The sequence below is a fragment of the Halorubrum alkaliphilum genome (assembly GCF_017873815.1).
GTDB lineage: Archaea > Halobacteriota > Halobacteria > Halobacteriales > Haloferacaceae > Halorubrum > Halorubrum alkaliphilum.
This window is the reverse complement of record NZ_JAGGKQ010000003.1, coordinates 112,299-168,674: the sequence shown is the minus strand read 5'-3', so window position 1 is coordinate 168,674 and position 56,376 is coordinate 112,299. Positions and strand designations below refer to the sequence as shown.

The 56,376-nt window shown below is 66.6% G+C and carries 55 protein-coding genes (1 of these 55 cut by a window edge); 22 read left to right on the top strand and 33 right to left on the bottom strand.

Features of this window, described 5'->3' with window-relative positions:
* The first annotated feature begins 120 nt into the window (after positions 1-120).
* Positions 121-756 carry an IS6 family transposase gene (locus J2751_RS03305; RefSeq protein ID WP_209483117.1) on the top strand — a complete coding sequence of 212 codons (636 nt, stop codon included), beginning with the start codon at positions 121-123 and terminating at the stop codon, positions 754-756.
* 453 nt (positions 757-1,209) lie between these two features.
* Here the strand turns inward: J2751_RS03305 and J2751_RS03300 are convergent, their stop codons facing one another.
* Positions 1,210-3,135, bottom strand: a complete 1,926-nt coding sequence (locus J2751_RS03300) for a beta-CASP ribonuclease aCPSF1 (protein WP_209483115.1) — start codon at positions 3,133-3,135, stop codon at positions 1,210-1,212.
* Positions 3,136-3,403: 268 nt separating this feature from the next.
* Here J2751_RS03300 and J2751_RS03295 point away from each other — a divergent pair, with 268 nt between their 5' ends.
* On the top strand, positions 3,404-3,904 hold the full coding sequence (locus J2751_RS03295) for a hypothetical protein (RefSeq protein WP_209483113.1): 501 nt from the start codon (positions 3,404-3,406) through the stop codon (positions 3,902-3,904).
* Between the two features lie 51 nt (positions 3,905-3,955).
* On the opposite strand, the gene J2751_RS03290 is transcribed toward J2751_RS03295, so the two are convergent.
* From J2751_RS03290 to glpA, 9 genes are all read right to left on the bottom strand, one after another.
* The gene (locus J2751_RS03290; RefSeq protein WP_209483111.1) at positions 3,956-4,822 is read right to left on the bottom strand and encodes an SDR family oxidoreductase; all 867 of its coding nucleotides are present in this window, start codon (positions 4,820-4,822) and stop codon (positions 3,956-3,958) included.
* A gap of 27 nt (positions 4,823-4,849) precedes the next feature.
* The gene (locus J2751_RS03285) at positions 4,850-5,305 is read right to left on the bottom strand and encodes a GNAT family N-acetyltransferase (protein ID WP_209483109.1); all 456 of its coding nucleotides are present in this window, start codon (positions 5,303-5,305) and stop codon (positions 4,850-4,852) included.
* A 22-nt stretch (positions 5,306-5,327) separates the two neighbouring features.
* The gene (locus J2751_RS03280; RefSeq protein WP_209483107.1) at positions 5,328-6,053 is read right to left on the bottom strand and encodes a ribosome assembly factor SBDS; all 726 of its coding nucleotides are present in this window, start codon (positions 6,051-6,053) and stop codon (positions 5,328-5,330) included.
* A 73-nt stretch (positions 6,054-6,126) separates the two neighbouring features.
* On the bottom strand, positions 6,127-6,327 hold the full coding sequence (locus J2751_RS03275; RefSeq protein ID WP_209483105.1) for a DUF7576 family protein: 201 nt from the start codon (positions 6,325-6,327) through the stop codon (positions 6,127-6,129).
* A gap of 134 nt (positions 6,328-6,461) precedes the next feature.
* Positions 6,462-7,883, bottom strand: coding sequence for a CRTAC1 family protein (locus J2751_RS03270; RefSeq protein WP_209483103.1), 1,422 nt, complete (start codon positions 7,881-7,883; stop codon positions 6,462-6,464).
* Between the two features lie 90 nt (positions 7,884-7,973).
* A complete protein-coding gene (locus J2751_RS03265) occupies positions 7,974-8,924 on the bottom strand; it encodes a hypothetical protein (protein ID WP_209483101.1) in 951 nt (316 codons plus the stop codon).
* 101 nt (positions 8,925-9,025) lie between these two features.
* Positions 9,026-10,486, bottom strand: a complete 1,461-nt coding sequence (locus J2751_RS03260) for an anaerobic glycerol-3-phosphate dehydrogenase subunit C (protein ID WP_209483099.1) — start codon at positions 10,484-10,486, stop codon at positions 9,026-9,028.
* A complete protein-coding gene (gene glpB / locus J2751_RS03255; RefSeq protein WP_209483098.1) occupies positions 10,483-11,862 on the bottom strand; it encodes a glycerol-3-phosphate dehydrogenase subunit GlpB in 1,380 nt (459 codons plus the stop codon). The genes J2751_RS03260 and glpB overlap by 4 nt, the downstream gene beginning before the upstream one ends.
* Positions 11,849-13,603: an anaerobic glycerol-3-phosphate dehydrogenase subunit GlpA gene (glpA, locus tag J2751_RS03250; RefSeq protein WP_209483096.1), complete on the bottom strand. Its 1,755-nt coding sequence runs from the start codon at positions 13,601-13,603 to the stop codon at positions 11,849-11,851. The genes glpB and glpA overlap by 14 nt, the downstream gene beginning before the upstream one ends.
* 375 nt (positions 13,604-13,978) lie before the next feature.
* On the opposite strand from glpA, the gene glpK reads away from it, so the two are divergent.
* On the top strand, positions 13,979-15,511 hold the full coding sequence (gene glpK / locus J2751_RS03245) for a glycerol kinase GlpK (protein WP_209483094.1): 1,533 nt from the start codon (positions 13,979-13,981) through the stop codon (positions 15,509-15,511).
* Positions 15,512-16,678, top strand: coding sequence for a sortase family protein (locus J2751_RS03240; RefSeq protein WP_209483092.1), 1,167 nt, complete (start codon positions 15,512-15,514; stop codon positions 16,676-16,678).
* A 111-nt stretch (positions 16,679-16,789) separates the two neighbouring features.
* On the opposite strand, the gene J2751_RS03235 is transcribed toward J2751_RS03240, so the two are convergent.
* The gene (locus tag J2751_RS03235; RefSeq protein WP_209483090.1) at positions 16,790-17,188 is read right to left on the bottom strand and encodes a hypothetical protein; all 399 of its coding nucleotides are present in this window, start codon (positions 17,186-17,188) and stop codon (positions 16,790-16,792) included.
* A 145-nt stretch (positions 17,189-17,333) separates the two neighbouring features.
* Between J2751_RS03235 and J2751_RS03230 the strand changes: the two genes are divergently transcribed.
* The 3 genes from J2751_RS03230 to J2751_RS03220 all read left to right on the top strand — a co-directional run bounded on the left by J2751_RS03230 (position 17,334) and on the right by J2751_RS03220 (position 19,571).
* Positions 17,334-17,537, top strand: coding sequence for a hypothetical protein (locus tag J2751_RS03230; RefSeq protein ID WP_209483089.1), 204 nt, complete (start codon positions 17,334-17,336; stop codon positions 17,535-17,537).
* Between the two features lie 79 nt (positions 17,538-17,616).
* Positions 17,617-18,789: a Cdc6/Cdc18 family protein gene (locus J2751_RS03225; protein ID WP_209483087.1), complete on the top strand. Its 1,173-nt coding sequence runs from the start codon at positions 17,617-17,619 to the stop codon at positions 18,787-18,789.
* A gap of 92 nt (positions 18,790-18,881) precedes the next feature.
* Entirely contained in the window at positions 18,882-19,571 is a 690-nt protein-coding gene (locus J2751_RS03220) for a phosphoglycolate phosphatase (protein WP_209483085.1), read from the top strand.
* Positions 19,572-19,636: 65 nt separating this feature from the next.
* Here J2751_RS03220 and J2751_RS03215 read toward each other — a convergent pair whose 3' ends face one another.
* Positions 19,637-20,587, bottom strand: coding sequence for a hypothetical protein (locus J2751_RS03215; RefSeq protein ID WP_209483083.1), 951 nt, complete (start codon positions 20,585-20,587; stop codon positions 19,637-19,639).
* Positions 20,588-20,736: 149 nt separating this feature from the next.
* Between J2751_RS03215 and J2751_RS03210 the strand changes: the two genes are divergently transcribed.
* From J2751_RS03210 to J2751_RS03190, 5 genes are all read left to right on the top strand, one after another.
* Positions 20,737-21,261, top strand: coding sequence for a transcription factor (locus J2751_RS03210; RefSeq protein WP_209483082.1), 525 nt, complete (start codon positions 20,737-20,739; stop codon positions 21,259-21,261).
* Positions 21,261-21,956 carry a DUF2110 family protein gene (locus J2751_RS03205; RefSeq protein ID WP_209483080.1) on the top strand — a complete coding sequence of 232 codons (696 nt, stop codon included), beginning with the start codon at positions 21,261-21,263 and terminating at the stop codon, positions 21,954-21,956. The genes J2751_RS03210 and J2751_RS03205 overlap by 1 nt, the downstream gene beginning before the upstream one ends.
* Positions 21,957-21,959: 3 nt before the next feature.
* Positions 21,960-22,757 carry a DUF5803 family protein gene (locus J2751_RS03200; RefSeq protein WP_209483078.1) on the top strand — a complete coding sequence of 266 codons (798 nt, stop codon included), beginning with the start codon at positions 21,960-21,962 and terminating at the stop codon, positions 22,755-22,757.
* 105 nt (positions 22,758-22,862) lie between these two features.
* Positions 22,863-23,561, top strand: a complete 699-nt coding sequence (locus tag J2751_RS03195; RefSeq protein ID WP_209483076.1) for a competence/damage-inducible protein A — start codon at positions 22,863-22,865, stop codon at positions 23,559-23,561.
* A gap of 274 nt (positions 23,562-23,835) precedes the next feature.
* A complete protein-coding gene (locus tag J2751_RS03190) occupies positions 23,836-24,930 on the top strand; it encodes an ATP-NAD kinase family protein (protein WP_209483074.1) in 1,095 nt (364 codons plus the stop codon).
* Positions 24,931-24,958: 28 nt separating this feature from the next.
* Here the strand turns inward: J2751_RS03190 and map are convergent, their stop codons facing one another.
* Positions 24,959-25,864, bottom strand: coding sequence for a type II methionyl aminopeptidase (gene map / locus J2751_RS03185; RefSeq protein WP_209483072.1), 906 nt, complete (start codon positions 25,862-25,864; stop codon positions 24,959-24,961).
* A gap of 109 nt (positions 25,865-25,973) precedes the next feature.
* Positions 25,974-28,049, bottom strand: coding sequence for a histidine kinase N-terminal 7TM domain-containing protein (locus J2751_RS03180; protein ID WP_209483069.1), 2,076 nt, complete (start codon positions 28,047-28,049; stop codon positions 25,974-25,976).
* Between the two features lie 121 nt (positions 28,050-28,170).
* Between J2751_RS03180 and bcp the strand changes: the two genes are divergently transcribed.
* On the top strand, positions 28,171-28,644 hold the full coding sequence (bcp, locus tag J2751_RS03175; RefSeq protein WP_209483068.1) for a thioredoxin-dependent thiol peroxidase: 474 nt from the start codon (positions 28,171-28,173) through the stop codon (positions 28,642-28,644).
* A gap of 620 nt (positions 28,645-29,264) precedes the next feature.
* On the opposite strand, the gene J2751_RS03170 is transcribed toward bcp, so the two are convergent.
* On the bottom strand, positions 29,265-30,191 hold the full coding sequence (locus J2751_RS03170) for a DMT family transporter (RefSeq protein WP_209483066.1): 927 nt from the start codon (positions 30,189-30,191) through the stop codon (positions 29,265-29,267).
* Positions 30,192-30,337: 146 nt separating this feature from the next.
* The gene (locus J2751_RS03165; protein WP_209483064.1) at positions 30,338-30,706 is read right to left on the bottom strand and encodes an Hsp20/alpha crystallin family protein; all 369 of its coding nucleotides are present in this window, start codon (positions 30,704-30,706) and stop codon (positions 30,338-30,340) included.
* Positions 30,707-30,897: 191 nt separating this feature from the next.
* On the opposite strand from J2751_RS03165, the gene ggt reads away from it, so the two are divergent.
* The 3 genes from ggt to J2751_RS03150 all read left to right on the top strand — a co-directional run bounded on the left by ggt (position 30,898) and on the right by J2751_RS03150 (position 34,735).
* A complete protein-coding gene (gene ggt / locus J2751_RS03160) occupies positions 30,898-32,556 on the top strand; it encodes a gamma-glutamyltransferase (protein ID WP_209483062.1) in 1,659 nt (552 codons plus the stop codon).
* A gap of 100 nt (positions 32,557-32,656) precedes the next feature.
* Positions 32,657-33,973, top strand: a complete 1,317-nt coding sequence (locus tag J2751_RS03155; RefSeq protein WP_209483061.1) for an ABC transporter substrate-binding protein — start codon at positions 32,657-32,659, stop codon at positions 33,971-33,973.
* Positions 33,974-34,084: 111 nt separating this feature from the next.
* Positions 34,085-34,735, top strand: a complete 651-nt coding sequence (locus J2751_RS03150) for a deoxyribodipyrimidine photo-lyase (protein ID WP_209483059.1) — start codon at positions 34,085-34,087, stop codon at positions 34,733-34,735.
* A 55-nt stretch (positions 34,736-34,790) separates the two neighbouring features.
* On the opposite strand, the gene J2751_RS03145 is transcribed toward J2751_RS03150, so the two are convergent.
* The 5 genes from J2751_RS03145 to lipA form a co-directional block, all read right to left on the bottom strand.
* Positions 34,791-35,501, bottom strand: coding sequence for an ABC transporter ATP-binding protein (locus tag J2751_RS03145; protein ID WP_209483213.1), 711 nt, complete (start codon positions 35,499-35,501; stop codon positions 34,791-34,793).
* 158 nt (positions 35,502-35,659) lie between these two features.
* Positions 35,660-36,541 carry an ABC transporter ATP-binding protein gene (locus J2751_RS03140; RefSeq protein WP_209483057.1) on the bottom strand — a complete coding sequence of 294 codons (882 nt, stop codon included), beginning with the start codon at positions 36,539-36,541 and terminating at the stop codon, positions 35,660-35,662.
* The gene (locus J2751_RS03135; RefSeq protein WP_209483055.1) at positions 36,534-37,913 is read right to left on the bottom strand and encodes a branched-chain amino acid ABC transporter permease; all 1,380 of its coding nucleotides are present in this window, start codon (positions 37,911-37,913) and stop codon (positions 36,534-36,536) included. Before J2751_RS03135 ends, J2751_RS03140 begins: the two co-directional genes overlap by 8 nt.
* Positions 37,910-39,031, bottom strand: a complete 1,122-nt coding sequence (locus J2751_RS03130; protein ID WP_209483053.1) for a branched-chain amino acid ABC transporter permease — start codon at positions 39,029-39,031, stop codon at positions 37,910-37,912. Before J2751_RS03130 ends, J2751_RS03135 begins: the two co-directional genes overlap by 4 nt.
* Positions 39,032-39,210: 179 nt before the next feature.
* A complete protein-coding gene (lipA, locus tag J2751_RS03125) occupies positions 39,211-40,149 on the bottom strand; it encodes a lipoyl synthase (RefSeq protein ID WP_209483051.1) in 939 nt (312 codons plus the stop codon).
* Positions 40,150-40,322: 173 nt separating this feature from the next.
* Here lipA and J2751_RS03120 point away from each other — a divergent pair, with 173 nt between their 5' ends.
* The gene (locus J2751_RS03120) at positions 40,323-41,792 is read left to right on the top strand and encodes an MATE family efflux transporter (RefSeq protein ID WP_209483049.1); all 1,470 of its coding nucleotides are present in this window, start codon (positions 40,323-40,325) and stop codon (positions 41,790-41,792) included.
* 26 nt (positions 41,793-41,818) lie between these two features.
* Here the strand turns inward: J2751_RS03120 and J2751_RS03115 are convergent, their stop codons facing one another.
* The 4 genes from J2751_RS03115 to J2751_RS03100 form a co-directional block, all read right to left on the bottom strand.
* A complete protein-coding gene (locus tag J2751_RS03115; RefSeq protein ID WP_209483046.1) occupies positions 41,819-42,373 on the bottom strand; it encodes a cysteine hydrolase family protein in 555 nt (184 codons plus the stop codon).
* Positions 42,366-43,226, bottom strand: a complete 861-nt coding sequence (locus tag J2751_RS03110; protein ID WP_209483044.1) for a YqcI/YcgG family protein — start codon at positions 43,224-43,226, stop codon at positions 42,366-42,368. Before J2751_RS03110 ends, J2751_RS03115 begins: the two co-directional genes overlap by 8 nt.
* A gap of 159 nt (positions 43,227-43,385) precedes the next feature.
* On the bottom strand, positions 43,386-44,870 hold the full coding sequence (locus J2751_RS03105) for a sodium:solute symporter family protein (RefSeq protein WP_209483042.1): 1,485 nt from the start codon (positions 44,868-44,870) through the stop codon (positions 43,386-43,388).
* Between the two features lie 6 nt (positions 44,871-44,876).
* Entirely contained in the window at positions 44,877-45,119 is a 243-nt protein-coding gene (locus J2751_RS03100; RefSeq protein ID WP_209483040.1) for a hypothetical protein, read from the bottom strand.
* Between the two features lie 183 nt (positions 45,120-45,302).
* Here J2751_RS03100 and dnaG point away from each other — a divergent pair, with 183 nt between their 5' ends.
* Positions 45,303-46,712, top strand: a complete 1,410-nt coding sequence (gene dnaG, locus J2751_RS03095) for a DNA primase DnaG (protein ID WP_209483038.1) — start codon at positions 45,303-45,305, stop codon at positions 46,710-46,712.
* A 38-nt stretch (positions 46,713-46,750) separates the two neighbouring features.
* Here the strand turns inward: dnaG and J2751_RS03090 are convergent, their stop codons facing one another.
* From J2751_RS03090 to J2751_RS03060, 7 genes are all read right to left on the bottom strand, one after another.
* Complete coding sequence (locus J2751_RS03090) at positions 46,751-47,755, bottom strand: A24 family peptidase (RefSeq protein WP_209483036.1); 1,005 nt, start codon at positions 47,753-47,755, stop codon at positions 46,751-46,753.
* 59 nt (positions 47,756-47,814) lie between these two features.
* Entirely contained in the window at positions 47,815-48,033 is a 219-nt protein-coding gene (locus tag J2751_RS03085; RefSeq protein ID WP_209483034.1) for a hypothetical protein, read from the bottom strand.
* A gap of 150 nt (positions 48,034-48,183) precedes the next feature.
* On the bottom strand, positions 48,184-49,200 hold the full coding sequence (locus J2751_RS03080) for a GNAT family N-acetyltransferase (RefSeq protein WP_209483032.1): 1,017 nt from the start codon (positions 49,198-49,200) through the stop codon (positions 48,184-48,186).
* Between the two features lie 3 nt (positions 49,201-49,203).
* Complete coding sequence (gene gatD, locus J2751_RS03075) at positions 49,204-50,577, bottom strand: Glu-tRNA(Gln) amidotransferase subunit GatD (RefSeq protein ID WP_209483030.1); 1,374 nt, start codon at positions 50,575-50,577, stop codon at positions 49,204-49,206.
* 73 nt (positions 50,578-50,650) lie between these two features.
* Complete coding sequence (locus J2751_RS03070; RefSeq protein ID WP_209483028.1) at positions 50,651-51,253, bottom strand: NUDIX hydrolase; 603 nt, start codon at positions 51,251-51,253, stop codon at positions 50,651-50,653.
* A 205-nt stretch (positions 51,254-51,458) separates the two neighbouring features.
* On the bottom strand, positions 51,459-52,040 hold the full coding sequence (locus J2751_RS03065; protein WP_209483026.1) for a DUF7122 family protein: 582 nt from the start codon (positions 52,038-52,040) through the stop codon (positions 51,459-51,461).
* Positions 52,037-52,990, bottom strand: coding sequence for an RsmB/NOP family class I SAM-dependent RNA methyltransferase (locus J2751_RS03060; RefSeq protein ID WP_209483024.1), 954 nt, complete (start codon positions 52,988-52,990; stop codon positions 52,037-52,039). Before J2751_RS03060 ends, J2751_RS03065 begins: the two co-directional genes overlap by 4 nt.
* Positions 52,991-53,083: 93 nt before the next feature.
* On the opposite strand from J2751_RS03060, the gene J2751_RS03055 reads away from it, so the two are divergent.
* The gene (locus J2751_RS03055; protein ID WP_209483022.1) at positions 53,084-53,821 is read left to right on the top strand and encodes a proteasome assembly chaperone family protein; all 738 of its coding nucleotides are present in this window, start codon (positions 53,084-53,086) and stop codon (positions 53,819-53,821) included.
* Between the two features lie 25 nt (positions 53,822-53,846).
* Here J2751_RS03055 and J2751_RS03050 read toward each other — a convergent pair whose 3' ends face one another.
* A complete protein-coding gene (locus J2751_RS03050; protein ID WP_209483020.1) occupies positions 53,847-54,428 on the bottom strand; it encodes a transporter in 582 nt (193 codons plus the stop codon).
* A gap of 246 nt (positions 54,429-54,674) precedes the next feature.
* Between J2751_RS03050 and J2751_RS03045 the strand changes: the two genes are divergently transcribed.
* The 3 genes from J2751_RS03045 to J2751_RS03035 form a co-directional block, all read left to right on the top strand.
* Positions 54,675-55,049 carry a YlbF family regulator gene (locus J2751_RS03045; RefSeq protein WP_209483018.1) on the top strand — a complete coding sequence of 125 codons (375 nt, stop codon included), beginning with the start codon at positions 54,675-54,677 and terminating at the stop codon, positions 55,047-55,049.
* A 77-nt stretch (positions 55,050-55,126) separates the two neighbouring features.
* Positions 55,127-55,831: a MinD/ParA family ATP-binding protein gene (locus J2751_RS03040; protein ID WP_209483016.1), complete on the top strand. Its 705-nt coding sequence runs from the start codon at positions 55,127-55,129 to the stop codon at positions 55,829-55,831.
* Positions 55,832-55,923: 92 nt separating this feature from the next.
* Positions 55,924-56,376 carry the 5' portion of an RAD55 family ATPase gene (locus tag J2751_RS03035; protein ID WP_209483014.1) on the top strand. The gene runs 171 nt beyond the window's last position, so the window shows 453 of its 624 coding nt (coding positions 1-453); its start codon is at positions 55,924-55,926; its stop codon lies off the right edge, out of view.

Below are 56,376 nucleotides of genomic sequence, written 5' to 3'. Positions count from 1 at the left end.
ATGCCGGGAGCGGGTCTCTCAAATCAGTAGCGACGAGAGCGTATTTAAAAAGAACGTGAGCGGCTGCGGCGGTGTTCAGATAAGGATTGAAAAGTGAGGCGGTGCGTTTTCAAAGTGTCTATGCCCGAAAACGCACGCCTCAGCGGCTGTTTAGACGAGATCAACTTAGACTTTGTGGAGCGAGAAGCAACACCGAAGCTGTTGATGAAGCTCAGTATTCAGCTTCATTTGTCTGGATTATCGCTTTCAAATACTGTTTCGTTTCTTGAGGTATTCGGTGTTGATCGGGTTCGATCCACTGTTCATAACTGGGTTCACAAGGCCGATTTACAGCCGGAATCTGGTCGGTGCCCGAATCACGTTGCGGTCGATGAAACGGTGATTCAGCTTGACGATGAACAATATTGGCTGTACGCTGCTGTCGATCCGAAATCAAACGATCTGCTACATACAAAGCTTGAACCGACAAGAACGAACGTGATCGCCGATCAGTTTATCTCGGAACTCCGCGAAAAACACGATGTAGACGACGCGATCTTTCTTGTTGATGGCGCGGTTCCACTTCAGCGAGCGTGTCGGAAACACGGGCTCGATTTCAGATACGAACGACATGGAAATCGGAACAGCGTCGAACGTGTCTTTCGTGAGGTAAAACGCAGAACTACCAGTTTCTCAAACTGTTTCAGCAACGCAAAAGCAGAAACTGCTAATGAGTGGCTCAGATCGTTCGCATTCGCATGGAATCAGCTTATCTGAACACTACCGCGGCTGCGACGATCACTTATAAATAAGCGATGCGGCCCCTCCGGCAGCCGGCGCTACGCGCCGGCGACGACGGCGCGAGGTCGTCGAGCGTCGCCCGACTGCCTGAGAATTCTCGCTCACAACCGGCGGCAAAGCCGCCGGTGACGAGGTTGGGGAGGCGTGAGGTGCGAGTGCTGTGCGGGGTGGGACTCAAACGGGCAGTCGCCGGGCCACGTCCGGCTGCCCGAGGCGCGGAGCGCCTCGCTGCCCGCATGGCTGGGGCTTTGGCGGTCGTCACCGGCGATCCGTCGTCTTCGATTTATAAACGATCGATCGGACTTGTACATTCATCCACCGTGCTCTCGATTACTTATAAACAGCCGCCAGTAACACCACTAGCCCACTTATAAACAACTTCCACACCGTACTGCGAGACTCACTCCCGAGATCGATGGCCGAACCCGGCTACTTGAATCGGAACGTTTCGAGGTTCTTCGGCGCGAACGTCCGCATATTGTAGTCGTGATACAGCGCCGACGAGAGGTCCTGTACGGAGCGCTCGTCGCCGTGGACACACAACACCTTCTCGGGACGGGGGTTCATCGTCTTCACGAAGTTCTCCAACCCCTGTCTGTCGGCGTGGCCAGAGAAGCCGTCGACGACCTCCGTTCCCATCTCCAGTGTGAGCGTGTCGCCGCGGCTACCGCCTCCCCAGCCGTCGACCGGGATCTCATCCCAGCCGTTCTGGATCCGGCGGCCGAGCGTTCCCTGCGCTTGGTAGCCGACGAAGACGAGATTCGAGTCCGGGTCGGGACCGATGTGGCGGAGCCACGACATGATCGGGCCGCCCTCGATCATCCCGGAGGTGGAGATGACGATGCACTGATCGCCGTCGGCGACCTCCTGTCGCTCGTCCTCACCGGCGTCGATGTGGTTGAACTGGTCGGCGAGGAACGGGTTCTCGTCGTCGTGGAAGATCCGGTCGCGGAGATCGTCACGCAGGTACTCGGGGTACGTCGTGTGGATGGCCGTCGCCTCCCAGATCATCCCGTCGAGGTGGACCGGCATCTCGGGGATGTCGCCCTCCCGCATCGCCTCCTCCAACACGAGCATGATCTCCTGTGAGCGCCCCACGGCGAACGCAGGGATGACGATCTTACCGCCCTGGTCGTACGTCTCGTTGATGACCTTCTTAAGCGCCTCCTCGGAGTCGGCTTGGTCGGTCTGGTAGTCGTCGCGGCCGCCGTAGGTGGACTCCAGAACGAGGGTCTCGACCCGGGGGAAGTCGTTGACTGCGCCGTTGAACAGGCGGGTGTCCTCGTAGTGGATGTCGCCGGAGAAGGCGACGTTGTAGAGCCCGTCACCGATGTGGAAATGGGTGACCGCGCTGCCGAGGATGTGACCCGCGTTGTGGAAGGTGAGTTTGATGTCGGGCGCGATGTCGGTGACATCGCCGTACTCCAGCGGGATCGTGTGTTTGATCGCGTCGCGGACCTGCGCCGACTCGTAGGGTGGCGTCCGACCGTCCTTGGCAGCCACGTCGAGGTAATCGAGCGTGAGCAGCCCCATCAGGTCACGGGTCGGCTCCGTCGTGTATATCGGACCGTCGTATCCGTACTTAAACAGCAGCGGCAACAGCGCGGAGTGGTCGAGGTGAGCGTGGGTCAGGATGACCGCGTCGAGCGTCGCCGCACCCGCGCCGAGCGCCTCGGGGACCTGTAGGTACGGAACCTCTCCCTCCGCGCCGGGCTTGTCTCCGCAGTCGATGAGGACGCGCGTCTCGGGCGTCGAGAGAATGAATGCCGCACGGCCGACCTCGCGACAGCAGCCGAGCGTCGTGATCCGGACCCACTCGTCGTCGGACATCTCCTCGCGATGGATCTGTCGACCGACTCGTTCGAGAATGTCACGGCGCTCCTCGCGTTCGTTTTTCAGGAATCCGCGGACGTTCGAGACGGTCGAGGACTCGATCGGCGGCGTCCGGACGACCTCCGGGGTCCAGCCGACCTCCTGAGTGATCTCCCGGAGCGTGGAGCCGCGGCGGCCGATCACCATCCCGGGCTTTTCCGCCTCGATGACGACCTCGCCGGTGTCCTCGTGGAAGTCGAGCGACGTGACGCCGGCCTCCTCGGGGATCACCTCGCGTACCTCGGATTCCGCTCGCGCCGGAGGCGAGAGAACGGTCGGGTCGGGTCGGACCGTGATCCGTTTCCGGAGTTTGGAGGCGAGACGCCGGACGAGGTCTCCGTCACCGGCGAACCGCTTGGGGTCGCGCGTGTAGACGACTAGTTCCGGGCCCTCGTACGTGACGTCCGTGACGCTCACGTCGTCCGGGACCTCCTGTTCTATCGTGGATTTCAGGTTCTCGAGTTTCGTATCGACTTGACTCATAGCTCACTGCGGGCCGTGGGGGGTCGCTACCGCCGTCCGGCCACGTCGGATCGAGACGTACCGCGGCGTCGATCGGTCGGCCGTGACGGGGGTAGGCATAGTGGAAGTACTGTCCGTAGCGTACCGTGCGGGAACAGCCAGCGAAAACCCGCTTAGAAGCAACTACACTCCCTTCGTTATAAAAGGCTTCCCAAAACGGGAGCTTTCGCCCGTTCGTCCCGAGGCCGTTTCCACAACACCGATACGCCTCGACCGCCGCGGAACGCCCATGCGCGTCACGCCCAACGGCGTCCGAGAGGAACACGCATGGATACGCGACCGCGCTCCGGTCGTCGTCCCGGTACTCAACGAGACTCGCGATCGGCTGGGGACCCTCTTCGAGACCGAGGTCGACGCGGTCGACGCCGAGACGTATCGCCGCGAGGTCGACGCCGTCTTCGCGGACGGCGAGGTCGCGGTCAACGTGGCGGGCTACGCCGCGCTCCTCCGCGAACTCGACGTTGCCGGCGACTACCCGGGGTTCGTCGTCGACGAGGTTCTCGGCCGGGAGCTCGCCGCGACGATCGCCGGGGGTCAGCCGCTCTCGGTGCTCGCGCAGGCGACGTTCCACTTCGCGGACGTCCACGTCGACGAGGACGCGACCGCCGACGGGAAGGGAAACGCGGGCGTCGACGACCTCGACGCCGCGCTCGCCGCCGGATTCCAGACGCGACTCCCCGGCTGGGACTGGCGGGAGGGAGAGAGCCAATTCGCGGTCGACGCCGAGTGACGCCGGATAAACCGCGTTCGGTCGACCGTCTCGAAGCGCGTTCCCGGTCCCCTATGACGTGAACTTCCGAACCAGATCGAACACGCTATCACGGATCGCGTCAGGCAGGAACCGTGCGAGCACGCCGACCCGCGCGACGGTTCCGGGTTGGACCCGCGCGGGCGGTTTCGTCGCGCTCGCGGCGTTGAGCACCTCCCCGGCGACGAGGGTCGGTTCGACCGACCCCGGTCCGTCGCCGCCGATCGCTTGCGTGTCCTCGAACAGGGCGTAGAACTCGTCGTACGCGCCGGAACGCTCGACTCCGTCGGTCTCCTCCGGGTCCGCCTCGCGGGCGACTCGGTCCGAGAAGTTCGTTCGTACCGGTCCGGGCTCGACGACGACGACGTCGACGCCGTGATCGCGCACCTCGTTGCGGAGGGCATCCGACATGGCTTCGAGCGCGAACTTCGACCCGCTGTAGACGCCCCCGCCGGGGAACGAGACCCGCCCCGCGACCGAGGAGACGTTGATGATCGTCCCATCTCGCTCGCGACGCATTCCGGGAAGCACCGCGCGGATCAGCCGATGCGGGCCGTAGACGTTGACGTCGAACTGGTCGTGAACTCGTTCTGCTGTCACGTCCTCGATCGGTCCGAACTGCCCGTATCCGGCGTTGTTCACGAGCGCGTCGATCGCGCCCTCCTCGTCGAGGATCCGGTCGACGACCCGCTCGACATCTCCCTGATCGGTGACGTCGAGCGTCGCGATCTCACAGCCGGCTTCGCCGAGCGCCTCGATGTCGGCCGGGTTCCGCGCCGTGGCGTAGGTCGTCCATCCCTCGTCGTTGAAGGCGTGTGCCGTCGCGCGGCCGATGCCCGATGAACACCCGGTGATGAGTACCGTCTTCTGCACGAATCGTCGGTCGGTCCCCGACGGCATAACTCTCCCGACCGAACGCGACCCGACTCAAAGCGAGTCCGTTCGTATCCACATTCCGTTCGAGGCCGGTGCCGACCGTTCGAACCCCCACCGCTCGTAGAACCCGTCGACGTCCGCGAACAGGTTGACGTACCCACCGTCGGGGGCGTGTCCATGGAGCCACGCGACGAGCGCGTCCATCATTGCGGTCCCGATTCCTTGCCCCTGATGCGGCTCCGCAACGGCCATATCCGAGACTTGAAACACGGAGCCGCCGTCCCCGACGATCCGGGCCATTCCGACCGCGTGGTCGCGGCGTCCCCCAACGACGTGAACGCCGTAGGTCGTGTTCGGAAGCCCGCGTTCGACGGCCTCGCGCGACCGGTCGGCCATCCCGGCCGCGCGACGAAGTCGGATGAACGCCGCCACTGACGGCGTCCCCTCTCGAAGTTCGTACCCGTCGGGGAGTCGCCGACCGGAGCCGTTCACGTCGCTACCGTCCATGGTCAAGGATACACGTCCGAACTCACCGCGTCCGCAACTCGTCTTTGTCCTTGATCACGCGAGCGTCGCCCTCCCCGGAGGTGACCTCGTTCACGAGGTCGTACAGGTCGTTCTGGAGCCCCGCGGGAAAGGTCAACACGCCGACCCAGCCGCCATCGTTCTGCCACTCCTCGCGTTCGAGGTCGCCAAACTCGCGGACCTGGGCCTGACCGGACCCCGCGTAGTCCGCCGGAAGCTGGACCGCCATCGTCACCTCCTCGAATCGGATCGGGATGACCGGCCGCAGCGCGTCGAGCGCGTCGTCGACTTGGTTCTCGACCGGCTCCATCGGGTCGATCTGGAACCCCGCCTCCTCCAGCGCGCGCTCGATCCGCTCGGGCGGGTGCGGGGAGTCGTCCATCTGCGGGTTCACCGCGTTGCGCGTGATGGTGGTGACGAGTTCGCGGTGTTTCCGTTCCTGCATCTCCTCACGCTGCTCGGCGGTGATCTGGATCTCCCCGCGCTCGACGACTTCGGGGATGATCGATAGGGGGTCGGTGGTTCCGAACACCTCTTCTAAGTCCTCCTCGGCCGGTCTATCACCGCGAGAGGCGTTCTCAAAGACGTCCTCGGCGGCGATGACATCCTCCAACTCGCCCTCGAACTCCCCGCGCCGCATCGCGAGCGCGGCGTCCGGGTCGATCAGTACCTCGAACCGCTCGCCGTGTGACTCCAGTCGGGCCGTCACGGCCTCGTCGAGTGATATCATACGCGAACGTACCACCCCCGCGGTAAAAAGTCTCCCGCGACCGGGTGCGTGCTCGACCCATCGCCGCGTTCCGCTATCCCGACGCGCCGGGGCGTTCGTCGGTCCACTCGTCGCGACACGCCTGCCCGCAGAAGTGGCGTCGTCGTAGTTCGCCGTCATCGATCCACGTGAGCGTTCGTCGGCCGACGCCGAACGCCGCCCCCCCGCAGGCGTCACAGCGGGGCGCGGAGTCCTCGTCGACGTCCTCCTCGAGATCGGAGGTCGGATCTACCATACCCGTGCGTGGATCCCCGCGCACTTGAATCCGCGAAGGGCGGCAGTTCTGGCCGCCCCTCACCGACGCGCCGTGAGGGCCGCCGATCGCGGTCGCCTCACGGCCCTCGCCGATCACGGCCGCCTTCCTCCGATTCACCGATCGCGGGCGGCCGGATGCGTGACGTCGTGTTCGGCGTCCGGTGCGGGTTCGGGGAGCGTTCGCTCGCGACCGTCGGGCCACCGGACGACGACCTCCCGTGGCTCCGCGCCGCCGAGCCCGAAGTGTGCGACCGGCTCGGTCTGACAGAGATAGCCGCCGCCGGCGTCGATAACCCGCCGTTGTGTTCCCCGTGAGGTTTCGAGCCGGACGGTCGCGCCGCGTGCCGGCGCGCCCTGCGCGGTCGTCGGCCGAACGCGAAGCCACCCGTTCGCCGCCGCGTCCGGAACCGAGTAGACGCCCAGCGGTTGAGCGGCCACCTCGCCATGAACGAGGACCAGTTCGAGCACTCCGTCCCCGTCGATGTCGGCGGCGACCGCTCCCGTCCCGAACCCCTCCGGCTCGGCCGCCGGGCCGGGGTCGAGGGCAGCCCACCGCGGCTCGCCCGGAACCTCACCGCCCGCCCCTTCCACGCCGTCGCGGGGGCTCGGGTCGACCCGTTCGAGGAATCGGTTCCCTACGCCGAGCGCGTTACAGAACAGTTCCTCCCGGCCGTCGTTGTCGAAGTCCGCGGAAACTACTGCACGGACGCTCTCCGCGCCCGCGAGCGCGTCCGGTGCGGCGTCACGGAACCGGCCCTCCGGATCGCGCCTGAGCAGGCGGCTTCGACCCTCCCAGTTGCCGAGCGCGAGCGCGAACGTCCCGTCTTCGTCGACCAGCGCGACGCCACGGGTGTCGCCGTCGGGGTCCGCCAAGTCACACCCGCCGTCGACGGATTCGTAGTGCCCCTCCTCGTTTTGGAACAGCCGGTTTGGGCCGTCCTCGACCCCGACGAACAGGTCGGTCCCCTCCCCACATAGCGGCCCGGGGAGTAGCGACCGGCAGCCGTCCTCGACGGAGAGCCCGACCGCCTCGGCCATGTCCGAAGCCTCGCCGTCGTCGCCGAGTTCGTAGAACGCCAGCGGCGCGCCGTAGCTCGCGACGGCGATGCCGTATCGACCGGTTCCGTGGCGGTCCAGCGCGGCGACGGAGCGACCCGCACGGAAGTTGAGCCGGTCCCCGTTGACCGGGAGCGCGAAGGTGTCGGTCCAGCGGTACCGTTCCGCCTCCAAGCGGTCGAGGAGCATGTCCGAGTCCCCGCCGATGCCGACGCCGTTGGCACAGTTGTGAACGTATATCTCCTCGCAGCCGTCGCCGTCGACGTCGGCCGCACAAACCCCCATTCCGTGTCGGTCGCCGTCGGCGACGATCCCACAGGCGGAGTCAGTGAATCGACCCCCCTCGCGAGTGTAGAGACGGTTCGGCTCGCCGTACCCGGCGAGGAACAGGAGGGGACCGTCCCGCCCCGGCGTCACCGCGACGCCGTACCCACGGATGGGGTCGGCGTCGGCGAGCAGGTCGGACCGGTCAACGAACATGGCCGCCCGTCACCGCCCGGGGGATATGAACGCACGGGTTGGATCCCCCGTCGAACGGGTTATATATCCGACCTCCGCCCCGGCATCGTCTCAGAGGTGTCGTCGAACGTATCGCGTCATCGTCCGGACGTGGTCAGGGTCGAACGTCCAGACCCCCCGCCACAGTCGCGGTTCAATCTCGACCGCGAGGAGCCCGACGCCGCCCTCGATCCCGCGTTTTAGGTCGTTCGTCGCGACCGGGTCGCGCGTGCCGGCAACCTCGCTCGGTCCGCCCGGCGGCTCGAACACCACGAACCAGCTATCGGTGAAATCAACGGATCGGCCGCCATGGATCCTCGCATCCAGATCAGTGGGTGGATCGTCCGGGACGCCGTACAGGTGCGTATCGACTCCCGCGTCGGTGATACGATCGTACACGCGCCGGGTTCCGAGTTCGTCGTCTATCCGCGAGAGCCGCTGGAACGACGACCGGATCGTCCCGTCTCCGGCGGTCCACGCGACCCGCTCGATGAACCGTGAAATGGTGATCAACAGGAGCTTCTGCCGGTTCGATTCGGGGTAGCCGCGGAGCGTGAACATGGTGTCGTCGAGCCCCGTTATCACCTCCGGTAACTCGAGTTCGTCCAAGCTCCGCGCCCCGGTAACGTACAGATCGGAGTTTACGAACAACACCGCCTCCGTTAGTTCCTGTAGCGTGGCTCCGGCGATGACATCCCCGTCTTCGAGGAGCAACACGAGGTTCTCGATATCGTCCACGCGTCCACAGTCGAACGGGACCGAGTCGTTCTCCCGGAGCGCCGCGATATCAATGGTGTACTCGACATCGTCCCCTGCCATGCGCTGAGAGGAACGCGCGCTAACCCAGTCGTCGCGTGGGAGGGCTCCGCCGTCGCCGACGGGCCGGTGATCGACGACCCGCACTGCGTCCTCGCCGAACGTGTCGACGAGCATATCGCGAACCGGATCCGGATCCGTTCGATTGACGACGACGATCGACCGGTTCGCAGTATCGAAGCGGTTGACGAGCTGTGCGAGAGTCACGATAAGCGGATATCGGCTACGCCTCGAATAAGGATTCTCATCTCATTATCCCTCTTGATAAACACGGCGTTCGAAGAAACGACAGGAAGGGTACAGTCGCCTCAGGCGACGAGGGTGTCTTCGAGCAGCTGTAGCGGGTGTTCGATCTCGTAGCCCGTTCCGTGTTCCATCTGCATCGCGCAGGTGGGACACTCCGTCATTCCGACTTCGCCCTCGGCGTCCTCCATGTGATGGAACATCTCCTCGCCGATCTCCATCGACTTCTCGTACTTTTCGCTCTTCCAGCCGTACGTGCCCGAGATGCCGGAACAGGAGTCGCCGACGTCCTCCATAGTTACGCCGTCGACGTCGCGGAACGTCTCGACGGCCTGTCGCGAAAGCCCCTGGTTTCGGGCGTGACACGGCGCATGGTAGGCGTACGAGCGCTCGTCGCCCGGGCTAGCCTCCTCCAGCGCGCCGGTTAGGTCTTCGTGGATTCGGAGGTACTCCAGCGCCTCGAAGGTGTGATCGGAGACGTCCTCGATCCCGTGGATGTCGAACAGTTCGGGGTACTCCTGCCGGAGCGACATCGAACACGATGTACACGAAGCGATCACGTCCGCGCCCTCGCCGATGGCCTCGATCAGGTTCTCGACGTTGGTCACCGCGTGCCGGCGGGCGTCTTTCAACATGCCGTTGGCGAACATCGGGGTGCCGGAACACTTCTGGGGCGGCACCATGACCTCGTAGCCGAAGTGTTCGTAGACGCGCACCATCGCCTTCCCGACCTCGGGCGTGTTGTAATTCGAGTAGCAGCCGTGGAAGTACGCCACGCGCTTGTCGGGGTTCGACACCTGCGCCCCGCCGCGGTCGCGCCACCATTCGCGGAACGTCGTCGTCGCGAACTCCGGGAACTCCCGTTCCTTGGGGATCCCGAGCGTCTTGTCCATCACCCATCGCGCTGGCCCGAAATTCATCGCGTACGTCGAAAGCCGCGGGACGATACTTGCCAGCCGCGCGGAGGTCCGGTAGTTCGCTAAGATTCGGTTGCGGACGTACTCGACGGAGAGCTTCTCCATCTGTTCCTCGACGAACTGCCCGCGCGCCTCGTTGTGCATCTGCGAGAGCGGCACCGACGAGGGACACGCGTCGTCACACCGCATACAGTTCGAACAGGAGGTGATCGACTCGTCGATGTCCGCGTCCTCCTTCCGCTTGAGCCGCCACTGTTCGGGCCCCTGGAACTTCGGCCCGGGGAACTCGTCGTCGACCTCTGCCACCGGACACGACGTATCACAGGACGTACATTTATAACACGAGTCCGCGCCGTCACGAAGGTCGAGTTCGCCTTCGGGGAACACGTCTATCGGGTCGTACGCGTCCGGATCGAGCTCCGTAGAGTCGCTGCCGCCGGTCACGCTCTCGACCCCGCCGTCGGTGGCGGTTCGGTCGTCGGACTCGATATCGGACCCGCCGTCGGTCCGAACCACTCCGTCTGAATGGCTCGACCCCTCGGTCGATTCGTCCGTGTTATTCGTTCCGTGTCGCTCGTCGCCGTCGTCGTGTCCTGTGTCTCGTGTCATTGTCGAACCTCCCGCGCCGCCTCCTGTCCGGCCACGAGGCCGGTCGCGAGCGAGACGCCGCTCGCTGACTTCTCGCGTGCTACGTCCGCGCCGCCGACGACCGCGCCGGCGACCCATACGTTCCCGTACGCCACCGCACCGTTTTCGTCGAGGGCCCGCAGTCGCTCGTCCGGACGGACGCCGAACCGCGCGTACGGCTGCTCACCGAAGGCGTCGTCGACGAACCACTCGTAGCGGTCCGACGGCTGTGGCACGTGCAGATCGAGCACCGGTTCGCGAACTCCCTCACGGTCCGAATCGAGCCCCTTCCCGACCAGCCCACCGGTCGCAAGCACGACCGCATCCGCGCCGTACGGGATCTTGCTCCCCTTTCGGTTCAGTAGCAGGTGCTGTATTCTCCCGTCGGCGTCTGTCTCGTAGTCGACGACCGGGATTCCAGTCTCGAACCTGACGCCCTCTGCGTCGAGCGCATCGTACAGCCGGTCCTCCAGTCGGAGCCCCGGAAGACTCGGTGGGCCCATCGGGATCTCGAAGACGTCCGCTCCGAGCCGATCCGCGAGGTCGGCGCGGACGGCAGCCGCCTCGTCGTCCCCGAGGAACGCTGGGAAGCCAACCCGTTCGACGCGGTCCACGTTCCCGTCATCGTCGACGACATCGTGAAGATGTGGGGCGACCGCCTTCGCCAGCGCCTCGCGTGCCGGCGTTCCGTCGACCGGTTCATTGCGATCCAGCGCTTTCGCGAAGCGGGTTATTTTCGCGTCCGCACGGAACGCCTCCGCGAACTCGACCTCGACACCCGCCACGTCGAACGGAACGCCGGACGCCTCCAGCCGGTCCGCAAACGCGCGCGCGTCGTATTCAGTGAGCGACCGGAACCCGACGATGAGCATGGGTCGGTCGTCGCTGGCGAGTCCCGCGGCGACCGATTCGGGATACCGCGCCGTGGGTTTCACACCGCCGCCGAACGTCGGGACCAACGCGTTTCGATCCGTGTGGCCGCCGACGTACGCGTCGCCGACGAGGTCGTCGAACAGCGCAAGCCCATCGCGGAGCGCGTCTGCCCCAACCAGCCGATAGGGATGTTCTTCCGGGAGCGAGTCAATCCCTGCGTACGGCTCCGCGAGCGGTCCTTCGGGGTCAGGCCACTCGTCGGGGTCGAGGTTCCGCCCCGCCGTTGGTGGTCCCTCTCTGAGCGGCTTCGCCGGCTCCGTTGCCGGGACGTAGCCGAGCCCGTCGATCAGCCCCGAGGCCTGTCGAAGCGTGCTCGCCTTGTGTGAGACGAGCCGGACATCGGCACCCTCACGAGACGCGGCGATCGCGGCTGTGATCCCGGCGAGACCGCCGCCGACGACGAGAACGTCGCTATCGATCGCCATCGTGTCCCCCGTCGGTGGCCGTGACGCCGGACGCGGCGTCGTCGGCCCCCGTTCCTCCGCCGACGGTTCCGTCGGGCCCCGCGTCGAACGCGCCGAAATCGACATCGGCGTCCGTCGTCGCGAGGTCCCCGTCGCGGTTCATCGTGGTCGCGTGGAGCATGTGGTTCAACATCGCCTGAGAGAGCTGTCGACCCCACAGCGCGTGGCGCTGGCCCTTCCAGCGCTCCTGGTACAGTTCGTCCTCGGCGTCGCGGGTGACGCCGCCCGGATACTCCTGGGTGAGTTCGGCGGCGATACGGTGTGTACAGAATCCGCCTTGGCAGTTCCCCATCGACGCGCGGGTGCGGAGTCGGACCGCGTTCAGGTCCGAGCCGGCTCCATCGATCGCATCCTGTACCTCGGCGCGGGTAACGCCTTCACACTCGCAGACGACGGGGTTGGGGTCGCTCCCCTTCAGCACCTCGTCGGCTCGGGAGCCGAGCCGCTGGGCCGACCGACGGCCGACGGGCGAGCGGAGTCCGAACTCGTCCATGTAATCGCGGAGGACGCTGAAATCCTCGGAGCCGGGCAGCGGCGCGTCCGCGGTGTCACAGTCGGCGTCGTGGTCGAGTTTCTCACAGACGTGGTCCGTGATCGATTCGGCCATCATCCGGTAGGTCGTGAGCTTTCCACCGACGATGCTCGTCATCCCCGGCAGGTCATCGCGCTCGTTGTGATCGAGCAGGAAGTAGTCACGCGTGATGTCAGTCGGGTCGTCGGTGCCGGTTCCGGGGGGCTCATACAGGGGTCGGACGCCCCAGAACGACCGGAGAGTCCGAGCGTCCTTCAGCGCCGGCACCAGTTCCGAGAGCGTCTCGATCATCAGATCGACCTCCCACTCCTCCTCGGGGTAGTCCTCGGGGTCGTCGACCTCCTCGTCGGTCGTTCCGAGGATACAGGCCGTCTCGTGGGGGACGACGATGTCGGCGTCGCCCTTCGGGCGACAGCGGTTGACCACGGTGTCGACCTGCCGCGTGTTCATCACCGTCATCACGCCCTTCGAGGGTCTGACCTCCACGTCGACGCCGGCCATCTCGCCGATCTGGCCGGCCCACGCGCCGGTTGCGTTGACGACGTAGCGTGCGCGGATCTCCTCGGTCGTTCCGGGCTCGCGGTGAACGCGTTTGCCCGGCCCCGTGTCGTGTTCGATCTCGATGCCGACAACCTCGTCGTCCTCGACGAGAACGTCGGTCACCTCGGCGTGGGTCTCGACGCGTGCGCCGTGCTCCCGGGCGTCGGCGGCGTTGGCCACGCAGAGTCGGAACGGGTCGACAGCACCGTCGGGGACGACGATCGCCTTTTCAACGTCGCGTGCGAGGTACGGCTCTCGTCGCCGAGCCTCTTCGCCGTCGATCACCTCAGCGGGGATGTCGCACGCGCGACAGCCCTCCAGCTTCTCCTGAAAGTACTCCTCGGAGTCCTCCGGACGCTTGACGAACATCCCGCCGGTCTCCTCGACGCAGTGGCCCGCGATGTCCCGGAGGACGCGGTTCTCCTCGATGCACTCACGAGCACTCTTCTGATCGGAGACCGCGTACCGCCCCCCGCTGTGGAGCAGTCCGTGCATTCGCCCCGTGGTCCCGTGTGTGAGGTTCCCCTTCTCGACGAGGACCGCGTCGAGCCCCCGCCGGGCGAGGTCCCGTATCACGCCGCAGCCGGTCGACCCCCCGCCGACGACGACGACATCCACTTGATCATCCATGTGATGTCGGTTGAACCGCGACCACTTTACTTTACCTCTTACCCGGGTTCGATCATAACTATCAGGGTTATTCCGGTAGTGTAACGAATGAATTTACCACAAGGTATTTATATGTGTGTTTTACCCCGAGATCTGACCGGCGTATTAACAGGAAGTTTATTATGGTAGTACATTATATTCACGAACGGCGTGGTAGCTTCCGTGAAGATATGCGGCTGGCGACAACGCTCCCCGGCTTCCGGCTGCTGTGCCGGCGTGTGGGCCGAACACGGCGTCCGAGGGGAGTACGACTGACGACACCGGTCCCGGCGGAACGAGGGACACGGACGATGTCGTCGCCGCGAGCGGACCAGCGCCACAGGAGGGATTCGAAACATGACACAATACGTCGGTGCGATAGACCAAGGGACGACTGGGACGCGATTCATGGTGTTCGACCATGCGGGCCAGGTCGTCGCGAACGCGTACGAACAGCACGAACAGATCTACCCCAATCCGGGATGGGTCGAGCACGATCCGCTGGAGATCTGGGAGAACACACAGCAGGTCGTTCTCGACGGACTCGACGATGCGGGACTCGAGGCCAGCCAGCTCGACGCGCTCGGGATCACCAACCAGCGCGAGACGACGGTCGTCTGGGACAAGGACTCCGGGAAGCCCGTCCACAACGCCTTGGTGTGGCAGGACCGCCGGACGACGGACCGCGTCGAGGAGCTCCAGGAGGCGGACAAGGTCGAGGAGATCCGCGAGAAGACCGGCCTCGAAGCCGACGCGTACTTCTCCGCGACGAAGACCGAGTGGATCCTCGACAACGCGGAACCGCTCAAAATGCAGAGCTCACGCGGCGGCGACCTCCGTGACCGCGCCCGAGAGGGAGAGCTGGTCATGGGGACGATCGACACGTGGCTCATCTACAACCTCACGGGGAACCACATCACGGACGTCACCAACGCCTCCCGGACGATGCTGTACGACATCCGGGAGATGGAGTGGGACGACGAGCTTCTCGCGGAGTTCGACGTACCCAAGGAGATGGTGCCCGAAGTGCGCCCCTCGTCCGACGAGGACTACTACGGACACACCGACCCGGACGGCTTCCTCGGCGAGGAGGTCCCCGTCGCCGGCGCGCTCGGCGACCAGCAGGCGGCGCTGTTCGGACAGACCTGCTTCGACAAGGGTGACGCGAAGAACACCTACGGCACCGGCGCGTTCTATCTGATGAACACCGGCGAGGAGGCCGTCGAGTCCGACAACGGCCTGCTCACGACGGTCGGCTTCCAGATGTCCGGCGAGCCGGTCCAGTACGCGCTTGAGGGGTCGATCTTCAACGCTGGCGCGGCGATCGAGTTCATGGAGGATATCGATCTCATCAACAACGCCGCTCAGACGGCGGAGCTGGCCCGCTCGGTCGATTCGACCGACGGCGTCTACATGGTGCCGGCGTTCACCGGACTCGGCGCGCCACACTGGGACGGTCGTGCACGCGGGACCATCGTCGGGATGACCCGCGGGACCAGCAAGGAGCACATCGTTCGTGCGACGCTCGAAAGCATCGCGTACCAGACCCGCGATCTCGCCGAGGCGATGGAGGCCGACTCCGGCGTCGAGATGACCAGCCTCCGCGTCGACGGCGGCGCGGTCAAGAACAACTTCCTCTGTCAGCTTCAGTCTGACATCATTCAGACAGACATCGTCCGACCGGAGGTCGACGAGACCACCGCGCTCGGCTCGGCGTACGCCGCCGGGCTGGCGGTCGGCTACTGGGACACCGTCGACGAGCTCCGCGACAACTGGCAGGTCGACCGCGAGTTCACACCCGAGAAGGAGCAGGCGGAAGTCGACAAGCTGTACGACCGGTGGGACGACGCCGTCGAGCGCTCGCTCAACTGGGCACAGGAGGAGGCATAGATGAGCCTCGCGTTCCTCCCCGAACTGGCACTGATCACGGACGCGCTCATGCAGGTCGGGTATCAGCCCGGCGAGCCCGGGGACGTGATCAACAGTCTCACCGATCCGGGGATCGTCCTCGGTGCGCTCGCCGGCGGCGCGTTCGGTGCCGCGCTCGGTGCGCTACCGGCCTTCGTCTTCACCGGCTTCCTCGTCATGGCCGGATCGCTCGGCGGCGGCGGGTTCGGCGTCGATGTCGGGTTCGGTCCCGTGTTCGGCCCGCACATCTCCTTCGCGGGCGGTGTCGCGGCGGCCGGCTACGCGGCGAACAAGGGCTACATGCAGTCCGGATTCGACTTCCACAACGCGAAGGACATCACGGTTGCGTTGGGGAGTAAACCGGACATCCTCGCCGTCGGTGCGGTGTTCGGCGTGTTCGGCGTCGTACTCGAACAGCTGTCCCGTCAGCTTGCTCTGCCCGTCGACCCGATCCCGGTGAGCATCGTGATCAGCGCGATCGTCGTCCGGGTCGTCTTCGGGTACAGCATCGTCGGCAAGGTCAGCGACAAGGCGAACGGCTACTTCGACATGGGACCGTTCGAGCGCGAGGAGACGCGTGAGCCGGGCGAAGTGAAAGGTGACGGCGAGATGGACGGCGAGGACCGCCTCGCTGTTGAGCCGTGGCTCCCGAACATGTACAAGTGGTCTCACGTCGCGGCGATCGGCTTCTTCGCCGGGCTCGCGTCGGCGGCCATCACGTACAACATGGTCGGTGCCGGTCACGGTGACATTGCCGTGTTCGCCGGGTTCGGACTCAGTGCGGCGTCGTTGCTGTTCTTGAACCTCGGCGTCGGCAAGATCCCGGTCACGCATCACATGACGCTTGCGGGTGCGACCGCGTTCCTCGCCACGTGGGAGGAGGGGATCATTGCCCTCACCGGCCTCGATGCGGCGGAGCTCACCGCACCGCTGCTGTTCGGTGACGGACTGGCGCTGCTGTTCGGAGCCCTGTTCGGCGTCTTCGCCGCACTCGTCGGCGAGGCGTCACAGCGCGTGTTCTACGCTCACTCCGACACGCACTTCGATCCGCCCGCGGCCGCGATCGTCGTCTGGTCGCTCACGCTCGGGCTACTGGTCGTCGCCGGACTGCTCAACTGGGCCGTCTGGATCCCCGGCACGACGATCTAAACCCGGAGACCCACGTAGCCGTTTTTATTTATGACCTCGAAGACGGACCGACCGTTCCGACCGCTGCTCGCCGATTTACTGGCGGATACTGACACGTGCCCAGCGGCGAGCTCACTCGGGGAGCAGTACCGACAGCCCCACGTACCCGACGGCGGCGACGACGACGGATCCGCCGGCGACCAGCGACACGTCACCGCCCAGAGACCGGCCGGCGATCGCGATGATGCCGGCGAACACGAGGGCGAATCCGACGGCTCCGTGATGATATCCGCCCGCAGTCGGCTGTTCAGTGAGCGCCGAGGAGTCGGCCCCCGCGAGGTATCGAGTTCCGACCCACAAGGAGCCAAATCGGACGCCGATACCGACCGCGATGGCCGCGATGGAAACGAACTGGATCTCGCCGACGCTCCAGAGGCCGACTCCGAACGCGGCGAGCGTTCCGAGGACTGCTGCGGCCTTGCTACGGTTGTTTATTCGGCTGAGACCCGCGTCCGCGGACTCGGTCGACATGACCGTGGAAGGAGTTCCGATACGGGAATAGGTTTCCATCGGAATCCGACCCACCTCTGTCGGCGGACGATGGCGGTCGTCGACGGAAGAGCGATGGCGGTCGCTGACGGGACGTTTTTAACCGCCATGCGTGTGACTCACGTGTATGTCCGGTCCACTCGGGTTCGAACGGCGCGACGGCAGAAACCTGCTGATCGTGGCGTCCGTCATCACCGCCGTCGTCACCGCAGTAACGTCCGGTCCGATCGGGTTCAGACTGAGCGTCGGCGTCGGTGCCGCGATCATCAGTTCGATCGCCTTTCTCGTCTCGACGCTGGTCATCAACCGGTACAAGCCGGACCACTGGTAGGGACGCTCGGTCGGCGACCGGGGAACCGCTCGGTCGACGCTTCGTGCCAACTTTGGGTCCCCGACACGGAGGGTAGATCGTGAACATCGACGACCGGATCGAGCGCCGGCTCGGCTACGACGCGGGCGGCGGCGTCCTCGCCGATCTGGACGCAATCTCGCCGGTATCACACCTCGAATCGCCGATCGGGCGCGGCCCGGCGATCGAGCGACTCCTCGACGTCTTCAGTCCGGCACTGTCGGGATCGCTTCCGCCGAGCGTCTACGTTCACGGACCGAAGGGGAGCGGCAAGTCTGCCATCGTCTCCGCCCTGTTCGACCGGCTCGCAGCCCACAGCGGTCCGAGACGCGCCATTCAGACATCGACGCGAGCAGTCGATCGAACCCTTCCGGGGTTCGTCTACGTGGACGCCAGACGGGCATCGACGCGGTTCGGCCTCTATCACGACGTTCTCGCGGCGATCCGGGACGAGCCGGTCCCCGAACACGGGATCGGAACCGACGAGCTCGTGGACGCGCTTCGAGACGGGATCAGAACGGGCCCGGACGTCGTCGTCGCGGTCGACCACGTCGACGAGCCGGAGACGACGGACGCAAGCACCGTGGTCGACTGGATCGAGGACGTCAGCGGCCACATCGTCCCCGTCTGTCTCGGCCGTGATCCGCCGGAGGCGATCGGGTGGGAGCCGGACGTCCCCGTCCCGTTCGACCAGTACCGGCGGCACGTGCTCGTTGAGCTGTTGACAAGCCGGTGTTCGACGGGGCTTGGTCGGGACGCGCTTACTCACGACCAGATCCGGGAAGTCGCGGAGTGGGCCAGCGGCGACGCCCACGACGCGCTCGCGGCCATCTCTGGTGCGGCCGTCAACGCGGAGCGTGCAGGTGTCTCCACGATCCGGCCGCGCGATCTCGACGAGGGGATAGACGAGGTCCCGAAACCCTGTGCCGCACTCGGTCGGGTCCTCGCGCTCTCGTCCAGTCGGATGCGCCTGCTGTACGAACTCGTGAGCCTGTCCGAGCGCGACCGGTCGTCGGTGAACGTCGCGACGGAAACGATCGCCTCGCGGGAGACGGTCGACCTGTCGGCCTCGACCGTCCGGCGCGTGCTCTACGAGTTGGCCGATAGCGGGCTGCTCGACCGCGTGACTGCGCGACGGAGCAGCGGGAAGGGGCGACCGCCGAGCCGCCTGGTTCCTCGGTTCCCGACGCTCGTCTTTCAGGAACTGTTCGACCGGTCGATCCGGTCGAGCTGAGGCGCCGAGCGGCCGGCTCCACGGCGGGTCCCCTTCCGGCGGCCGACGACGGAACGGAAGACAGTTGCCTCCCGCGCCCACAAGGGCGACGCATGGTACCCCCGCTCGCGCTGGACATCGACGGGACGCTGACGACGGCCGACGGTCGGATCGACTCCCGGGCGTTCGAACTGCTTCCGGGCTGGGACGCACCGGTCGTGATCGCGACCGGCAAGGCGTTCCCGTACCCGGTCGCGCTGGCGACGTTTCTCGGCCTCTCGCCCGACGTGATCGCCGAAAACGGCGGGGTGGTCCACGTCGACGACGAGACGACGCTGCTCGCGGACCTGGACCGTCCCCGTGCCGTCGTCGAGGCGTTCGAGGAGCGCGGCGGCGAGATCGGGTGGGGCGGCGACACGACCGTGAACCGATGGCGAGAGACGGAAGTCGCGCTCTCGACCGACGCCGACGAGGGTCTGCTACGCCGAGTCGCCGCCGAGGTCCCCGGGATCGAGGTCGTCGACACCGGCTACGCCTTCCACGTCAAATCGACGGACGTGAACAAAGGCGAGGGACTCGTTCGGGCCGCCGATCGGCTCGGGCTCGATCCCGAGTCGTTCGTCGCGATCGGCGATAGCGAAAACGACGTCTCCACGTTCGCGGTCGCCGGAGACTCCTATGCCGTCGCCAACGCTGACGAGGCCGCCACCGCCGCCGCCGACGTCGTTCTGGACGAAGGGTTCATGGACGGTACCGCGTCGGTGTTGGAAGCGTTGCGTGACGGACGGGGCCCGAGTCGTTGACGCGGGTCGCGGACGCGAGGGGTGCGGAAACTCGATCGCTCACGGCGGGTATACCCGGACATCGATCACGGCGGGTGTACTCGGACCTTCGATCGCAGCCGCGCGAGCCGAACTCGGGCTTCCTGCCGGCTCGCGCCGCGGACGCGTCCCGTCTCGTCGTCGGCCATCGATACGAGGGACAGCCGATCCAGAAGCGGCGGCCAGTCAGCAGCGCCGGCGGCCTCGCCCGCGAACGCGACGGCATTCGCGAGGCCGTCACGCTCCGTCTCACCGACGCCCGCCACCTCGGCATCGGCTGCGCGTCGCTGCCCGGCGACGAACAGTCGATCGCCGACGGCGGCCGGGATCCACGCGGGGAACAGGACCACCCAGAGGAGTATCCCTGCCACCGCGTACACGGGTGTCGGGATCCGTTCCCGGTCCGGTTCGTACCCGTGGATCCGGTTGACGCGTCGATCCGCGGGGCTTCGATCGGACCGGCGGCCGACGAGCAGGGTCGCGAGCAGGGCGACCGTCTCGACGACCAGCAGTGCCGGGAGCAGCGCGGTCGTGAACAACGCCTCGCGGCGGCGGAGGCGGACGAGCGCGTGCCGCAGGGCGGCGTCGCGGTCGGCCGCCGGCAACGAGAGGAGCCGCGTGGAGGCGACGATCTGGGACCCACGGTAGCCCTCAGTGACGGCGACGTTGGCGGCGTCGGATCGGACGACGGTTATTTCAGGGGCGTCGACGCCGACCTCGTCGGCGAGTTCGTCGACGCGGTACTCGATGAACGCGGCGGGACGCTCGTCGAGATCGGCGTTCGGAAGCCGACGTATTCGTCGGTGGACGAGGGTCGGACCGAACGCTGCCGATAACAGTACCCCGACGATCGCGGCGGCGAGGAACGCGAGGCCGACTCCGACGTCGAGGAGCCACGCGATCGGGACGATCGGGATCGCCGTGAGGACGATCGGGACCGCGACGAGTCCCGCCGCTCCGACGACGGTTCCGGTCGTTCGGGTCCACCCGGCAGCCATACGCGAAACTGATGCGAGGGACGGCGTAAATGTCTGCCGGAGGCGCGTCGATTTGTCCGGGGGTGACGTGTCCGGAGGGAGCGGATCCGCGTTCCGACGGTCCGATTCTTCCGGAGCTTTTAACCTCGTTCCACCGCCACTTTGTGGTAATGGCTTTTGAGGACCTGCTGAACGACCCCGTCATCCAGAAGTACCTCCACGAGCTCGTGGGCCCGACGGGGATGCCGGTCGCCGCCGCACCCCCTGACGGCGAGGTCACAGACGAGGAGTTGGCCGAGGAGCTCGGACTGGAGCTCAACGATGTCCGTCGCGCGCTGTTCATCCTCTATGAGAACGACCTCGCCACTTACCGGCGAGTCCGCGACGAGGACTCCGGCTGGCTCACGTACCTCTGGACGTTCCACTACGACAACATCCCGGAGAACCTCCAGGAAGAGATGTACCGCCTGCTTGACGCCTTGGAGGACCGCGAGGAGTACGAGCGCACCCACGAGTTCTACCTCTGTGAGGTGTGTTCGCTCCGGTTCGAGTTCGGCGAGGCGATGGACTTCGGCTTCGAGTGTCCCGAGTGTGGCTCCCCGCTGGACGCCATGGAGAACGACCGACTGCGCGAGGCGATGAGCCGACGCGTCGAGGAGCTCAGCGACGAGCTCAACGTGGACGTGACCGGCTGATGGTCGTCCTCGCAACCAAGTGCTACGTCGAGGGCGACGCCCGGGAGCGCGCGCTCGACGGCATGAACTCGCTCGTTGGCAACGACGTCGGCGAGCTCGCCGTCGACTGGACCGTCGGGGTTCGCGACGATGAGTTCGTTCAGGTCGACGTGACGGGCGAGGACGCCACGGTCGCCCGGAACGTCCTCGCGGAGACGTGGGGAGAGGTCGTCGCCCACGACGAGGGGCTCGTCGCGGGCGAGACGTACGTCGGAACCCTCGAATCGTGGGATGACGACGGGTTCGTGCTCGACGCGGGCGAGGACGTTCACGTTCCGGCCGACGGACTCGGGTTGGGCGTCGGCGCGCCGGAACAGGTCGTCGAGCGGTTCGGGCTCGTCCAGCATCTCCCCATGACTTTCGTCTACGGCGGCGATGTCGGCGACCCCGACGCGGATCCGCACCGACTCGCCGACGAGGAACGGGACCGCCTGTACGACTGGCAGCGCGGGCCGGGGCGTCTGAACGTCAACTCCGCGACGCGTGGCGAGGCCCGCGCGACGGTGAACCGTGCGGGCCACGCACAGGACATCGTCACGGTCGATCGACTTGGCCTCCTCGAACAGAGCATCGTCTGTGCGGAGGGAACCGATCCGCCGGGACTGCTCGCCGCCATCGGTAGCTATCTCCCGGCCGAGATGCGCTGTGTCGTCTAACTCGTGAACCGACGTTTCGCCCTCGCCGTCGCCGCCGTCGCGCTGCTCGCCGTCAGCGCCGGCTGTCTCGGCTACGTTACCGGCGGGGGAGAGGTCGCGAACGAGACTCTCGACGCTGAGCCGAACGAGCCCTACGACTTCGAGACGGAACGTGACGCCGAGTTCGACCTCACCGCGGACGGCACGTACCGAGTGGTGTACAACGTCTCCGAGCGCGAGGAGCTCCGCTTGTACGAAGGAACGGTGTATGCGGGCGATCAGCCGCTGGAGTTCGAGGCGTTCCGGTACCAGTATGCCGACGGCGAGATCATAAACGGCAGCGAGTTCCGCGCTCGCGGCGGCGAGGTGGACCGGACGCCCGACGAGACGTGGGTCCGGTTCGCCGACGACATGGACGAGGGTAAACTCGCCTTTTCCGGTAGCGGGTCGCCCCGCCGGTTCACGTTCCTCGCCTACGTCGAGGGCTCACACGCCGTGACGCTCCCGCCCGGGTTCAGTACCGACGTTCCGCTCGTCGGACACGTCTCGCCGCGGAGCCACGAGGTCGAGACCGTCGGGGACCGCGACCGGATAACTTGGGAGTCGGTGTCGGGATCGTTCGTCGTCCAGTCCTATCGGGAGACGGACCTGCTGATATTCGGCGGCATCGTCGTCATCGGGTCCATCGTCGCGATCGTGGGCACCGTCAAGTTCCGGCGACAGCTGGAGGAGCTCCGCGACCGTCGCCGTCAAATGGGGCTCGGCGTATACGACGACGAGGACGTTGACGACGAGACGGACCGGGACGACGAGTTCCCGTGAGCGGTCGGCTGCGGAGTCGTTCGGCGGGCCGGAGTCCGATGCGGCGGTCCCGTCGTATGCTCCCCGAGCCAGCGTCCTTTTGAGTCGCCCTCGCGTTGATCGACCATGAACGCCGCCATCGTCACCGTCGGGGACGAACTCCTCGTCGGCGACACCGAGAACACGAACGCGACGTGGCTCTGTGCCCGCCTCGCCGACCGTGGCGTCCCCGTCCGGCGAGTGACGGTCGTTCCCGACGAGGTCGCCGAGATCGCGAGAGTAGTCAACGAGCATCACGCGGAGTACGACGCGGTGATCGTCACGGGCGGACTCGGCCCCACGCACGACGACGTGACGATGGAGGCGGTCGCCGCCGCGTTCGGCCGGGAGGTCGTCCCCAACGAGGAGGCGGCCGCATGGCTCGCCGAACGAGGGTACAGCGCCGACGACCTGACCGCGGAGACGACCCACCTCCCGGCCGATTGCCGACCCCTCTCCAACGAGGCGGGCGTCGCGCCGGGAGCGGTGGTCGAATCCGTCTACGTCCTCCCCGGTGTTCCCGCGGAGATGAAGTCGATGTTCGAGGCGATCGCCGACGAGTTCGAGGGGACGCCGACGCACACGGTGACCGTCGACGTGGCGGAGCCCGAGAGCGCGCTGCTCGACCGGTTTACGGATCTTCAAGAGCGGTTCGACGTGACCGTCGGGTCGTATCCCGGCGAGCGCGTCACGGTGAAGATCACGGCGAGCGATCTCGACGAGGCCGAGCGGGCGGCCGGGTGGCTCCGCTCGCGGTCGGAGCTTGAACCGTCGGATCGGAACTGAACGGAAGAGCTAGCGGTAGAGGTACGCGACCCACGCGACGATGAGCAACAGACTGAGTGCGAGGAGCGCGGTTGAGACCGCCGAGATCGTCTCGGGCTGGAGCGTTGACAGCAGCATGACCGTGGGTTGTCCGGGTGCCGTCTTAAACGTTGATCTTCCGAGCGCCGCCCCCATCTGGGGTCCGTCAGTTGATCGTCGCCTCCATCCGGGGTCCGTCAGTTGATCGTCGCCTCCATCCGGGATCGGTTAAGTGATCGCCGCCGAAACGACCGGTATGTACGTCGGCGTCGTGATGAACCCGATCGCCGGGATGGGCGGTCGCGTCGGACTGAAAGGAACCGACGGAAAGGTCGCCGAGGCGCGGGAACGCGGCGCGGAGCCCCGGGCACCGGAGCGTGCTCAACGGGCGATGAACCGGCTCCACGAGATCGCGCCCGAGACGGCCGTCTCCACGGTCGCCGACCCGATGGGCGAACGGATCGTTCGGGAGGCGGGGTTCGACCCGGAACACGTGGTCGACCCGTTCACTCCGCCCGGCGAGGAGTCGTCGACGGCGGACACAACTGCGGCGCACACGCGGACGGCAGTCGAGGCCTTCCGCGACGGCGACGTCGATCTCGTCCTCTTCGTCGGCGGGGACGGGACGGCCACGGACGTCGCCACGGCACTGGAGGGAAGCGAGATCCCGATGCTCGGCGTCCCCGCGGGGGTGAAGGTGTACTCCTCGGTGTTCGCGGTCTCGCCGGAGGACGCCGCTGAGGTCGCCGCGACGTTCTCGCGGACGGAGCGCCGCGAGGTGATGGACATCGACGAGGACGCCTATCGCGAGGGTGAGGTCCATCCCGAGCTACGCGCGGTGGCACGCGTCCCCGTCGCCGAGGATCTCCAGTCGTCGAAACAGACCGCGAGTGGGACCGTCGAGTCGTTGGCCGAGGGCGTCGCCGACGACATCCGGAACCGCGAGGGCGACGGCGTCACCTACGTTCTCGGCCCCGGATCGACGGTCGGGGCGATCAAGGCCGAGTTGGGGTTCGAGCCCTCCCCGATCGGCGTCGACGTCTGGCGGGACGGCGAGGTGGTCACGCTGGACGCCACGGAGGCCGAGATCCTCGCCGCGCTCGGGGAGGAGAACGTGGTCGTCGTCTCGCCGATCGGCGGTCAGGGGTTCGTGTTCGGTCGCGGCAACCCACAGCTCTCACCGGCGGTGATCCGCGAGTGTTCCGTGACCGTCGTCGCCTCCCGTGCGAAACTCGACGACGTGCGCGCGCTCCGTGTCGACACCGACGACCCCGAACTCGACGCCGAGCTCGCGGGATGGGTGAGGGTCCGAGTCGGGAAGTTCGAGACGCGGATGATGAAGATCGTGTAGCACCCGGCCGACCTACGCCCGTGGCCGATCAATCGAAGTCGTGGATCCCCGCCGTCGTCACCTCGACGCCGTCGTCGGTGACCAACAGAGTGTGTTCCGCCTGGCTCACGAGCGCGTCGTCGCTCTCCTTGAGGACCGGGTAGCCTTTGACGACGCTCGACTGCTTTAGCCGCCTGAGCGCCATCTCGGTCCGATCGCCGGTGAGCCATCGGGCGGCGAAGGGGAGTCCGTCGAACTCGGCTATCTCTTCGAGCGCCTTCCGGGCGCGGCGGTCCCGAACGCTCCGCTCCCGCTGTAGCTCGTATATCTCCTCGGCGGCCCCCTCTCCGACTTTGCCGCGACCATCGGTCGCGAACGGCTCGATGGCGATCGCCTGCCCGGGCTCCAACTCGACGGATCGGTCGACACCGCGGTTCGGAACGCTCGGATCCGTGTGGGCGTCGTACTGCTGGACGCCGTGCCCCGAGAGGTTGAGCACGGGGGTGTAGCCGTACCCGCGGATCACGTCCTCGATCGCCTGCCCGACGACGCCGACCTCGACGCCCGGTCCCGCCTCGTCGACCGCGGCTTCGAGCGCCATCTCGGCGGCCTCGACGAGCTCGGCGGTGCCGGTGTGGTCGACCGTGACCGCCGCGTCGGCGATGTAGCCGTCGACGTGGACGCCGATGTCGAGACAGACCATCTCGTCCCCGAACGTCGTCTCGTCGTCCAGCCCGGGAGTCGCGTGTGACGCCTCGGGATCGACGCTGATGTTGACCGGAAACGCGATCCCCGCGTCCTGCTCGCGGATGAAGTCCTCCACCCATTCGGCCACTTCGAGGTGGGTTCGCCCGGGTTCGACCATCTCGCGGGCCTCGTTCATCGCCTCGACCAGCACCGCGCCGGCCTCCCGATAGCTCTCGACCGCGTCCTCGTCGAGGGATCCGTGACTCATGTCTTCGGATTCGAGCAGGGGCCGCAAAGAGGTTGCGGGAGGCGTCGATGCGGAGGCGGCGTCGATGCGGAGGCGGCGTCGATGCGGAGGCGGTACGCCCGAGCTGACGTCACCCGTCGGTCTCCGAGTCCACGTCGGCAGTGGGAAACCACATCGAAACGATCGTCCCGGTCGGCTCGCGGTTGGTTATATTCAACTCGCCGCCCGACCCGGTGACGATCCAGTGGACGAGCCACAGACCGAGCCCGCTCGCGTGTTCGAGCGACGTCTCGCGTCCCTCCGAGAAGACGGTCCGCTCGATCGGCGGGATACCGGGACCGTCATCTGCGATGTCGACGCGATAGCCGCTCTCGTCGCCGTCGACGACGTCGACCCGGATCTCAGCACCGTCGCCCTCGTTGTGGACGACCGCGTTCTCCAGAACGTTCCGGATGGCCGATTCGAGCATCTCGTCGGCCGAAATGGGGGCCGAGTCCGGCGTCGAGAGCGTTACTGATGCCTCCGGGAACGACGTTTCGAGGGAGTCACAGAGCCGAGACACGAGGACGGCCAAGTCGGTCCGGACGCGCTGGTCATCCTCGTGGAGCGCGACGTCGATCTCGCGAGCCTGATCGCTGAGGTGTGTGAGCGTCTCGACCTTCCTGTCGATCACGTCCAGATGCTCGTGGCCGTCCTCGTCGACGTGGTCGCGGAGCAGGTCGGCGTACCCCCCGATCACGTTGGCGTCGTTCTTCAGATCGTGTCTGAGAACGCGGTTGAGTACTTGGAGCCGTTGTTCGTGCCGTCGCCCCTCTGTCACGTCGGTCGCGGTGATCACCACCTCGTTCGCCGCGTCCTCGAACAGCGGCTCGACCACCGTTTCGAACGTTCGCCAGTCCCCCTTCGCGTGTGCGATCCGGTGTTCGAACGTCTGCGGCTCGCCCGTCTCGAACGCCGCCTCGAACCGACGTTGACTCTCGTCCCGATCGTCGGGATGGATCAGGTCGAGTATCGGTCGGCCTTCGAGCGATTCGGAGCCACGACCGAGCAGCCGTTCGACCGACGGGCTCACGTAGCGAAAGTAGCCGTCGGTTCCGGAAACCGCGATCACGTTCGGCGACTTCTCGATCAGCGCCCGGTACCGCCGCTGGAGGGTCTCGCGTTCGGTCACGTCGCGGATCAGGAGCACGACCCCGCTACCGGCCCCGTCCGTGGCGGTCCCGGGCGCGGACAGGCCGTGCGTGGAGACCGTGAGAAATCGAGGACCGTCGGAGCTCTCGATCGTCGCGTGGGCACCGTCGCCGGTCCCGCCCGTTCGTACGGCGTCGACGACGGCGGGTGCGTCCTCGAACGCCGACTCGACGGAGTCGCCGAGCCGTATCGTCGGGAAGAGTTCTCGGGCACGCTGGTTGGCGTCGACGACACGGAGATCGTCGCCGAGCACGACGATGCCGTCCGAGAGGTTCGTGAACACCGCCTTTCTGGCGACGGGGGAGAGGTCGAGGAGGCGGTAGCGGAACAACACCCATGCGAGCAGTCCGGAGGTTACGGCAAAGGAGATGGGAGTGAGATCGACGAGTGGCGGCCCGAGCGGTCCCCAGACGGTGACGACGCCGAGACCCATCGGAATGACGCCCGCGAGGAACAACAGGCCCGCCTGTCGTCTGAAGACGCCGGACCTGTGTATCGCGGTGCGGCCGAGCACCACGAACGTGATCAGGTTCACGACGTACGTGTACGCCATGAAGCCCAACAGCGCCGGCGTCGGCGTGAACGACACCACGAGATAGCCGCCCTCGGCGGTGACCATCGAGGGAGACTCATAGAACAGGGGGACGGGACCGACCGTGAGCACCGCGGCGACGACCGCCGCGGGAACGAACGCGAGGACCCCGATGCGGGGTGGACGAACCCATTCGGGCCGGTCCACGTACGCCGCGACGAACGCCGGCCACGCCGTCGCGAGGAGCCCGACGCCGACCCAGACGAACCGGTTCCAGAAGAGCGTCGACCCCAGCGTCGTCGCCGACAGCTGTGCCGCGTACGCGAGCGCCCACGCTCCCCCACCGACGGCGACGCCCAAGAATGACCGGACGAGGGGGCGCGACCCGTGGAACCGGCGGGAGAGCACGTAAAAGGCGAACACGAACGACGCCAGCCCGGCGACGAGCAACGGAACCGTATACGGCGTCGGTTGCCACGGCATCGATATCGGAGTCGAATCGGCACACCGATAAAAAGCATGCGAACGCCCGCTATCCGTACGATACCACAAGAACCGGCCGGGATCGAACGCCATAACCGACTCCCGAAACGACGGGACGCATATGCTCGACCCCGGCGACGACGCCCCCGCGTTCACGCTCACGAACCAACACGGCGAGGACGTCTCCCTCGGCGAGACCGGCGCGGCCTACACGGTCGTGTACTTCTACCCGCGTGCGGACACGCCGGGGTGTACGACTGAGGCCTGTAGCTTCCGCGACGAGTGGGACGCCTTCGAGGGACACGACGTCGAGGTGCTCGGGATCAGCGACGACTCCGTCGACGATCTGGCCGACTTCGCGGCGAAACACGACCTCCCCTTCGGGCTCCTCTCGGATCCCGACGGCGCGGTGGCGGGCGCGTACGACTCCTACGGCGAAAAAAACATGTTCGGAAACACGTTCGACGGCACGTTCCGGAACACGTACGTCGTCGACGCCGACGGAACGGTCGTGCTCGCGTATGAGGGCGTTTCCCCGGAGGACCACGGCGCGCGGATCCTCGCAGACATCGAGGCGCTCGACGAGGAAGCCTGACGGCCCGGACGTCGAGACGTCGAGGCGGGAGCGAACGAGAACGGGAATGAACCGCCCAGATCGATGGCGATGAGATCGTATTTAAATGGTCTGTGAACGTCAGCGACGGTCCTTTATAAGCGAACGATGCGGTGGCGCGCGCGAGAAACGCGCGCGAGGTCGCCGGCGCGTAGCGCCGGCTGCCAGAGAATCTTCGATTCTCGCTGGAGTCAGGGGCGGTCGCCGAGCGGTTCCGGCGACCGCCACTGACGAGGCTGGGGAGGCGTGAGGCGCGGAGCACCTCGCTGCCGTGTAGGCGGCTCCGCCGCCGGCGACATCGCAACGCGGGAGCGGAGCGACCGAGTGAAGAGCGGAGCGACCGAGTGAAGAGCGGAGCGACCGAGTGAGGAGCACAGCGACCGTATGCCGCCCGCAACGGCTGGGGCTTTGGAGGCCTCTACCGTCGATCCGTAGCCAGCTACTTATAAGTGGACGGCTGGGGCTTTAGGCATCGTCGCGAGAGCGTCGTAAATATATAAACCGCCGCCAGCAACACCGCTCTCTTGCTTATAAATACCAGCGTACTAGTACACTCGATGGTATCGAACGCGGGACGGCTCTCGATGACCGGCTCCGTCGGATCAGAAGCCCCCGCCGACGCGTTCCAGGAGTTTCGGGACCTCCTCGGCGATCGCGTGGCGTTTCACCAACACGAACCCCGCGACGATGACGACGAACCCGGCAACGGTGAACGCCGTCACCGGCTCGTTGAGGAGGAGTACGCCGGTGACGGTCGCGACCACCGGGACGACGTAGGAGACGAGGTTGATCTCGAAGGGGCCGAGCCGGTCAAGCAGCGTGAAGTAGATGGTGTACGCCACCGCCGAGGCGAGCACGCCGAGGAAGGCGAGCGAGACGAGCGCGGGCAGTTCCGTGGCGGGGAGCTGTTGCGTCTCGCCGACCCCGAGGCTGGCTCCGTGCATGAGTAGCCCGCCGAACAGCATCGCCCAGCCGGTGAGCGCGATACTGGAGAAGGAGGTCTCGACGACGCGAAGTCCCACGCTTCCGACGGCAACGGCGATCACGCCGACGAGAATGAGCCCGACACCGATGGTCACGCCGCCGGCGAGGTTCTCGGGGTCCGGCTGGGCGACGAGGGCGACGCCGACGAACGCGAGGACGACGCCGAGCGCCCCGCGAGCGTCGAGACTCGACTCGCCGATCCAGACGGCGGCGACCGCGGCGGTCGCGATCGGCACGAGACTGTAGGTGATGGCGGCGATGCCGCTCGTGGTGTACTGCTGGCCGACGAACAGCAGCGAGTTGTTGACGGCCACCGAGAGCCCGCCGCTGAACCCGATCGCCGCGAGGTCGCCGCGGGTTCGCGGGAGTGGACCGCTCTCGGTCAGGAGGACGTACGTGACCAACAGCAAGGCCGCCAAATCAAACCGGTAGGCCGCGTACAACACCGGCGGGTAGTACTCCAAACCGACCTCGATGGCGACGAACGAGCCACCCCATAGCCCCGCCAACAGGAAGAACAGGATAACGTCGCGGTACCGTGACACGCGTGAACCGACGCAGTCCAGTGGTATATTGGTGTTCGTTTCACTCGACTCCGGGAGAACACCGTGCTTCCAGTGGAATGGTTAGTGCTGGCGAACCCCGGCTAACGGGCAAAAAACGAGGGTTGGCCGATCCGACCGGACCGCGGTCAGCTCTCAATCTCGATTTCGGTTCCCGTCGCCGCGGCCTCGACGACAATCGGGAGGGATACGGTGAGGATGCCGTTTTGATACTCGGCACTAATCTCGGTGTCGTCGACTGTTTTCGGGAACCGGAACCGACGGTGGTAGGTCCGGCGTGTGCCGCGGTGTTCGTCCTCGTGCTCCCCGGCGACGTTCAAAATTCCGTCGTCCCACGTGACGGTGATTTCTGCGGGGTCGAACCCGGGAAGCTCGACCGAGAGGACGAACTCGTTGTCCTGTTCGTACAGTTCGTAGTCGTTGCTACCACGTTCGAACAGTCGGCTCGGGAAGTCGAGACCTCCGGTCCACGCGTTGGCTGTTTGTGGGAGAGCCATCGTGTACCACCTCGAATGCGTGTGCTAGTATGCTTGCGGTTCTATATAAATATAACGAAGCTTGAGTCATGGTATCTTGAACCTAGTTATATTGTCACATAGTTGGGTTCGCGCAGTCACCCCCTGACCGGATCGGGAAGCCGAACAGTTCCGGGATTCGTTTTAACCCCCAGTCGGCCGGATATCTTGGTATGGAGCCAGACCTTGATAGATTCGCCTCGCGACGTTCGACCGTGTACGGTAAACGCGGCGTGGTGGCGACGAGCCAGCCGCTCGCGAGTCAGGCGGGTATCGAGACGCTTCGGGACGGCGGCAACGCCTTCGACGCGGCGGTCGCGACCGCGGCCGCGCTCAACGTCGTTGAGCCGACCTCGACTGGGCTCGGCGGCGACGCCTTCGCCCTTTATAAGACCGCCGACGGCGACGTGGGGGCGATGCGGGCCTGTGGCGGCGCGCCCGCGGACGCCACCATCGAGAACGTCCGGTCGGCGCTGGCGGCCGACGACGACGCGGCCTCGTACTATCCCGACGACGGCGGCTACGCCGTCGACGACGTGGAAGAGGCAGGGATGCCCTTTTATGGGCCACACGCGGTGACGGTTCCCGGGACAGCCCGCGGCTGGGAGGCGACAATTGAGAAGCACGGTCGGCTCACACTCTCTGACGCGCTTGAACCCGCGATTCGGTACGCGACCGAGGGATATCCCGTCTCGGAGGTGATCGCCTCCCACTGGGCGGGCGCGGAGGACCTGTTCACGGACGATCACGCCCGCGAAGCGTACTTATTCGACGACGAGGCCCCGACCGTCGGGCAGGAGGTGACGCTTCCACGTCTCGGGCGGTCGATGGAGCGGATCGCCGAGGAGGGCGCGGACGTCGTTTATGAGGGCGAGATCGGTGAGGCGATCGCCGCGGAGGTCCAGCGCGCCGGCGGCTTCATGACCGTCGACGACCTCGCGAGCTTCGAGGTCGAATGGCCGGATCCCGTCTCCACGACGTACAACGGCGCGGAGGTGTACGAGCTTCCGCCCAACAACCAGGGACTCATCGCGCTAGAGGCGCTCAACATCGCCGAAGAGTTGGGCGCGGGCGAGTACGACTACGACTCCGCCGAGCGCGTCCACTACTTCGCGGAGGCGCTGAAGCTCGCCTTCCACGACGGCCACCGGTACATCACCGACCCCGCACACGAGGAGATACCGCCGCTCGCCTCCGACGAGTGGGCGGCGAAGCGCGCCGCCGAGGTCGGGGAGCGCGCGAACCACGACGTGAGTTTCGGCGTGCCCGACGCCGACGCGGAGGACGCCGACACCGTCCTCCTCACGGTCGCCGACGACAAGGGGAACGTCGTCTCCTTCATCAACTCCCGGTTTGCCGGGTTCGGATCCGGGCTCGTCGCCGGCGACACGGGGATCGCGCTCCAGAACCGCGGAGCCTCGTTCTCGCTCGATCCTGAGCATCCGAACAGCCTTGAACCCGGTAAACGGCCGTTTCACACCCTGATACCCGGTCTTATTCGGTTCGACGAGGACGACTGGGCGGCGTTCGGCGTGATGGGTGGGTACATGCAGCCGCAGGGACACGTCCAGACGGTATCCAACATGGTCGATTACGGAATGCCCCTTCAGCGCGCGCTCGACGAGCCGCGCTGGCGATACCGGGAAAGCGGGGAGCTGGCGCTCGAACCGCGCTTCGACGACGACGTCGCGGCAAAGCTGGTCCGCAAGGGGCACGACGTCCAGTTGCTGTCGCCCGTCCTGTTCGGGGGCGCACAGATCGCCCGTGACGAGGCCGGTACCCTCTCGGCGGCGACGGAACCACGGAAGGACGGGAGCGCGCAGGGGCGTTGAGACGAGCGTGAGATCGAGGCGGTGATCCGTCCGTGGTCCGAAACGATCCGAGCGATCGGAGGATATTCTTATAAACCCTCGTGTGGTACACACTCACAGCATGACGCGAAAGATACAACGACGTGACGTACTCAAAGGAGCCAGTGCTGCGGGGCTCGTGGCGATGGCCGGCTGTGCGACCGAGGGCGACAACGGTGAGAACGGAGACGGTGACGTCCCGGACGCCGTGATGATCGTCGGGTTCCCGCAGTCCGGGATCCAGCTGTTCCGCGACTACTACTCGGAGTTCGCGGATCAGTCCCCGGACCTCGACATCATCGTCCCCGACGGACTCATCGACTCCGACCTCCCGGGCGAGGTCGATAACGACATGAACAACGTCATCGGGACCGAGCCGTCGGCGGCGGGTCCCGGAGCCGAGTTCTACGCGGACGAGTACGAGGCGGCGTACGGCGAGTCTCCGGGCGTGTTCACCGCACAGGCGTACGACGCGATGGCGATCAACGTCCTCGCGACGGTTGCCGCGGGCGAGAACGACGGTACCGAAGTACGGGACCGCGTCCGGACCGTCACGAACCCCGGCGGCGAGGAGTTCGGTCCGGAGACGCTCGCCGACGCCGTCGAGGCGGTCGCCGCCGGCGATCCGATCCAGTACCTCGGGGCCTCGTCCAGTTGCGACTTCGACGTCAACGGCGACATCGTCACCGCCGCGTACGACATCGTCGACTTCCAGGACGGTGAGTTGAACACGGTCGACACCGTCGAGTTCGGGGCGGAACTCACCGACGAGGACAACGCCGCAGTCGCCGAGGACCCGGTCGGCGTCGACGACGGATTCGAGGCCATGGTCGGCGTGTTGCTCCCGGAGACCGGAGATCTCGGTCCGCTAGGCGGTCCGATCCGTGACGGCGCGCTCCTCGCGGCCGACCAGATCAACGACGCGGACATCGGCGTGACCGTCGATTACCGCGTCGAGGACACGCAGACGGACCCGCAGGCCGGTATCTCCGGCGCGGAAGCGCTCGTCAACGCGGGCTACTCGTCGGTCGTCGGACCGGCGTCCTCAAACGTCAACTTCCAGGTGACCGATCAGGTGTTCATCCCGAACGGCGTCGTCGGCATCTCCCCGTCCTCGACGGCACCCGGGATCACGAACCTCGACGACAACGGCTACATCTTCCGGACGGCCGCGTCGGACGTGCTTCAGGGTCCGGCGCTCGCGGAGCTCGCCGTCAGCGACCGCGTCGGCGCGGCGAGCAGCGGCACCCTGTTCCTCAACGACGACTACGGACAGGCGCTCGAGGAGGAGTACGTCAACAGCTTCGAGAGCAACGACGGGGAGGTCCGCGAGCGCGTCTCCTTCGAACCCGAACAGGCGTCCTACTCGAGCCAGTGGAGCGACGTCCTCCAGCTGTAATCCGGGAGTAACGCAGACTATCGATTTTTCACCGGCGTGGTCGGCGAAGCATCTCGTTTGGGGGGGGGCGAACCCCGTAACCCTGACACCCGAGCGCGCCCACAGACACGTATGGAGTTGTATTGGCACCGTCGTAATCTCCGGCCAGCTCCGAATCCGGCACTTTCGGCGGCGTTGTCTGTAGCGAACGAGAACGAGAGCGGTGTGGTACCGCTGTTCGTGTTGGACGACGCGATTCTGTCGCGTGCCGACGGGTTGGGGGTCGCGTTCATGCTCGGCTCGCTCCGTACGCTCCGACACTGGTACCGAGACCGTGGGAGCGACCTCGCGATACAGCGCGGCGATCCGACCGAGGTCGTGAGTCGCGTCGCGAGGCGTCTCGACGCCGACCGGGTCGTGTGGAACAGCGATCACTCACGACTCGCCCGCGGGCGTGACCGTGCGGTGCAGCGCGCGCTCACCCGTGCCGGCGTCGCGTACACGTCCGTTTCGAGCGACCAGCCGACAGAGTCGGAATCGACCTCAAAGTCGGTCTGGGAGCTGGAGACGCGGCTGGCGAACCCGAACGCGTTGGGAATCGAGACCGGCGCGGTGCCGCGGCTCTCGGAGCTCAGTGAACACGGGTACGATTCGGCACCCCTCACCGTCAACACCGAATCTGCCAGCAAGCGACTCCACGCCCTGTCGAACGGAACGACGTATCGGCGGTGTGACGAGGGCAGTTCCACGAAGCGAGACGACCAGTCGCTCAGTTGGGCCTGAACCCCGTCTCCGGTTGTGCGGTGTCCGACGAGCCTGAGTGCTCGTCGAGACCGTCTCACCCGCCGAGGAAGTCTTGCCGCACGTCTTCGTCTCCGAGCAACACCTCGCCGCGGTCCGTGTATCGGTTCTCGCCGTTGACGAGCACGTAGCCGCGGTCACACCGCCGGAGCGCCTCCTTGGCGTTCTGTTCGACCATCAGGATCGCGGTTCCCGCGTCGTTGATCCGGTCGATCCGATCGAACATGTCGGTGACGAGGTCCGGTGCGAGCCCGGCCGACGGCTCGTCGAGCAGCAGGAGGTCGGGGTCGAGCATGAGGGCGCGCCCCATCGCGACCATCTGCCGCTGACCGCCGGAAAGCGTTCCGGCCTTCTGACTCTCACGCTCCCGGAGGATCGGGAACCGATCGTATATCTCCTCGATGCGGTCTTCCGGGACGCTGTCGAGGATGTACGCACCCATCTCGAGGTTCTCCCGGACGCTCAACCCTGGGAACACGTTGTCCGTTTGCGGGACGAATCCGACCCCCTCGCGAATGATCCGTTCGGGGGCGAGCCCGTGGATCGGCTCCCCATCGAACTCGATCGTCCCGTCCATGTGCGTCGTGAGCCCGAAGACGGTCTTCATCACGGTCGATTTGCCCGCGCCGTTCGGGCCGACGATGGTGACGTACTCTCCGTCGGTAACGTCGAGATCGACGTCCGTCAGGATCCGGAGATCCCCGTATCCGGCGTTGAGACCACGGATACGTAGAACCGCGTCCCCCATGGTCGTGTGGTTTCGGCCCGCTTCCACGTCGCCAGCGGCATCGGATCCTTCAGCGACTTCGGGGTCGCTCGGACTCTCCGAACCTCCAGCGACTTCGGGGTCGCTCGGACTCTCCGAACCTCCAGCGACTTCGGGGTCGTTCCCCGACTCGTCGGTGCTCATACGTCTTCCCCCAGATACGCCTCGATGACGCGCTCGTCGTTTCTGATCTCTTCGCCGGTCCCCTCCGCGAGGACGTTTCCTTGGTGCATAACGATGACGTGTTCACAGTTGTTCATGATGACGTTCATGTCGTGTTCGACGAGGAGGAACGTGTAATCGTCCTCGCGCAGCCGGTGGATGCGGTCGAGCAGCTTCTCCTCCAGCGTCGGGTTGACGCCCGCCAAGGGCTCGTCGAGAAGGACCATTTCCGGATCGGTCATCAGCGCGCGAGCCATCTCCAGCAGCTTTCGCTGCCCGCCCGAGAGGTTCTCCGCGTTCTCGGTCGCGAGGTGTTCGATCTCGAAGAACTCCAGCGTTTCCCACGCGCGCTCACGGATCTCGGCCTCCTCCTCGATAACGCCGCCGCGGAGTCCGGGCGTCACCGAGCGGATCGCCGACTCGCCGATCTGGTTCTTCGGCGCGAGCATCAAGTTCTCCAGCACGCTCATGCCGCCGAGCTCGCGGGCGATCTGGAACGTCCGGACCAACCCCTTCTGAGCGATCTGATACGGTTCCATTCCGGTGATGTCCTCGTTTTTGAAGTAGATGTTCCCGGCCGTCGCCTCGTGAACGCCGGTAATACAGTTGAACGTCGTGGACTTTCCGGCCCCGTTCGGTCCGATCAGTCCGGTTAGCGAGCCCCGTTCGACCTCGAAAGAGGCCCCGTCGACGGCGGTGACGCCCCCGAACTGCTTGACGAGCCCCTCGACCCGGAGCGGGACGCCGGACGGCACGCGCTTTGCCGCCTCCTCGACCGCACTGTCGTTGGCCTCCGGTTCGTCGTCCGCCACGTCCGTATCCTCCGGCAAGTCCGATGTGTCCGGTGTGTCGCTACTCATCGTGATCACCCCCTCGTGACCGCTCCGAGAGATCGACGGCGGAGGCCGTCTCGATGCGATCGCCGAGCAGTCCGTCCGGCCGGCGGTGCATGATGAGGATCAGGACCAGCCCGAGGAAAATGAACTGAAGCGGCGCAACGTTGTCGGTCGCGAACGCGAGGAATGCGACCGGGTCGAGCGAGACGACGGCGTCCGCGAACGACTGCGGCGTCGGCGCGTCGATGATCCCCCGAACCGCGGAACCGGCACGGCGCGGCCCCTCGAACAACACGGCCGCGAAGACGATACCGCCGATGACCGATCCGGTGTTCGATCCGGAGCCGCCGATTATCACGGCAACGAAGACGTAGAACGTCAACAACGGCATGAACTGTGGCGTCGGCGAGACGTTCCCTTGGCTGCCGAACCAGAGGATCCCGGCGAGCCCCATCAGGGCACAGCCGATCATGAACACCTTGATCTTGATCAGGTCGACGTTCTTCCCTAACGAGTCGGCGACCAACTCGTCCTCACGGATCGCCTTGAGGTTCCGACCGAACGGGGAGTGTCCGAGCCGCTCCAAGAGCACGTAGAAGCCGACGAGAAAGACCGCGAGCACGAGGACGTATCCCCAGCCGACGACGATGTTGTTCGCGATGCCGAGTCCGCCCTCCCCGACCGTTCCGAAGACGAGTTCGCCGAACGCGGTCGGGTCGCCCGCGCGACCGTCGACCAGGAACAGCTCGCGGACGGGGTTGCTCGGCATCCCCATACCGCGGCCGCCGCCCGTGCCGACCCCGATCGTGTCCCTGAGGAACGTGTCGAACGCGCTCGACTGGAGCGTCAGCCGGATGATCTCCGAGAGCCCGAGCGTGACGATGGCGAGGTAGTCGGCTTTGAGCCGCAGCGCCGGTAGCGCCGCGAGCAGTCCGATGAGTGCCGCGGCCGCCATACCGGCGATGATCCCGACCGGAAGCGGCAGGCCGAACCCGGGGGGACCGAACGCCGGATCCGGCGAGCGAACGACGATCCCCATGGTGTAGACGCCGACGGCCATGAAGCCGGCGACGCCGATGTTGAACAGCCCGGTGTATCCCCAGTGGAGGTTGAGCGCAAGCGCCGAGAGCGCGTATACGAGCCCGAGGAAGGTCAACGTCCGCATCAGTCCGAAGACGCTGTTGAGTCCATCCGTGAACGTCAACAACGTCGCCCCCGCGTAGACCAGAAGCAGGGTCGTTATTACGAGACCGAGATCGTTCTCCCGGAGCGCGTCGATCACGGCTCCGGTCGCGCTCTCCGGCTCTCCGCCGTCCTCGTCGCCGTCCGGCGTCGGATCGGTTCCGCCGTCCGGCGTCGGATCGGGGGTATTCGCGCCCGTCTCACGGTCCGTCATGCGGTCGAAACACCTCCGAAGATCCCCTCCGGCCGAACGAGCAGAACGGCGATCATCACGGCGAACACGGCCGCCTCGTTGAAGTCCGAGGGGATCCAGATCGTCGACGTCGTGAACACGACGCCGATTACGAGTCCCCCGGCGATGGCTCCGTAGACGGAGCCGATCCCCCCGAGGATCACCGCGGCGAACATCAACAGGAGGAGCAGCCAGCCGAAGTCGAACTGTATCGTCCCACGGAGGAGGACGTAGAGGTAGCCGGACGCGCCGGCGAGTCCGCCGCCGAGGATCCACGTCGCCGTGACGACTCGCTCCGCGGGGATCCCGGTGACGAGCGCGAGGTCCTTGTTGTCGGCCATCGCACGCATCGCGGTGCCTAGTTTCGTGTGCTGTAACATGAAATGCATGGCGAGCATCAACCCGATCGCGGCGACGAGGATCGTCAATTGGTGTGCGTTTATTGACAGCCCCGTCGCCGGGATCACGAGATTGGACGCGTCGACGGTCGCCGTCACGCCCCGACGGCTCGACCCGTAGACGAACTGGATGACGTATCGGACGACGAGGGCGACGCCGATCGAGGCGATGAGCAACGAGATCCCGTCTCGGTCGCGCATCGGCTTATAGAACGTGCGGTCGAGAGCCAAGGAGACGACGGCGGTGATGACGAACGCCGCGACGAGTCCGACGAGAACGGCGACGGGGGTGGAGAGCACGTGTGCGCCGATCTCGCCGGGACTCACGTTTCCAGCCCCGCGAACTGAGAGGAGCGCACGGATCGGCTGTTCGCCGAACGCGGCGATCAGGAACGCGATCCCCCATCCGGTGAACGCCCCCGTACTGACCAGGTCGCCGTGTGAAAAGTTGGCGAACGAGAGGATGCTGTACGTCATCGAGAGTCCGATGCCGGCCAATCCGATCACGAGTCCGATAACGATGCCGTTCCAGAGGTTGGATCCGAGCCGTCCCGTCGAGAGCGAACCGCCGAGCGGGCCGACGCTGATGCCGGCGAGCTTGGCTACGAGATCGACGAGAAGGAGGACGCCGAAGGCGACGACCAGGGTGAGACCGGGTCGTGCGCGGATCGAGTCCACGAGATTCGGTTCAGTCGTTGCCATGTGTACGAGTCACTTACTCGTGGTGTGGCGTCGACGGGTAAATAATTCGCTGTTGTGACAACGTCGAGATCGGGTTTCGTCGGCCGTCCTATCGATGAAAGAACAAGAAACGCATGGACGAGTCGGTGGGACGGTCCGAGATCGCGTCGATCCGAGCGTGAAGCGGCCGGGTTTCGGGGTCAGTCCCCGCCCGCCGCCCGCGCGTGCTGGCGCGCGTCCTCGGCGGATCGGCCCTCACGGAGGAGCGCCTCGACGAACAGTTCGCCCGCCTTGTACGAGGACCGGACCATCGGACCCGACGCACAGTAGAGGAAGTCGAACTCCGTCTCGGCGACCGCCCGCCACGTCTCGAAGAGGTCAGGATGGACGTACTCGAACACGTCGAGGTGCGAGCGGGACGGCTGGAGGTACTGCCCGAACGTGACGACGTCGACGCCGACCTCCCGGAGATCCCCGAGAGTTCGATACACCTCGTGGTCGTACTCGCCGACGCCGAGCATGAGGCTCGTCTTCGTGTGAACGTCGCTCTCGCGGTCGACCTGATCGAGCACCGCGAGCGACTGTTCGTAGTCGGCCCGGCGGTCACGAACCGGCCACTGGAGTCGCTCGACCGTCTCGACGTTGTGAGCGATCACGTCGGGCCCGGCGTCGATTATCCGACGAACCGCCTCGGGGTCGCCCTCGAAGTCGGGGATGAGCGTCTCCACGAGGATCCCCGGATCGCGGCGCTTGATCTCGCGGATCGTCTCGGCGAAGTGTGCGGAGCCGCCGTCCGCCAGATCGTCGCGGTCGACGGAGGTCAACACGACGTAGTCGAGTCCGATCTCCGCGACTGCGTCGGCGACGTTCGCGGGCTCGTCGGGGTCCAACGGATCCATCCCGCCGGTCTCGACGTCACAGAAGTTACAGCCGCGCGAGCAGCGGTCGCCCATCAGCATGAACGTCGCCGTCCCGGGACCGTCGCGGCCCGACCAGCACTCGCCCATGTTCGGACAGTTCGCCTCCTCACAGACCGTGTGGAGATCGCGGTCACGAAGGCTCTCTTTGATCTCCGTGAACCGCGTTCCGGACGGGGGGCGCGATTTCAGCCAATCCGGTTTTCGGCGACCGCGTTGCATACCCGATCTTCGGCTGCCGGGCGCAAAAACGTGCGGGTCGGCGGGCGACGATCCGCCGGTTCTCACGGTCCCACGGTTGCGGTCGGGACGCGCGTCGAGGAGCTGATCGTACGGATCGTATCCGGCACCGATAGTGTTTTATTATGTCTGGATAATTCCGGAACGATCCTGGTATGTTGGATGTCTCACAGGAGGAGATAACCGACGGTCCGATCGGCCGAGTCCTCCTGTTGCTCGCGGCCCCGCTCGTCGCCCAGAACCTCGTGTACGTCGCGAACGCCCTGATCGACACGTTCTGGCTCGGACGGGTGAGCGAGGACGCGGTCGCGGCCGTGGGGCTAAGTCTCCCGATCCAGTCGCTTCTCGGAGCGACCGTCGTCGTCGCCGCGGTCGGAACACAGATCCTCGTCGCCCAGCGAGTCGGTTCCGACGACGAGGCTGGGGCGCGACGCGTCGCCGTCAACGGGAGTCTCGTTGCGCTCGCGATCACGGTCGCGGTCGCAGTTCCCGTCGTCCTGTTCGCCGAGGAGTTGGTCGCTGCGCTCGGGGCCGACCCGACGCTGGCGGCGACGACCGCGACGTATCTCGCCATCGTGATCGCGGTGCTTCCGGTCGGCGCAGTCGGTGACACCGTCGAGAACTGTTTCACCGCCTACGGCGACACGCGAGCCGTGCTCCACGTGAGCGTCGCGAGCGTGCTCGTCAATCTCGTCGCGGCCCCTGTGCTCATCTTCGGCGTCGGGCCGGTCCCGGAACTGGGCGTCGCCGGCGCGGCGCTCGGTACGGTGCTTGCGGGGATCGTCGGACTGACGCATATCCTCGCGTACGCGGGCGGGATCTACCGCGACTCCTTTCGGCTCACCCGCGAGGCGTTTGTCCTCGACGTGTCGGCCCTCCGTGAGGTGGTCTCCGTCGGACTCCCGCTCGGCGGCCAGCGAGGGGTGAGCGAACTCGTTCGCGTGCTCGTCGTGAGTCTCGTGGCGATCGCCGGGGGTGCCGCCGGGGTCGCCGCCTACACGGTCGGCGCGCGCGTCGCGACCCTCGCCATCGTCCCCGCGCTCGGAATGCAACAGGCCGCCCAGTCGATGATCGGTCAGAATTTGGGTGCCGATGAGCCGGGACGCGCACGCCGGACGACGACCGTCGGGACCGGCATCGTCGTCACCGGGTTCCTCGCGCTCGGCGCGGTCCAGTTCTTCTTTGCGGGCGCGATAACCGACCTCCTCGCGCCCGATCTCACGGCGACCGGCCGGGAGCTGTCAGTACTCTACCTCCAGCTGCTCGCGGTTACCTACTGGGGTCTCGGCGGAACCTACACCCTGCTTGCGGGCTTTAACGGTGCCTCCCGAACCCGGACCTCGTTCGTCGCGGACGCCGTGAAGTACTGGGGGATCCGGTTTCCCATCGCCGTCGCTGCCGTCCCGACGACCGCGACGTTCGGCGCGTTCGGGGTCGCAATCGCCCCGGGACTCGGTTGGGGGGTCGAGGCGGTGTTCTGGGCGGTCGCCGTGTCGAACGTCGTTGGGTTCCTCGGACTGGGCGCGTACTTCTATTACACGACCCGCCAAGGGATGTTCGTGAACGCCGCCGAGCGCGCGGGCGGCGGGGCGAGCGACGACGGCGCGGCGACCGGAGACGACTGAGATCGGTTCGGACGATACCGCGGCGACTACCTGACCCGCTCCGCGTCGACGACCGTCGCGAACTCTTCGTTTAGGTGAGCGAGGGCAACGCGGTGTGAGGTCTCGGGATCGATCGTGGTCCCGTCGTGACCCGTCCGGGCGTGGGCCGCGGTCGCGTCAGCGACGACGAACACGTCGTAGCCGCGGTTCTCCGCCATCCGGGCGGTAGTCGACACGCAGTGGTCGGTGGTGAGTCCGCAGACGACGAGCGTCTCGTGTCCGCGCTCGCGGAGCCACTCGTCGAGATCGGTGCCGAGAAACGCCCCGTTGACCGACTTCTCGAAGGTTGCCTCCCCGTCTTGCGGGGCCGTCTCCGGTTTCCACCCGAAGCCGGGTGACTCCGGGCGAAGCGGTGAGTCCGGGTCCGTCGAGGCGTGGCGCACGTGTGCGATCGGTCGGTCCGCCTCCCGCCACCGGTCGAGGAGGGCAGCGGCGGTCGCCTCCGCGTCGGGGTTGTTGCGCTCGCCCCATGCCGGATCGTCAAATCCAACCTGAAAGTCGACGAGCAGGAGGACGGCGTCGTCGGGAACGCTCTCAGTCATCGCCGAGACTCACATTCGAACGCGTGGAGCCGGGAGCATCCGCGAGTCGTCGCCATGCGCCGGGTTCGAGCAGCGCCTTCGGTGCCTTCGGATGCTCGCGGGTCGGGTTGAGCGGGCACTCGTCGGGGCTCTCGGCGTCGTCCTCACGAAACAGGTACTGTGTCCACTCGCGGTCGCCCTCGACGCCCCAGTCGCCCAAGTCGGCGTGGGGACACACGCCGTCGTACTCGGCCATCCGCGACCGGATCGTGTCGCGGGCGCGCTGGCCCGCCTCGGTGTCGGCGGTAATCCCCTCGAAGACGGCCCGCGGCTGGAACGTGATCTCTAAGCCGATCGGCGAGTACCGGCTTTTCCGGTCGTCGTAGAAGGGCGCACGGGAGGTCGGAAACAGCGGCTCGCCGCCGAAACAGAACTCCCACGTCGAGGTGTCCGGATCGGTCGGGATCGACTCGGGCCACGGTTCCGGGTCGTGAACGTGGAGGAACTCCAGCACGTGCCAGAGCCGCTCGTGGTAGTCGGACTCAGATGCCTGCTCACTGAGGGGCGCGAAAAACACGGCGAGTGGGGCGCGGTCCGCGTGATCGGGATACGTCTCCAGATACTCCAACAGGGTATCCCGGAGCCGCAACAGCGCGGCCGGATCGGTGGTCGACTCACAGGCCGCGTACAGCATCTCGCCCTCGCGTTCGACCTCGATACCGAAGTAACAGGGAAACGGCGAGCCGTCGCGCTCGCCGAGCATCGATTCGCGGAAGGTTCGGTAATGGTCCTGTAGCCACTCGGGAGCGTCGTCGAGCCGATCGTGGAGCGTTTCCTGGTCCAACAGCACGCCCTCGGTGCCGGGCTCGTTCATACCGTTACTGGGTCGTAGACCGGCTTTTGCCTTTCGACGAACCCAGCGGGACGAGAATGGCAGGCATACGGACACCCGTACACGATTTGGCGGCGGCGAGATCGTCTTATAATAACTCCGAACGTGCCGGCCTCGGTGACCGTTCAGGCGCCAACGATCTCAGTCGCCAGCAACAGCGAACCGAGAAGCGTCGCTCTCGGCGGTCGGCGCGGTCAGGTGCGAGACGCCGACCGTGAGGACCGCAGAGAGGACCATCAGCCCGAGTGCGATGTCCCAACCCCCGGCGACGGAGCGGGGAAGCGTCGGGACGAGCGGGAGCACCGACGACAACACCACCGTCAGGTACGCGACCTGTGGGACGAGCACGCCGGCGATCATCCCGTCGCGGGTGGTCCGGTCCCAGTAGAGCGCACATATCACGGGGAGCGCGAGCAGCGCGAACCCGGAGAAGGCGGTGTCGCCCACCTCGATCAGCGTGCCGGGGCGAAGGAGGCTGGCGAAAAAGGCGAGCGTCGCGAACGCCGCGACGCCGATCCGCGCGAGCCACGCCTCGCGGCGCTCGGAGGCGTCAGGGTTGATAAAGGGACGGTAGAGGTCGCGCGTGAAGTACGACGACCCGGAGAGGAGCATCGAGTCCGACGAGGACATCATCGCGGCCATCGCACCCGCGATCACGAGCGCGGCGAACCACACCGGCGTGTACTCGTTCAACACCACCGGGAGCACGTTCGCGCCCTCGGGCACGTCGATCGGCATCCCAACCGCCCACGCGCCGATCATGAACGCGGGCAGGAACAACAGGAGGACGAGGACGGGCCACAGCGTAAAGGAGCGTTTGAGCACCGCACCGCTCTTCGCGACGAAGAAGCGCTGGTTGATCTGGGGGAACATCGTCACGCCGAACGCGATGGTGATAGCACTGGAAACGATGAACGCCGGCGAGTAGAGCCCGCCGCCGAAGCTCCCGAACTCGGGACGGGCTGCGAGCATCGAGCTGGTAGCCGCCCCGAGCCCGCCCACCGCCGAGAGCACCCAGACGGCCGCGATCCAGACGATCGAGAGCATGAACAGTCCCTGGATCGTGTCGGTCCACGCGACGCCGCGCAGCCCCGCAAGCGTGACGTAGCCGATCATGAAGGCTGTGATCAGTGCTGCCCCGCCCCAGTAGGGCACCGCGCCGTTCGTGAGCCCGACGATAGCCTCTCCTGCCCCCATCTGCTGGAGCATGACGTACGGAAAGAGCCAGACGAGACTGATCCCGGCGACGAGCGCGCGAAGCCCCGCGGAGCCGAACCGGTCGCCGAGCATCTCCCCGAGCGTGAGGTAGCCGTTTCGGTTCCCGATGAGCCACTGTTTATACCCGATGACGTACCACAACACCGCGAACAGCACCCCGTCGAGCGCGCCCATCACGATCAGCCACTCGGGGCCAGCCTGGTACGCGAGGTTTGGTCCGCCGAAGAAGGTGAACGCCGAGAGCAACGTGGCGAACGTCGTGAACAGCAGCACGAGGGTTCCGATCGACCGGCTCGCGAGGTAGTAGTCCTCCGCGGTCGCCCCCGCAACGCGATAGGCCACGAGCCCGACCGCGAGCGCGACGAGCAGGTAGCCCACGACGACGCCCAGTTGGATCGCGAGACTCACGGTCGATCACCCCCCCTCGACTGCCGGCTCCCTTCCGGATCCAACCCCCATGCCTCGCTCCCACGCGCCGCTCGCGACGAACCGCGAGAACAACAGAGAACACAGCCCGAGCCACCCGACGTGCCACCAGATCCACACCGGGAGCCCGGCGACGACGTAGTCGACCCCCCACAGCGGCCACGGTACCGCGAAGGCGACGAGTATTGCGAAGACTGGCACCCAGAGGAGATCTCTCCGAGAACGGCTCATTACCAATTTAAATGAATCAACAGGGTTTAAACCCTACTATTTGATTCGATGAGACAATTCGAAGAGGATTTCTCTTCGAAAAAGACCATATCCGATCGGGAGGCCGACAGGTATTTTCCGGAACCCCGTGTATTATAAACGGAACGGCGGCCGTCGCCGGTTCACATCACTATCACCATTCACATGAACGACACAGCAAAATACCTGATCCGCGCCACCATCGCGGCCGACGGCGTCGTCGAGCGGAGCGACGTCGTCGGCGCGGTGTTCGGGCAGACGGAGGGATTACTCGGCGACGAGTTGGACCTCCGTGACCTACAGGAGTCCTCGAAAGTGGGGCGGATCGACGTCGCGATACAGTCGGAGAACGGCCAGTCGTTCGGCGAGGTGACCGTCGCCTCCAGCCTCGACAAGGTCGAGACGGCGATCCTCGCCGCAGCACTCGAAACGATAGACCGCATCGGTCCCTGTGACGCCTCCGTCGAGGTGACGAGCATCGAGGATGTCCGCGCGGCCAAACGGCGCGAGGTCGTCGAGCGCGCGAAGGAACTCGTCGCGAGCGGCTTCGACGAGACGAGTCTGGGAAGCACTGACGTGTTAGAGGAGGTCCGGGATGCCGCTCGGATAGAGGGCGTCACGGACTACGAAGGGGTCCCGGCCGGCCCGCGGGTCGGTGACTCCGACGCCGTGATCATCGTCGAGGGGCGCGCGGACGTGTCGACGCTTCTGGAGTGTGGGATCAAGAACGCGGTCGCGGTCGAGGGAACGAACGTCCCTGACGCGGTCGCGACGCTGACGGAGTCACGGACCGTCACCGCGTTTCTGGACGGCGACCGCGGCGGAGAGCTGATCTTACGCGAGCTCGCTCAGGTCGGCGACGTCGATTACGTCGCGTTCGCCCCGCCGGGAGAGTCGGTCGAGGATCTCGACCGTGGCGCGGTGTTCGAATCGCTTCGCGGGAAGGTTCCGTATGAAACGCTCGCAGACGAGCCGAACGCACGCGAGGCGGTCGGCGGCGACGACCGCCCCGGACCCGACGAGGGGAACGTGACGGTGGAGGCCGTCGCCGACGCGGCGGCGGACGAAACCGGTAGTGCGGCGATATCCGACGAACCAGGGCCGTCCGACGAACCAGGGCCGTCCGAAGAATCGACGGAAGCGGCGACTGAGCCCGCGGGCGAACGTCGAAACGCAGGGGAGCCATCGGACTTGGCGTCCGACGACGAGCCCGATGGCACCGACGCCGGATCGGCCGGAGAGGTCGCCGACACGGAGCCCGAGGACGCCGCCCCTCGGTCCATCGAGGAGCACGTACAGGAGGTCGTCGATGCCGAGAGCGGCCTCGCACGGCTTCTCGATGCCGACCTCTCCGTTCTCCGGGAGGTGGACGCGGACGACGCGTTCGACGCGATCGAGAGCGCGGACGACGCGCCACACGTCGTCGTCGTCGACGGCCGCATCGATCAGCGACTGCTCGACGTCTCCGCGCAGCGAGGCGTCACCCGACTGCTCGGTCGAGCGGTCGGTGAGTTCGTCAAACGGCCGATCGGCACGCGCGTACAGACGGTCGGCGATCTGCCCGCGGAGGCCTGAGTAGACGCATATCGAGCGTTTGTGATCGTTTCAGAACGTCACACGAGCCCGAGTACCGCGAGGAACGCGAACAGCACGTCGCCGTAGGTCAGCGAAACGACCAGTCCGGCCGCCATCGGCACGACGAACGGCATCCCGGGCGACACCATCACCGACTCACGGCTCGCGACGACCTCCAGTCCCTCCCGAAGCGTCTCGGCGTCGGTACCGTACGCTCCGCGCTCGATCTCCGCGAGGAACCGGTCGGCCGCCCACGGGTCGTCGAACGTTTCCGAGGCGGCCACGTCGCCGACGGTGCTGAGATCATCGGGTATGGGCTCGCCGCCGTCGGTTGCGGGTCCGACGTGCGTTCCGCCGTCGGTCGGCTCATACGTCTCCGTCACGCTTTCGGGGTCGCGAAGGGCGTCGGAGTCCGCGCGAAGTTCCGACAGCGTCAGTCCGCGCCATCGAAGGTACATCCGGAGCGCGTCGAGGTCGAGCCCGTTCCGGGTGGTTCCGGACGTGTCCTCGAAGAGCCGCCCGTGTCGCTTCGACAGCGACGGGGTCGTGACGGGTCGGGCGAGAAACATCGTCGCGGAGCGTTCCCCCGTCGTGAGGTTATAGAGGGCCAAACCGACCGGATAGGCGAGCCCGATCAGGACCGTGTTCGTGAGGACCGTCAGCGAGAACACGCCGAGCGCGGTCTCGACGTACGGGAGCGTGGCACCCGCGATCTCGTAGGTCGGAAACGTCGGGAACAACACGGCGATAGCGATGAGTGCCTTCGCGTCCGCGCCGCCGAACGCACCGAGATACCAGAACGCGTAGCCGAGCGGCGCGACGAGGAACAGACTGATAAGCGTTTGTACGAGGAACAGCCGGCCCTCGAACCCGGCGAACGGAGCGAACCGAACGGCTTCGACGAGCACCAACAGCACGCCGAACGCGTACAGCGGTGGCCAGAGCCAGTTCGGGAGCCGTCGCGTCCGGACGTCCCGAACCGCCGCCCAGAGGAACACGGGGACGACGAGGAGTCGGAGGACGTCCGGCAACGTCGGGAACATGAGTACACGCGGGTGGCGGGGAGAATTAGGCGTTCGGGTTCGGCTATCGTGAGCGATACTCAGCGCGCCGGCCCCTCGGCGCGGTGGAGGTACATGTACACGAGAACGGGGACGATCGTGAACACGAGCGTCGCCAGGAACCAGAGGATCGCTCGATCGCTCCCCCGAGCGCTCGCATCGCGGTAGATCCACACCGCGACGGCGACGACGATACCGTAGATCACGAGCGTGAGCGGCAGCGACCAGGGAAGCGTGATGCCCGCGACGAGCGATAGCATGTCGACACGTTCGCCCGCGGAGCGTTTCAGCACTTCGTTCCGGGGCGGTTGCGTTGCCGGTTCGGCTCCGCGGCCGTCGTGACGGCATTTCGACCCTCGGACGGCTGATGGCATTTCGACTCTCGGACGGCTGACGGACGCCGAACCGGGTCAGCGGTCCGTCAGGTCCGCCGTCATCACGAAGTCCGGTTCGGCGCTCACGTCCACCCGGCTGGCCGCCACGTCGCTGACGTGGTCGACGGTTTCGGGGATGAACGCCCGGACGTTGTCGGCGTCGCGCTCGGCGGCGTCGCGAGCGATCGCGTCCAACAGCTGCTCCGCCGTCTCGGCGTCGCGCCACGCAGTATTGCCGTATATCGCGTTTCGTTCGCCGTCGCCACCTTCGTCGTCGCCCGCGCGTTCCCACACCCGGGTGTGGAGCGCGAACGCGGCGATCCCGTCGTTCCGTATCGCTATCAGTCGATCCTCGTCGGCGGCGGTCGCCAGTCGCTCGCGGGTCAGCTGCGAGCACGACCACGACTCGCCGGGGTCGAGTCCGAGCCCGTCGAGGTGGTCGCGTGCGTCGCTCCGGCTCCAGAACGCCCAGACGGCGTCGGGATCCGGATCGTCGACGACACCCTCGGGGCGGGATGCCGGTGCCGCTGCCGGGTCGGGACGCGCGAACCGGAACTCGGTTCCGGGGTCGAACCCGACCGCCCGTGACTGCCCCAGTCCGGCGACGTTCCACGAGAACACCATGTTCCGACACACCGTCGCTCCCGCGGACCGCGCCCAGTCGAGTACCGCCTCGCTCAGTCGGCTCCCGACGCCCAGCCCGCGGGCCGCGGGGGTCACGCGGATCCCCTGTGCCCACGACTCCCACTCCGAGAGGAGTACGCCCTGTACACAGCCGACGACCGCCTCCGGCTCGCCCGAGGCCGCCGCACCCGTCCCGTCGCCGGTCACGACGGTCGGATCGCCGACCCCCTCGCTGCCGGCGATCGACTCCAGATCCGCCGGGTCGACGGTCGCCACGAACGTGCGCTGGGTCTCGTCGTCGGACGCCACCCACTCCGCGAACACACGCGGGATGTAGTCGTCGTGTCGTTCGCCCCACGTGTCTCCGGTGAAGGCGGCGACCGCCTCAGCATCCGGTTCTCGAGCCTGTCGAACGGTAACTCGTCCCATCCGTTACCTCCAAGGCTGTGACTCCTCGGTCAGCTCGCCGGCGAGGCTTCGTCGCATCGTCGCCGCCGGATCGTCGCGGTTCGCGAGCGCCCACATCAGCTTGACTTTCGCGGTCCCCGGAAGCGTATCGCCCGCCTCGACGACGCCCGCATCAAGGAGGTCACGACCCGTGTCGTACACGCGGTCACAGACGCGTCCTTCGAGACACTGGCTCGTCATGACGATGGTCGTCCCGCTCTCGACCAGCGACTCGATCCGGGGAATGAGGTCGGTGTGGACGTGGCCGAGCCCGGTACCCTCGATGACGACGCCGGACTTCCCGTCGAGGTAGTCCCACGCCGTGGGATCCATCCCCGGCGTGAACTTGACGAGCTCGACGTCGCCGGCGAGATCCGGCGTCACCGTCGGCTCGTCGTCCCCGCGCGGTGCCGGATCGCGGTTCCAGTCGATCGCGTCAGTGGCGACTGCGCCGTCGGCACCCGACTCGGCCGCGGTCTCGTAGTCGACCACGCCGAGCGGCCTCGCGCCGACCGTCTCGAAGGCGTCCCGGCGAGAGGTGTGATTCTTCCGGACGCGCGTCCCCCGGTGGAGCGCGCAGTCGTCGTCGGAGGGTCCGGCGTGCATACAGACGAGGGTCTCCCCGTGGTCGGCCTTGGCGGCCTCGACGGCACAGACGGCGTTCATGACGTTGTCCGAGGAGGGACGATCCGCCGACCGCTGGCTTCCCGTGAACACGACCGGAACCGACGCGTCGAGGACGAACGAGAGCGCCGAGGCGGAGTACTGCATGGTGTCCGTGCCGTGCATCACGACGACGCCGTCCGCGCCCGCCTCGATCTCCTCGCGGACCGCCGCCGCGAGTTCTGTCCAGATATCCGGGTCCATGTTCTCCGAGAGGATGTTGGCGACGACCCGTCCGCGGTAGTTCGCGCGCCCCGCGAGGTCGGGGACCGCACGCAACACGTCCTCCGCGTCGAACCGGGCCGTGACCGCTCCCGTCCGATAGTCCACCGTCGAGGCGATCGTGCCCCCCGTCGAGATGAGGGAGATCGTGGGGAGGTCGTCGTCGAAGGTGACCTCGCTCGCCGTCCCCTCGTCTCCCGATCCGTCCGCCCTCCCGTCTTCCGATCCGTCCGCCCTCCCGTCTTCCGATCCGTCCGCCCCCTCGTCGTCGCTGTCTCCGCCGTCGCCTCCCCCACCGTCGACGTCGCGGACGCCCGACTCCAGCACCTCGACGTCGGCGTCGTCGCGATCGATCCCTACGTTGTATCCGCCGTCGAGCTTGACGACGAGGTGGTCGGGCGTCGTCGACGGCAGCAGGACCCCCTCGTTCGTGACGTCCCCGCGGTCGACGCGGACGCGATCTCCCGGTTGCATACCAGCCGATTCCGGTCCGGCGGACTTGAATCCAACCGTTCGCGGTTGACGGGCGGTGCGCTCGTCGGCGCGCTCAGATCGGCAGCTCCGCGTCGACGCCGACGACGCGGTCGACCTCCTCGGGGGCCCGCCAGTCGGTCGTCCGTTCGAGCAGTTGAACGACCATCCGACCGGTCACGCCCCAGACGGTGTAGCCGTCGACGTGGAAGTAGTGGACGCGGTGGTCGCCGTACTCCGGGTGTCCAAGCCGGCGCTCGGACTCGTAGTTCGCCGGATCGGTGAGGTCGTCGACCGCGAGGACCACGACCTCGGCGACCTCGGACTCGTCGGGGACGTACTCGCGGTCGGGCGCGACGCCGACGAAGGGCCGGACCCTGTAGCGGGAGCTGCTTCGCGTGTCGTCGAGGCGGCCGACGACGTCGACCTCGTCGGGCCGCATCCCGACCTCCTCGTTCGCTTCCCGGAGCGCGGTATCGGTGAGAGTCCGGTCGAACGGCTCCCGACCGCCTCCCGGGAAGCTCATCTGTCCGGGATGCTCGCCGAGGTGGGCGGCGCGCTTCGTCACGAGGAGGTGGGCGTCACCCCCGCGCTCGATGACGGGCGCTAACACGGCCGCCTCGCGACGAGCGCCGGTCACCGTCCCCGGTGTGTGGAGACGCAGCCCCGACAGGTCCATGGCCGAGAGAAGACGGGGGAGGCGGTTAATCTTTCTCCGCGTTCCAGCGACGCGGGAGGAAGGCATCGCCGAGGCACACGTCACACCCGCTCGGACGAGCATCGCCCGTTGAAGAGTGGATGCCGCGATCGCTGAAAAGCGACGGTCAGTGGCACGAGCAGGTCGGTTCGTTCCACGGGTTTCGACGTGACTCCTCCTCGACGCCTCACTCGACGGCCGGTAGGTCCGCCCGACTTCCCTTCGGAACGACCGAGCGCAACTCGTCGTAGAGGTACAGCCCGACCCCGATGGGAGCGGTTCCGCCCGCGATCCGGTGGCTGGCGATCAGGTACCCCCAGTCGCCGTCCCACTCCGGGAGCTCCTGGTCCTCGCCGGCAACGAACCGGGCGGCCGCCTCGGAGTCGAGTTCGACGACGTTCCGCGTCGCGTGCTCGCCGAACCGCTGGACCGCGCGCGTCGTCGGTTTCCAGTGCTCCTGGCGCGTCCGGAGAAACGTCATTCCGATCGCCTCGACACGGCTCGGATCGTCGGCCTCACCGTTGAACACCCACACTTTCCCCGCTCCCTTCTCCCAGAAGGTGTACTCGCCGAGCACGTCGCGACCGATCCCGAACCGATCTGCCCACCAGTCGAGGACCTCCTCGCGACTCGCCCGGCCGGCAACCTCGCGATCCTCGGCCGTCTCGGGGAGGCGATCGAACCGCTGACCGTCGTTTGTCGGGGCATCGGTGGTCGGGACATCGTTTGTCGGGGCGTCATCGTCGTCCGGTTCCGAGGCGTCCCTCATGCGCCCACCTCCGCGTCGTCGCTCGCGGCGTCGTCGCGTCCCGGCCCACCAACGCGCAGCTTCGCACAGAAGAACCCGCCCGTGTCGTTGTGGTGGGGGTACACCCGGTGTGCGCGGGTCACGCTGTCGTCGTACGTCTCCCCGTCCCACGCCGTGACGCCGGGGGCGGTTTTCAGGGGGAGGTCGAACGGGACGAGCTCGCAGTCCTCCTCGCGGAGGACGTGATCGAGGACCGCCTCGTTCTCCTCGGGCGCGAACGTACAGGTGGAGTAGACGACCGTCCCACCGGGCCGGGTGGCCTGAACGGCACGCGCGAGGATCCCCTTCTGGATCCCGGCGACGCCGTGTACGTGGTCGAGCGTCCACTGGTCGAGCACGTCCGGGTTCTTCCGGCAGGTACCCTCACACGAGCAGGGCGCGTCCACCAACGCGCGGTCGAACTCGTCGAACGCGAGGGGTTTCGTCGAGAAGTTCCGCGCGTCCTGGTTCGTGACGATGACGTTCGTCACACCCAGTCGTTCCGCGTTGTGTCGGAGTGCGGAGAGCCGACCGAGGTTGTTGTCGTTAGCGACGAGCGTCCCGGTGTCGTCCATCGCGTTGGCGATCTGGGTCGTCTTGCTTCCGGGTGCCGCACAGGCGTCCCAGACGCGATCCCCCGGCTGCGCGTCGAGCGCCAGCCCCGGGAGCACCGACACCTCCTCCTGTCCGTGCGTCCACCCGTGTGCGTGCGGCCAGTTGCCGCCGGGGTTGCCGTCGGGGAGTCGAAAGAGGCCGTCGTGCCAGTCGACGGTCTCGTAGGCGACGCCGGCCGCCTCGAACGCGTCGCGGACGCGGGCCGGCGATGCGGCGAGCGTGTTCGTACGGACGACGGAGGGAAGCGGTCGGTCGCAGGCCGCCCGGAACGCCTCCACGTCGTCGACGAGCGGTTGGTACCGCTCGAGCGGATTCATGTCCTCCCGTTTCACCCGCCCCGGTTAGACGGTTTCGAACGAGCGCCCCGGATCCGCCGGAGGCTTAATGCGCCTCCTGTCGTACGCGCCGGTATGGCCCGTATCTCCGTCGTCGATGAGTCGATCGCGCTGGATAGTCCCGTGCTCGTCGAGGGGTTCCCGGGGGCCGGACTGGTGGGGAAGATCGCCGCGGACCACCTCGTCGACGTTCACGACATGCGCCACTACGCGAACGTTCACTGCGAGGGGCTTCCCGAGGTCGCCGTGTACCGGGAGTCGGAACGGGCGCTCACCACGCCCGTCAGGCTGTACGCCGCGCCCGAGTCCGGACTCGTGGTTCTCCAGAGCGACGTTCCGGTGAACCCGGCGGCGGCCACCACGTTCGCCGACTGTCTCGCCGGCTGGTTCGACGAGACCGAGACGTTTCCGGTGTTCCTCTCCGGCCGGCCGAGCGAGCGGGACGCCGAACCACCCGGACTCTACGCCGTCACCGCCGGCGACGGAGGCGACCGACTCGCCGGCGATGTCGACGACCCGCCCGAGTCGGGACTCGTCTCCGGACCGACCGGTGCCATGCTCGCTGACGCGCTCGAACGCGGGCGCGACGCGATCGGACTGATCGTGGAGTCGGATCCACAGTTCCCCGATCCGGAGGCTTCACGAACGCTCATCGTCGACGGGATCGATCCGATCGCCGGGACGGAGACGCCGACCGACGGGCTCGTCGATCAGGCGAGCGAGATCCGCGACGCGAAACAGCAGTTCGCCGAGCGGATGCGGCAGGCAACGGAAGAAAGCAGTCAGGCGGAGCCGCTGAAGATGTACCAGTAGCCGACGCGAACGTGGCCGGCCGTCCCTACTCGTTTCCGAGAAACGTCGAGGCGACGCCCCCGACCGCCCCGAGTGCGGCGGGATAGACGACCCCCGCGAGCAGGACCGCCGTCACGAGGTCCGGCGCGATCGTTCCCTCGCCGACCGAGTAGCCGAAGAGGACCGCACCGGCGATCGCGAGCGGTAGGTATCCGACGACGACGAGCGCGCCGGCCTGTGCGCCGTCCGCGGGATCCTCGGCGTTCCCGAGTCGACCGGCCGCGAGGCCGGCGACGAGAAGCAACACGACCGGAACGACATACAGCGCCGTGAGCGTCCCGTCGTCCCCGGCCGCGATGAAGTTCTCGGAGCGGACGCCGCCGACCAACGACGGGAGCTCGGTGGCGACGAAGTGGGCGTTGTAGAACAGCCAGCCCACCGCCTGCCAAGCGGGGATGGGGTCGCTTCCGAAGAGGTCGGCGATGAAGTTGAACCCCTCGAGCTGCTCGTCGACGCCGCCACGCTGTGTGACGTAAACGAGGAGATATCCGAGGAGGTAGGAAGCGACACCGCCGGCAGCACCGATGGCGAGGCGACTCGTCGTGTCCGAGCGGGTCGAGAGGGACATGTCACCCACGTCTTTCCGGGCGTCATAAGTACCTACCGGCTCGAGAAGGCGGTTCATGGCGGACGCCCGGGCCGTCGTCGCGGACGATCAGCCGTCTCCGAGAGCCGCGTCCGCGGGATCAGCGATCGAACCGTCGATCCCGTCGATCCCGACGCGGTCACACAGATCGTGAACTCACGCATACGATCGATCTCAGCACGTCTCCCCCTCCGGCAGGTTGAAACCGATCGCCCCGTTAGGTCGGGTATGAGCGTCGAACAAGCCCCCATCGAGGAGCTGGGTCGAGAGCTCGGCGAGCAGATCGCCCGAACACCCGAGTACGACCGCTTCGAGGAGGCACGCGAGGCGGTTCAGCGCGACGAGGAGGTTCAAGAGCAGATCGACCGATTCGAACGCATCCGCGAGGAGTTCATGCAGGCCCGGCGGACCGGCGACGCGAGCCAGTCGGACCTCCAGCGCGTCCAGCGCACTCAAGAGGAACTCCACTCGATGCCGGTGATGCGCGAGTTCCTCGACGCACAGGACGAGCTGTCGGAGCGGCTCGAAGCCGTGAACCAAGCGATATCGGACCCGCTCGCGGTCGACTTCGGCGGCGAGGCGGGCGGCTGCTGTCAGGACTGACCGCCGTCGAGACTGCCCGATCGGACGACGGCGACCCCGTCCGTTCCTTTTTATACGATACCGACGCACTCCGCTCCGTGATAGCCCTCGCCGGCGGAAAGGGTGGCAGCGGGAAGACGACCACGACGGTCGGGTTGGCGCGTGCGCTCTCCCGTCGCGGCGCGCCGGTCGTCGCCGTCGACGCCGACTGGGATCTCCCGAACCTCGCGGAACTCGCCGCCGAGACGGGACGTCCGGCAGCGACCGCCAGACGCGCCGGTGCGGAAACGCGGCCGTCGATGCCCGGACTTGCGGTCGACGAAGTCGCTCGCGGGTCGGCCGCGATCCCCGAGGACCGGACCGAACCCGCCGTGCTCTCGGCCCCTGATCGGCCACGGGAGGTCGACGCGGCGGCCGTGTTCGAGCGCCTCGAAGACGTTCTTCCGGAGGACGCCCCCGTTCTCCTCGACTGTCCGGCAGGTGCCTCGCCCGACGCGGCCGCACCCCTTCGCGCGGCCGATCGCTGTGTTCTGGTGACGCCGCTTCGTCGCCCCGCGATCCGCGACGCGGCCAAGACGGCCGCTCTCGCCCGACGGCTCGACTGTCCACCGCTCGGGACGATCGTCACCCGTGCCCGGTCGACTCCCGACGCGCTCCCGGATCTCCTCGACTGTCCGGTGCTCGCGCGAACGCCGGCGGCGGCACCGGAGCCCCTGTCCGACGGAACGGTACGGTCGGCGTACGACGCGGCCGCCGATCGGCTCGTGGAGACGTACGGGGGCGATCGATGGCGGGTCGCGTGACTCGACGGCGACCGATCGATGCCGGGCGTCGCCGCGGCGAGGAGAGTGACGCCACCGACAGAGCCAAACCTTCGGGGCGGACAACGACGCATATGGAGCGGCTGGCAACCGGGATCCCGGTGCTCGACAGGGAGCTTGACGGGGGTCTGCCGGCCGGAAGTCTCGTCGTGTTGAAGGCCGATCCCTCGAGTCAGTCTGAGCTGTTCTTGAACACGTTCACTCACGTTCGCGAGACGCTCTATCTCACAACCGTCCGAACCGCGGACGCCGTGGGGGACGCCCTCTCGGCGTCCGCGGTCCCGACGGGCGACCCGAGAGTCGAGGCGCTCGACGGAGGAGAGCCCCTCGATGACGCGCTCGATCGTGTCTCGACGCTGCCGGATGAAGGGACCCTCATCGTCGACTCAGCGGAACCGCTGGAGGACGCCGAAACCGGTCGATACCGGTCGTTTCTCGGCGACCTCCGTGGAACGGTCGACGATGCTGGCGCGATCGGCGTACTACACGCCCTTGACACCGGAACCCGCTCGCGAAACCGAGTCGTC

Bases quoted from the DNA above. Each gene is read 5' to 3' on its own strand.
- J2751_RS03305 (WP_209483117.1), top strand. From the start codon at position 121: ATGCCCGAAAACGCACGCCTCAGCGGCTGTTTAGACGAGATCAACTTA.
- J2751_RS03300 (WP_209483115.1), bottom strand. From the start codon at position 3,135: ATGAGTCAAGTCGATACGAAACTCGAGAACCTGAAATCCACGATAGAA.
- J2751_RS03295 (WP_209483113.1), top strand. From the start codon at position 3,404: ATGCGCGTCACGCCCAACGGCGTCCGAGAGGAACACGCATGGATACGC.
- J2751_RS03290 (WP_209483111.1), bottom strand. From the start codon at position 4,822: ATGCCGTCGGGGACCGACCGACGATTCGTGCAGAAGACGGTACTCATC.
- J2751_RS03285 (WP_209483109.1), bottom strand. From the start codon at position 5,305: ATGGACGGTAGCGACGTGAACGGCTCCGGTCGGCGACTCCCCGACGGG.
- J2751_RS03280 (WP_209483107.1), bottom strand. From the start codon at position 6,053: ATGATATCACTCGACGAGGCCGTGACGGCCCGACTGGAGTCACACGGC.
- J2751_RS03275 (WP_209483105.1), bottom strand. From the start codon at position 6,327: ATGGTAGATCCGACCTCCGATCTCGAGGAGGACGTCGACGAGGACTCC.
- J2751_RS03270 (WP_209483103.1), bottom strand. From the start codon at position 7,883: ATGTTCGTTGACCGGTCCGACCTGCTCGCCGACGCCGACCCCATCCGT.
- J2751_RS03260 (WP_209483099.1), bottom strand. From the start codon at position 10,486: ATGACACGAGACACAGGACACGACGACGGCGACGAGCGACACGGAACG.
- glpB (WP_209483098.1), bottom strand. From the start codon at position 11,862: ATGGCGATCGATAGCGACGTTCTCGTCGTCGGCGGCGGTCTCGCCGGG.
- glpA (WP_209483096.1), bottom strand. From the start codon at position 13,603: ATGGATGATCAAGTGGATGTCGTCGTCGTCGGCGGGGGGTCGACCGGC.
- glpK (WP_209483094.1), top strand. From the start codon at position 13,979: ATGACACAATACGTCGGTGCGATAGACCAAGGGACGACTGGGACGCGA.
- J2751_RS03240 (WP_209483092.1), top strand. From the start codon at position 15,512: ATGAGCCTCGCGTTCCTCCCCGAACTGGCACTGATCACGGACGCGCTC.
- J2751_RS03235 (WP_209483090.1), bottom strand. From the start codon at position 17,188: ATGTCGACCGAGTCCGCGGACGCGGGTCTCAGCCGAATAAACAACCGT.
- J2751_RS03230 (WP_209483089.1), top strand. From the start codon at position 17,334: ATGTCCGGTCCACTCGGGTTCGAACGGCGCGACGGCAGAAACCTGCTG.
- J2751_RS03220 (WP_209483085.1), top strand. From the start codon at position 18,882: ATGGTACCCCCGCTCGCGCTGGACATCGACGGGACGCTGACGACGGCC.
- J2751_RS03215 (WP_209483083.1), bottom strand. From the start codon at position 20,587: ATGGCTGCCGGGTGGACCCGAACGACCGGAACCGTCGTCGGAGCGGCG.
- J2751_RS03210 (WP_209483082.1), top strand. From the start codon at position 20,737: ATGGCTTTTGAGGACCTGCTGAACGACCCCGTCATCCAGAAGTACCTC.
- J2751_RS03205 (WP_209483080.1), top strand. From the start codon at position 21,261: ATGGTCGTCCTCGCAACCAAGTGCTACGTCGAGGGCGACGCCCGGGAG.
- J2751_RS03195 (WP_209483076.1), top strand. From the start codon at position 22,863: ATGAACGCCGCCATCGTCACCGTCGGGGACGAACTCCTCGTCGGCGAC.
- J2751_RS03190 (WP_209483074.1), top strand. From the start codon at position 23,836: ATGTACGTCGGCGTCGTGATGAACCCGATCGCCGGGATGGGCGGTCGC.
- map (WP_209483072.1), bottom strand. From the start codon at position 25,864: ATGAGTCACGGATCCCTCGACGAGGACGCGGTCGAGAGCTATCGGGAG.
- J2751_RS03180 (WP_209483069.1), bottom strand. From the start codon at position 28,049: ATGCCGTGGCAACCGACGCCGTATACGGTTCCGTTGCTCGTCGCCGGG.
- bcp (WP_209483068.1), top strand. From the start codon at position 28,171: ATGCTCGACCCCGGCGACGACGCCCCCGCGTTCACGCTCACGAACCAA.
- J2751_RS03165 (WP_209483064.1), bottom strand. From the start codon at position 30,706: ATGGCTCTCCCACAAACAGCCAACGCGTGGACCGGAGGTCTCGACTTC.
- ggt (WP_209483062.1), top strand. From the start codon at position 30,898: ATGGAGCCAGACCTTGATAGATTCGCCTCGCGACGTTCGACCGTGTAC.
- J2751_RS03155 (WP_209483061.1), top strand. From the start codon at position 32,657: ATGACGCGAAAGATACAACGACGTGACGTACTCAAAGGAGCCAGTGCT.
- J2751_RS03150 (WP_209483059.1), top strand. From the start codon at position 34,085: ATGGAGTTGTATTGGCACCGTCGTAATCTCCGGCCAGCTCCGAATCCG.
- J2751_RS03145 (WP_209483213.1), bottom strand. From the start codon at position 35,501: ATGGGGGACGCGGTTCTACGTATCCGTGGTCTCAACGCCGGATACGGG.
- J2751_RS03140 (WP_209483057.1), bottom strand. From the start codon at position 36,541: ATGAGTAGCGACACACCGGACACATCGGACTTGCCGGAGGATACGGAC.
- J2751_RS03135 (WP_209483055.1), bottom strand. From the start codon at position 37,913: ATGACGGACCGTGAGACGGGCGCGAATACCCCCGATCCGACGCCGGAC.
- J2751_RS03130 (WP_209483053.1), bottom strand. From the start codon at position 39,031: ATGGCAACGACTGAACCGAATCTCGTGGACTCGATCCGCGCACGACCC.
- lipA (WP_209483051.1), bottom strand. From the start codon at position 40,149: ATGCAACGCGGTCGCCGAAAACCGGATTGGCTGAAATCGCGCCCCCCG.
- J2751_RS03120 (WP_209483049.1), top strand. From the start codon at position 40,323: ATGTTGGATGTCTCACAGGAGGAGATAACCGACGGTCCGATCGGCCGA.
- J2751_RS03115 (WP_209483046.1), bottom strand. From the start codon at position 42,373: ATGACTGAGAGCGTTCCCGACGACGCCGTCCTCCTGCTCGTCGACTTT.
- J2751_RS03110 (WP_209483044.1), bottom strand. From the start codon at position 43,226: ATGAACGAGCCCGGCACCGAGGGCGTGCTGTTGGACCAGGAAACGCTC.
- J2751_RS03100 (WP_209483040.1), bottom strand. From the start codon at position 45,119: ATGAGCCGTTCTCGGAGAGATCTCCTCTGGGTGCCAGTCTTCGCAATA.
- dnaG (WP_209483038.1), top strand. From the start codon at position 45,303: ATGAACGACACAGCAAAATACCTGATCCGCGCCACCATCGCGGCCGAC.
- J2751_RS03090 (WP_209483036.1), bottom strand. From the start codon at position 47,755: ATGTTCCCGACGTTGCCGGACGTCCTCCGACTCCTCGTCGTCCCCGTG.
- J2751_RS03085 (WP_209483034.1), bottom strand. From the start codon at position 48,033: ATGCTATCGCTCGTCGCGGGCATCACGCTTCCCTGGTCGCTGCCGCTC.
- J2751_RS03080 (WP_209483032.1), bottom strand. From the start codon at position 49,200: ATGGGACGAGTTACCGTTCGACAGGCTCGAGAACCGGATGCTGAGGCG.
- gatD (WP_209483030.1), bottom strand. From the start codon at position 50,577: ATGCAACCGGGAGATCGCGTCCGCGTCGACCGCGGGGACGTCACGAAC.
- J2751_RS03070 (WP_209483028.1), bottom strand. From the start codon at position 51,253: ATGGACCTGTCGGGGCTGCGTCTCCACACACCGGGGACGGTGACCGGC.
- J2751_RS03065 (WP_209483026.1), bottom strand. From the start codon at position 52,040: ATGAGGGACGCCTCGGAACCGGACGACGATGACGCCCCGACAAACGAT.
- J2751_RS03060 (WP_209483024.1), bottom strand. From the start codon at position 52,990: ATGAATCCGCTCGAGCGGTACCAACCGCTCGTCGACGACGTGGAGGCG.
- J2751_RS03055 (WP_209483022.1), top strand. From the start codon at position 53,084: ATGGCCCGTATCTCCGTCGTCGATGAGTCGATCGCGCTGGATAGTCCC.
- J2751_RS03050 (WP_209483020.1), bottom strand. From the start codon at position 54,428: ATGTCCCTCTCGACCCGCTCGGACACGACGAGTCGCCTCGCCATCGGT.
- J2751_RS03045 (WP_209483018.1), top strand. From the start codon at position 54,675: ATGAGCGTCGAACAAGCCCCCATCGAGGAGCTGGGTCGAGAGCTCGGC.